The organism is Methylibium sp. (genome assembly GCF_013817345.1).
In the GTDB taxonomy this organism is placed as follows: domain Bacteria; phylum Pseudomonadota; class Gammaproteobacteria; order Burkholderiales; family Burkholderiaceae_C; genus Methylibium.
In genome coordinates, this window is record NZ_JACDCW010000009.1 from 515 (window position 1) to 56796 (window position 56282).

Here is a 56282-nt window from a genome sequence, read left to right on the forward strand (position 1 = left end):
GCCGAAGGCGGCGGCATCGACACCGTGCGCAGCACCGTCACCCGCACGCTCGGCGCCAACATCGAGAACCTCACGATGATCGGCAATGCCACCAACGGGACCGGCAACGAGCTGAACAACGTGATCATCGGCAACTCGAGCAACAACACCATCAACGGGGCCGGCGGCGACGACCGGCTCGAGGGCGCCGGCGGCAACGACACGCTCAATGTCAGCCTCGGCAACGACACGATCGTCGTGGCAGCCGGCTTCGGTGCCGACCGCGTCATAGGCTTCGACGCCGAAGGCGATACGGCCGCCCTGCAGGACTTGATCGATCTGCGCAGCTTCGCCGCCATCACCCCGGACACCTTCGAGGGCAACGTGAGCTTCGCGCTGGCCGCCAACGGCCTCGATACCGTCGTCACCGTCGCCGACGGCGGCACGATCACGCTGGCCGGCATCGCCCCGGCCAATGTGAGCATCGCCGACTTCATCGTCAATGGCGGCGCCGGGGTCCCGCCCCCGCCCCCGCCTCCGCCGCCGCCACCGCCGCCACCGCCCCCACCTCCGGACGGAAGCACGGTCTTCAGCGACACGAGCTACACCCTGGCCACTGGCGAAGGGCCCAATCTCACCCTGACCGGCACCGCCGACATCAACGGCACCGGCAACTCTGTCGACAACATCATCACCGGCAACAGCGGCAACAACGTGCTGGACGGACGCAACGGCATCGACACCATGATCGGCGGGCTCGGTGACGACACCTACTTCGTCAACACGGCCGGCGACGTGACCACCGAGACGACGGCCGAAGGCGGCGGCATCGACACCGTGCGCAGCACCGTCACCCGCACGCTCGGCGCCAACATCGAGAACCTCACGATGATCGGCAATGCCACCAACGGGACCGGCAACGAGCTGAACAACGTGATCACCGGCAACTCGAGCAACAACGCAATCAGCGGGGCCGGCGGCGACGACCGGCTCGAGGGCGCCGGCGGCAACGACACGCTCAATGTCAGCCTCGGCAACGACGTCCTCGTGTTCAGGGCACCGGGTTTCGGCGACGACCGGGTGATCGGCTTCGACGCCGAAGGGGGAGACGCGGCCACGCAAGACCTGATCGACTTTTCGGCCTACACAGGCGCGTCGGATATCACCATCGAGAGCTTCGCGAGCCGGGTGTCCATCACCGACGCCGGTGCCGACACCTTGATCACGATGCTGGGAACGGAGGATTCGATCCTGCTGGTCGGGCTTGCCGACCACGAGACGGTCTCCCTCACCGGCGGCGATTTCATTCTGGGCTGAACCAAGCGAAAAGCGGCCAGCGGTGCGCGGCGTTGCAAGCGACGCGCACCGCATGTCCGATCAAGGAGGAATGAAATGAAATCCCTGTGGAGCGAACTGCGCCCCATGCTGGCCGGCATGGCGGCGTTCTCGTTCGTCATCAACCTGCTGTTTCTGGTGCCTGCGATCTTCATGCTGCAGGTGTTCGACCGAGTGATTCCGAGCAACAGCCAGGACACGCTCGTGGTGTTGCTGGTGGGCACCGTCGGGGCGCTCCTCATCCTGCTGGTGCTCGACTACGTCCGCAACCGGCTGCAGAACGTGCTGGGCGGCCTGGTCGACGAACGGCTTTCGCCGCCCGTCGTGCAGGCCATCGTCGTCCAGTCGGCTCGCAGGCCGCACGCCGCACAGGCAGAAGGCCTGCGCGACATTTCCGCGCTGCGCGCCGTGTTCATGACCAACGGCCTCATCGCGCTGTTCGACGCACCGTGGGTCGTCTTCTACGTGATGGTGATCTGGGCTTTCCACCCGCTGCTCGGCATCGGCGCGGCCGTCGCGGCGGTGTGCATGCTGATGCTGGCCTGGCTCAACGACCTGCTCAGCCGCGGTCCGCTCGAGGCGCTGCAAAAGGACAGCCGGCGCGCCTCGCAGTACCTCGACAGCTCCCTGCGCAATGCCGAGGTGCTGCAAGCACTCGGCATGACGCAGCGGCTCCTCGCTCGCTGGCAACACGCGCAGGACCGGCTGGCCGCCCTGCAGACCGCCGCTGGCCGCAGCACGGTGGCCTTTGCCGCCGGGACGCGCTTCATGCGCCAGGCGATCCAGATCCTCATGCTCGGCTTGGGCGCCTGGCTGGTCCTGACCGGACGCGCCTCGCCCGGCGTGATGATCGCCACGACCATCCTGCTTAGCCGCGCCGTGCAACCGATCGAGCAGCTCGTGTCGACCTGGCGCACGCTGACCGAAGGCAGGGCCGCCTACCGGCGCCTGGCGGAGCTCTCGAAGCAGTTCGAGCCCGAGGCGCCGCACGTCACGCTGCCCTGCCCCGAGGGCCGGCTGGTCGTCGACATGGCCTCCTATCGCGTCGCCGGCACGGACCAGGTGGTGCTGTTCAACGTCGCGGTGAGTTTGGAAGCCGGCGAAGCGGTCGCCGTGGTCGGCCCGAGCGCGGCCGGCAAATCGACGCTGGCCCGCTTGATCACCGGCGTGTGGCGCCCGACCAGCGGCAGTGTGCGGCTCGACGGTGCCGACGTAGCCACCTGGCCGCGAGAAGACCTGGGCCCGCTGATCGGCTATGTGCCGCAGGACGTCGAGCTGTTCGACGGCACGGTGGCCGACAACATTGCGCGGCTGGGCGAGATCGACTCCGAGGCCGTGATCGCGGCAGCGCGGCGCGCCAACGTGCACGACATGATCCTGACGCTGCCGCAGGCCTACGAAACGCAAGTGGGCGAGCAGGGCCTGCGCCTTTCGCCCGGCCAGCGCCAACGCATCGCGCTGGCCCGTGCGCTGTACGGCAACCCGCGGCTGGTTGTGCTGGATGAGCCGAACTCCAACCTCGACGGCGCCGGCGAAATCGCGCTGGCGCACGCCCTCGGCGCGCTGCGCCGCGAGGGTGTGACCTCGGTGGTCGTGACGCACCGGCCGTCGCTGATCGCGCATGTCGACAAGATCCTCGTGCTCGAGGCCGGCCGCGTGAAGCGGTTCGGACCGGCCGGCGAGGTGATGAAGACGATGCAGCGCGAAGCGCAGGTTGCCGTGGCCGAACAGGCCGCCTGATCTATCGACAACGGGAAGACTCTCCATGACCGCCGCCATCCACAGCTTGCCCGTCCCCTTTCGCCCTCGCAGCAACAGCGAGCACGCGCGCAGACTGCGCCGCGCCGGCCTGGCCATCGTCTGCGGCGCCGTGCTGCCGATCGGCGCCTGGCTTGCGCTGGCCCCGCTGTCGATGGCGGTGGTGGCGCCCGCGTTCGTGAAGGTCGACCTCAACCGGCGACCGGTGCAGCACCTGGAGGGCGGCATCGTCCGCTCGGTGCTGGTGCGCGACGGGCAGCGCGTCAAGGCCGGCGACCCGGTGCTGGTGCTGGGCGATGTGGGCGTCGACGCCGACCGCAACCGCCTGCGCCTGCGCCTGCACGTCGAGCAGGCCACCTTCGCCCGGCTGGTGGCGGAGCAAACCTTCGCGCGGACGCCGGATTTCGGCGACGAGCTGCTTGCTGCGGCGACAGAGGACGTCCGCGTCGCCCGGGTCGTCGAGAAGGAACAGACGCTGTTCGACGCACGGCGCCATTCGCTGCTGAGCGAAAGGGCTCTGCTGGTCACGCAGCGGCTGCGGGTGCAGTCGGAGATCGGTGCCTTGCACGCGCAGATCGGGAAGGCGCAGACTTCGCTCGCCCTCCAGCAGCGCGATCTCGAGCGCAGCCAAGGTCTGCTCGCGGAGGGCTTCATCTCGCAAACCCGGGTCGGGCAGGCGGAGGCCACCGTCGCCGATTACGCCTCGCAGCTCGAGGAGCGACGCTCGGAGCTAGCCCGGGCTCAGCAACGGCTGGTCGACAGCGACCTCAAGATGCAGTCGGCACGCAACCAGTACACGCAGGCAGCGAGCGACCAGTTGCAGACGGTGTCGGCGCGGCTCGGCGAACTCGAGCAGGAACTGCGCAAGACCGAGGACGCCGCCACCCGTCAGGTGGTCACGGCGCCAGCCAGCGGCGACGTGATCGACCTCAAGTTCTCCTCGCCCGGCGCGGTGGTCAGACCGGGCGAGTCGATCGCCGAGATCGTGCCGATCGACACTCAACTCGTGATCGAGGCGCGGATCTCGCCGCAGGAGTTGAACAACGTCGAGCACGGTCAGCCAGCGCGCATCAAGTTCACCGCCTTCAAGCACCGCAACATGCCCATGGTGACGGGCCGGGTGACCTACGTTTCGGCCGACCGGCTCACCGACAAGACCGATGGCGCGCCCTACTACAGCGTGACCATTGCCGCCGATGCCGAATCGGTCGGTGCGGTCGCCGACCTCAAGCTGCAGGCAGGCATGCCGGCCGAGGTGTACATCCAGGGCATACAGCAAACGCCCTTCCAGTACCTGGCCGAGCCGATCACCTCGACGCTGCGCAAGGCGGCACGCCAGATGTAGCGACCTCGTCGCCGGGCAGCCGAGGTAAAGGGCGGCCCGTGAAGCAAACGGCGCTCCCGCGCATCGGCGCCCGATGACGAAATCAACCGGCGTTCAGCGCCTGTATGAATCTGTACCGACCCCCTTATTCGAAGGGTGCAGAGACACGGGACGCGGCTTGAAGCGGCGTTAATTTGTTCCATGATGAAAGCTTGGTGAGCTAGTATTTCGTAGCCGCGCAGTGAGTGAACGTCGATGGCCCGTTGCTGCGGTGTAGTGGCCCCTCGAGCGCCGCACCGCGACAGCATCGACAGTCCAACATTGGGCAGTGCCATGCGCGCGACCACGGCATTCAAGATCGCAACCTATCTGACGCTGGGCGTCATCGGCGCCCTGTTCGTCACGATGAGCATGCTGACCTTGCGCATGGTCAAGGGCGTCGAACAGCACTCCACCGACATCGACCGGGCGTATGCCGCCATCGTCGAGACGTCGCAACTCGCCACCGAGCTGGCAGAGATTCAGCGCGACGAATGCCACGCGCCCTGGCCGAGAGCGCCAATCGGCCATGCCTTCGCACCTGTCGGCTCGAGCCCCGCCCTGGCTGCGAACGCTCAGGGCAGCGCGCAGGGCCGCGCGTCAGGACCGCAGTGGCGTGCAGAGCTTCAGTGCCTGGATCAACTGGTCAGAACGCTGAGGCCCGACGAGCCGAAGCCGGTTGCCCTGGCGGCCCAGCAGCTGACTGTCTTGCCCGCGGCAATTGCGGGCCTCGCCGATCGGGCGCCAACCATCGGCGAGCTCACCAACCTGATCGACGGCATGGTGCAACGGCAGACTCTCGACGTCGAGCGCGGGAAGGCGGCTGAAACCGCCGGCTTTCGGCACCTGCACGACGATGCGGTACTGATCGGTGTCATCGCCACGGTGTCCGGGCTGCTGCTGCTGGGGCTGATCCGCCGAAGCTTCGCCGCCCAGGACGAGGTGGCCGGCAAGCTGGCTTTCACCAATGAGCATCTCGAACGTTCGGTGCGCGAGCGCACCGAAGAGCTGCAGGCGGCCAACGAAGCGCTGAGCCAGCATTCGGCACGCATCGAGGCGGCCCGGGAGGAGGAAAGGCTGCGCATCGCCCGCGACGTTCACGACGAACTCGGCTCGACGCTTACGGCGCTCAAGCTCGAGTTGTCCGGAACGCTCGGCAGCGGGCCGATCGACGGCGTTCACAAGCCGTGGTCGCGCCGGGCCGCCACCGACATGGTGGATTCGGCGCTGAAGTCCGTGCAGGCCGTGATCGCGGCGTTGCGGCCCTTCCCGCTCGAACAGCTCGGCTTGTTGGAAGCGCTGCGCTGGAAGGCCCGGCAGTTCGAGCAGCTCACGCTCACGCCCTGCCGTCTGGTGCTAGCCGACGGGCTGCCCGGCATTTCGGCCGCAGCGTCGACCGCGGCGTTTCGGATCGTCGAAGAGGCGCTGACGAACGTGGCGCGCCATGCCGGTGCCCGCAAGGTCAAACTCTTCGTGCGCGTGGAAGACGGCCGGCTCGTCATCGAGGTGTCCGACGACGGCCGCGGCATCGCCAACGCCGAGTTGCTCGATCCGTGCTCGTTCGGCCTGCTGAGCATGCGTGAACGCGCCCGCTCGGTGGGCGGCGAGGTTTCAATCGCTGCGCCCGCCGGTCGCGGCACGACGGTGCGCTTGTCCTTGCCGCCAGCCTAGCCCGAGGGAGCATGAGCCGGCTCAGGCTGCTGATCGCCGACGACCACGCGATCCTTCGTTTCGGCTTGCGGCGCCTGCTCGGCGAGATGGCCGAGGTCGAAGCGATCGGCGAGGCGGAGAACGGCGCGCGCGTGGCGCAGTTGCTCCGCGAGGAGCACTGGGACGTGCTGGTGCTCGACCTGGACATGCCGGGCCAGAACGTGCTCGACGTGCTCAAGCGCGCCAAGCTCGACCACCCCGACCTCTCCGTGCTCATCCTCAGCATGTTCCCGGAGGAGCAGTTCGCCATGCGCGCACTGAAGGCCGGGGCCGCGGGCTATCTCAACAAGCAAAGCGCACCGGAGCAGCTGATCACGGCCGTTCGCCTGGTCGCCAATGGCGGCACCTACATCAGTGCCGCGCTGGCGGGGGCGCTGGCTCGCAATCTGAGCGCCAAGCCGCTGGACACGATCAACGAAGTTTTGTCGGACCGGGAGTTCACGGTGCTGCGCGGCATTGCCAACGGGCACACGGTCTCGCAGATCGCCCAGACGCTGAACCTGAGCGCCAAGACCGTCAGCACCTACCGCACGCGCCTGTTGACGAAGCTGGGGGTGCGCAGCAATGTGGAACTGGCGCGCTACGCCGCCGAGCACAGTCTTGTGAAGTGAACCGGCGCGAGGCCGAAGGCCGCGCTGCACAGAGCCGCTTTAGTTCCCGAAAGCGCCGGACAGTTTTGCGCCCCACGGTGCAGTGATTTCCCGGCCGCCCGGCTACGATGGGTGCGTCGCCTACGAGGGCGAACTCCAGATCGTGGTTGCCAGGCGTGCCCGCACTGTGGCGCCGGCTTGTCAAGCCATGCATCTCCGGCCACACGCCGACGATGCGACCACGATGGAGCCCTGCCGCGCGACCCGAGCTTGTGCTCAATGGACGCGCCGAGGCTTCGACGGCTCTTGCCCCATCGACACGGATTTCGACGCGGCGCGCCCCACCCTGCGCACCACCGTCTCCGGATACGAACGCCAGATTTACCGCTGGCCGACACGCTCTTCCCTAAAAGCCGGTTGCGCATCGAGGTTTCGATGGACGAGCGTTCCCGTGCGCGTCAACATCGTCGGCTGAAGATTTCCCGAAAACACATCTGCAGGAGACGAAAAGGCATGGCTTCCGACATCGACATCGCCCAGGCGGCAACCCTCGAACGCATCACGAAGGTCGCGAGCGAAAAGCTCGGCATCGCCGATGAGCACCTGGAACCCTACGGCCACTACAAGGCCAAGCTCTCGCTCGACTATGTCGACTCGTTGAAGGACAAGCCCAACGGCAAGCTGATCCTCGTCACCGCCATCAGCCCCACGCCGGCCGGCGAAGGCAAGACCACCACCACGGTGGGCCTGGGCGACGCGCTCAACCGCATCGGCAAGAAGGCGCTGTGCTGCCTGCGCGAGCCTTCGCTCGGGCCCGTGTTCGGCATGAAGGGCGGCGCGGCGGGCGGGGGCTACGCGCAGGTGGTGCCGATGGAAGACATCAACCTGCACTTCACCGGCGACTTCAACGCCATTCAGCTCGCCAACAACCTGCTGGCCGCCCTGCTGGACAACCACATCCACCACGGCAACGAACTCGACATCGACGTGCGCCGCATCGCCTGGAAGCGCGTGCTCGACATGAACGACCGCGCGCTGCGCGACATAACGTGCTCGCTCGGCGGCCCCGGCAACGGCTATCCGCGCGAAGACGGCTTCGACATCGTGGTTGCCTCGGAGGTGATGGCGATCTTCTGCCTGGCCACTTCGCTCAAAGATCTGAAGCAGCGCCTGGGCAACATCGTCGTCGGATACACCAAGGCGCAAAAGCCGGTGACCGCGCGCGACCTCAAGGCGCACGGCGCGATGGCGGTGCTGCTCAAGGACGCCCTCAAGCCCAACCTCGTGCAGACGCTGGAGAACAACCCCGCCATCCTGCACGGCGGCCCCTTCGCCAACATCGCGCACGGCTGCAATTCCGTGATCGCCACGCAGACGGGCCTGAAGCTCGCCGACTACGTGGTCACAGAAGCCGGCTTCGGCGCCGACCTGGGGGCCGAGAAGTTCATCGACATCAAGTGCCGCAAGTCGGGCCTGCGGCCGGACGTGGTGGTGATCGTCGCCACCATCCGCGCCCTCAAGTACCACGGCGGCGTGGACGTGAAGGAACTGAACACCGAGAACCTCGGGGCGCTCGAGAAAGGTGTGGCCAACCTGGAGAAGCACGTCTTCAACATCCGCGAGCACTACGGCCTGCCCTGCGTGGTGGCGATCAACAACTTCACCTTCGACACGCCCGCTGAGCTGAAACTGCTGCAGGACCGCATGGCCAAGCACGATGCGCCGGTGATCGTCGCGCGGCACTGGGCCGAGGGCGGCAAGGGCGCCGAGGACGTGGCCCGCAAGGTGGTGGAGATTCTCGACAAGCAGCAAGGCGGCTCGACCTGCAAGTTCGTCTACGAAGAGTCGGCCACCTTGATGGAGAAGGTGACCGCCATTGCCACCAAGATCTACGGTGCCGCCGGCGTGAGCGCGGAAGCCAAGGTCGCGACCCAGATCAAGAAGCTGCAGGAAGACGGCTACGGCCATTACCCGGTGTGCGTGGCGAAGACGCAGTACTCCTTCTCCACCAACGCCACCGCACGCGGTGCGCCGACCGGCCACACCCTGAACATCCGCGAAGTGCGGCTGGCGGCCGGCGCCGAGTTCATCGTCATGGTGTGCGGCGACATCATGACCATGCCGGGCCTGCCCAAGGTGCCCTCGGCCGAGAAGATTGATCTCGATGACAACGGCAAGGTCGTCGGACTGTTCTGAAAGACAAATGGAGACGGTCACTTTGCTCCCTCTCCCTCTCTCCCCAGAGGGGAGAGGAGCCAAGCCAGATTCCACCGTTTTCAGCGAGTCACTTGTGCTTCCAGAAACCTATATCCGCCGATCTTTCAGGAATAGACTGAGGCAAAGCCGCTGAAGTAACGGCAACGTCAAACATATAAGAGGAGACAAGATGTTCGATCCCCGCCAACTGGTTTCAGACCGCGACCCGGCCCTGTGGAAGGCCATGCAGCAAGAGCTGCAGCGCCAGGAAGACCACGTCGAGCTGATCGCGTCGGAGAACTACGTCAGCCCCGGCGTGCTCGCCATCCAGGGCTCCGTACTCACGAACAAGTACGCCGAGGGCTACCCCGGCAAGCGCTACTACGGCGGCTGCGAGTTCGTCGATGTGGCCGAGCAACTGGCCATCGACCGCGTCAAGGCGCTGTTCGGCGCGGAGTACGCCAACGTGCAGCCGCACTCCGGCTCGCAGGCCAATGCGGGCGTGTACATGGCCATGCTCAAGCCGGGCGACACGATTCTGGGCATGTCGCTCGCGCACGGCGGCCACCTCACGCACGGCGCCTCGGTCAACTTCAGCGGCAAGCTCTACAAGTCGGTGTCCTACGGCCTCGAGCCGGAGAACGAGACCATCGACTACGCGCAGGTCGAAGCGCTCGCCCAGGAGCACAAGCCGAAGATGATCATCGCGGGGGCGTCGGCCTACTCGCGCGTGATCGACTGGCAGCGCTTTCGCGACATTGCCGACGGTGTGGGTGCCTACCTGCTGGTCGACATGGCGCACTACGCCGGCCTGATCGCGGCCGGCGAATACCCGAGCCCGGTTGGCATCGCCCACTTCGTCACCTCGACCACGCACAAGACGCTGCGCGGCCCGCGCGGCGGCGTCATCCTTTCGAGCGCCGAGTTCGAGAAGCCGCTCAACTCGATGATCTTCCCCGGCATCCAGGGCGGCCCGCTCATGCACGTGATCGCCGCCAAGGCCTATGCCTTCTTCGAGGCCGCGCAACCCGATTTCAAGACCTATCAGCAACAGGTCAAGGCCAATGCCAAGGCGATGGCCGCCACGCTCACCGAGCGCGGCCTGCGCATCGTCTCGGGCGGCACCGACAGCCATTTGTTCCTGCTCGACCTTCGCGCCAAGAAGATCACCGGCAAGGCGGCGGAAGCCGTGCTCGGCCGCGCGCACATGACGGTCAACAAGAATGCGATCCCCAACGATCCGGAAAAGCCGTTCGTCACCAGCGGCATCCGCATCGGCACGCCTGCGCTCACGACGCGCGGGTTCGGGGTGGCAGAAGCGTCGCAGATCGCCACGCTGATGGCCGACGTGCTGGAGGCCCCCGAAGACGATGCGGTCATCACCCGCGTCGCCGGCGAGGTTCAGGAGCTTTGCGCGCGGCTGCCGGTCTACGGGCCGACGCAGCACAGCTGAAAGCTCGAACCAGCGTCACGCTTATTCCGATCCAGGTCGCGCCGCGCTTCACGCGCCGCGACCCATCAACCGAATCACTTTTCAGAGGAGCTCATCATGGCCGGTCGTAATTTCCTTTTCGTCCCCGGACCCACCAACGTCCCCGAGCGCGTTCAGCGCGCGATGGTCGTCTCGATGGAAGACCACCGCTCGTCCAAGTTTCCGGACCTCACCCGCGCGGTGCTCGCCGACCTGAAGAAGATCTTCAAGACCGAGGCCGGCACGCCGGTGATCTTTCCCTCGACGGGCACAGGCGGCTGGGAAGCCGCGCTGACCAACACGCTCTCGCCCGGCGATCTGGTGCTCGCCTCGCGCTTCGGTCAGTTCAGCCATCTGTGGATCGACATGGTCACGCGCCTGGGCTTCCAGGTCGAAGTGGTCGATTGCGAATGGGGCGAAGGCGTGCCGATCGAGAAGTACGCCGAGATCCTGGCCAAGGACAAGGAGCACAAGATCAAGGCGGTGCTTGCCACGCACAACGAAACCGCCACGGGCGTGACCAGCGACATCGCCGCGCTTCGCAAGGCCATGGACGGCGCCAAGCACCCTGCCCTGCTGATGGTCGACTCCGTCAGCGGCCTGGGCTGCATCGACTTCCGCATGGACGAATGGGGTGTCGACGCCTGCGTCGCCGGTTCGCAAAAGGGCCTCATGCTGCCGGCCGGCCTGGGCATCGTGTGCATGAGCCCCAAGGCGCTGAAGGCGCGCGAAACGTCGAAGCAGCCGCGCTGCTTCTTCGACATGGGCGACATGATCCGCTCCAACGAAACCGGCTACTTCCCCTACACGCCTTCCCTGCCCCTGCTCTACGGCTTGCGCGAAGCGCTGACCATGCTGATGGAAGAAGGCCTGGAGAACATCTTCGCCCGCCACGCCTACCTGGCCAACGGCGTGCGCGCTGCGGTGACCGAAGGCTGGGAGCTGAAGCTCTGCGCCAAGGACCCGAAGTGGTACTCCGACACCGTCTCGGCCATCATGGTCCCCGAGGGCATCAACGGTGCGCACGTGATCGACGTGGCCTTCCGCCGCTACAACCTCTCGCTGGGCGCGGGCCTGTCCAAGGTGGCCGGCAAGCTGTTCCGCATCGGCCACATGGGCGATCTGAACGAGCTGATGGTGCTCGGCGCCATTGCCGGCTCGGAGATGGCCATGATGGACGTGGGCATCAAGATCGAGCCGGGCAGCGGCGTGGCCGCGGCGCAGCGCTACTGGCGCAGCAACGACATGATCCCCAAGCGCAAGGTCGCGCGCAGCGAAGTGGTGTACGCCTCGCAATCGACGGGATCGAACGAAGGCGCTCGGTGAGCCGCAAGACATCAGTGATCGCCGCGAACGCGACGGCCACGCCGAGGCCCGTCGCGGGCCTCGGCGGTAGTTCGCGCAACGAAGCAAACGAGGAGCAGTCATGAGTCATTCGGTCGTTTTCCTGGACCGCGATTCGCTCAAGGCGAAGGTGCGCAAGCTCAACTTCGACAGTGCCTACACCGAGCACGCGAAGACCTCGGCCGATGAAGTGGTCGCCAAGCTGAAGGGTGCCTCCGTCGCGATCACCAACAAGGTGCCGCTGCGCGAGGAAGCGCTCGCGCAACTGCCCGACCTGAAGATGATTGCCGTGGCTGCCACCGGCTACGACGTGGTGGACGTAGCAGCTTGCAAGAAGCGTGGCATCGCGGTGGCCAACATCCGCAACTACGCCGTGCACACGGTGCCGGAGCATGCCTTCGCGCTCATCCTCGCCCTGCGCCGCAACATCATTGCCTACCGGCAGGATGTGGAAAACGGCGTGTGGCAAAAGAGCGATCAGTTCTGCTTCTTCACCCACGACATCGGCGATCTGTTCGGCGCGACGCTGGGCATCATCGGCGAGGGCGCGCTCGGCCAGGGCACCGCCAAGATCGCGCGCGGCTTCGGCATGAAGGTGCTGTTCGCCGATCACGCGCCGCCCAAGATGGAGGGCGTGGAGTTCACGCCGATGGATCAGGTGCTGGCCGAGTCGGACGTGATCTCCCTGCACTGCCCGCTCACCCCGGACACGAAGAACATCATCGGCATCGAGCAGTTTCGCAAGATGAAGCGCAATGCGCTGCTCATCAACACGGCGCGTGGCGGGCTGGTCGATGAAGCTGCACTGATCCAGGCGCTCGAAGAAGGCCTGATCGCCGGCGCCGGCTTCGATGTGCTGACCACCGAGCCGCCGAAGAACGGCCACCCGCTGCTCGACGTGCGGCGGTCCAACTTCATCCTCACGCCGCACGTGGCCTGGGCGTCGGACGGGGCGATGCAGTTTCTGGCCGATCAGTTGATCGACAACATCGAACTTTGGGTCGCCGGCAAGCCGCAGCACCTCGTGACCTGAATCAAGCCCTTCCCGGTATTACTCCCTCTCCCAGAGGGAGAGAGGGCAAGAAGAAGAATCCTTTTGCAGACAGAGATGAGGAAGGAGACAAGACGATGAAGAAGCTTCTCTACCAACTCGACACCGACCTGCACCCCTCGGTGTTCGACAACGTCGTCTCCTACGACGGCGGCGCCGATCACGTCTCGGCCTACGGCGGCGTGACGCCCGACAACGTCGGCCCGCTGGTCGAAGGCACCATCTTCACGCGCTCTCCCAAGGACAAGAAGTTCACCGCCATCACGGTCGGCGGCAGCAGCATGGCCGAGGGCGAGCTGCTCTTCCAAGCGGTGAAAAAGAAGTTCTTCTCCAACTTCCGCGTCTCCGTCATGCTCGACAGCAACGGCTCCAACACCACCGCCGCCGCCGGTGTGGCGTGGCTGGCGCATGGCCGCTCGCTGAAAGGCAAGCGCGCGGTGGTGCTGGCCGGCACCGGGCCGGTCGGCCAGCGCGCCGCGGTGATGCTCGCCCGCGAAGGCTGCCAAGTGACGATCACCTCGCGCAGTGCCGAGCGCGCGCAGGCCGCGGCGCAGGCGATCCAGCAGCGCTTCAAGATAGAAGTAGCCACGGCGGTTGCGGCCGACAACGAGGCGCGCGCAAAGGCGATAGAAGGCGCGCAGATCGTCTTTGCCACGGGCGCGGCCGGCGTGCAGTTGCTCGAGGAGCGGCACTGGGAAAGCAACGCCACGCTCGAGCTGCTGTCCGATGCCAACGCGACGCCCACGCTCGGCATCGAAGGCATCGACATGATGGACAAGGGCAAGGAGCGCCACGGCAAAACCGTCTTCGGCGCCATCGGCTTCGGGGCGCTGAAGATCAGTTTGCAGCGGGCCTGCATTGCGAAGCTATTCGAGCAGAACGATCTGATGCTCGATGCCGAAGAGATCTATGCCATTGCAAAGCCGATGGTGGAGAAATGAACTCGGACCAGAAGCACTCTCGGTATTGCCCCCTCTCCCTCTGGGAGAGGGTTGGGGTGAGGGCCCGGCCGGAACGCCCCTCACCCCAGCCCTCTCCCCAAAGGGGCGAGGGAGCAATACAAGCCGGACTGTTGGCATGACCCGCACCATGACGTTCAAGTAACTTTCGCCAGGGCTCAACCATGATCACCGACCTCTCCACCGAAGCCTTCCTCGACGCCCTCGCCAGCGGCAACGCCACGCCCGGCGGCGGCAGCGCTGCGGCCGTCATGGGCGCGATGGCTGCCGCGCTCGTGAGCATGGTGTGCAACTTGACCATCGGCAAAAAGGGCTATGAAAGCGCCGAAGCCGAGATGAAGTCGGTGCTCGGCGAAGCCGAGGCCTTGCGCGCGCGCTTGCTCGAGATGGTTCCGCAAGACATCGCCGCCTTCGACTGGCTCATGGCCGGCTACAAGCTGCCCAAGGGAACCGATGCTGAAAAGGCCGCGCGCAGCGCCGCCATCCAGAAGGGCCTGCAGGGTGCAACGCAAGTGCCGCTCGACTGCGCCGTGGCCTGCGCCGAGGTGTTGCGTCTGACGGCCCGCTCCGTCGAAGTGGGCAATGTCAACGTCATCAGCGACGTGGGCGTGGGTGTGCTGGCCGGCTGGGCCGCCCTGCGCAGCGCTGCGCTCAACGTGCACATCAATGCACCGCAGATCAAGGACCGCGAGTTCGCCGAAAGCAGACTCGCGCAACTCGAACAGCTGCTCGCCGAATGCGGGCCGCTGACCGAACAGGTGCACGCAAAAGTGCACGGCAAGCTGGGCTGACGACAGCCCGATCCACCGCGCATTGCCGTCACAGCACGGCGATGCGCAGCAAGCCGAGTCGCGCTCCGTCCAGAAGACGCTCCCGCGACACGCCTGGCCCCCGGCGTTTTACCGCCGGCGATCTCGCAAGGAAATGCCGGGCCGCCCCCGGATCCGCGACCCCTCGGGGCGCGGCCGCCGCAATCGTGCACGCAAGGGGCGATCCGCACACACATCACAGGAGCATTGCATGGACATCCACGAATACCAGGCCAAGGAGCTGCTCGCAGGCTTCGGCGTTCCGGTGCCGCGCGGCGGCGTCGCCTACAGCCCCGACCAGGCGGTGTACGTCGCCACCGAACTCGGCGGCTGGCACTGGGCCGTCAAGGCGCAGATCCACTCGGGCGGGCGCGGCAAGGCGGGCGGCGTCAAGCTGTGCCGCACCTACCACGAGGTGGCCGACATCTCACGCGAGCTGCTCGGAAAAAAGCTGGTCACCAACCAGACCGGGCCGGAGGGCAAGGTGTGCAACCGCGTCTACATCGAGGCGGCCGAGCCCTTCGAGCGCGAGATCTACCTCGGCTTCGTGCTCGACCGCAAGACGGAGCGCATCCTCGTCATCGCCTCCGGCGAGGGCGGCATGGACATTGAGGAAATCAGCCACGACAAGATCATGCAGATCGAGGTGGAGCCCGCCGTCGGCCTGCAGCCTTTCCAGGCACGCGAGATCGCCTTCGGCCTGGGCCTGGGCATCAAGCAGGTGAGCCAGGCGGTAACCACCCTCATGGCTTGCTACCGCGCCTTTCGCGATCTCGACGCGACGATGGTCGAGATCAATCCACTGGTCGTCACCAAGGAAGGCAAGGTGCTCGCGCTCGACGCGAAGATGAGCTTCGACGACAACGCCATCTTCCGCCGCCGCCAGATCGCCGAAATGCGCGACGTGGCCCAGGAAGACCCGCGCGAGGCGCAGGCCGGCCAGCACGGCCTGAACTACGTCGGGCTGCAGGGCGACATCGGCTGCATCATCAATGGCGCCGGTCTCGCGATGGCGACGATGGACATGATCAAGTACGCGGGCGGCGAGCCGGCGAACTTCCTCGACGTGGGCGGCGGCGCCTCGCCGGAGCGCGTGGGCCAGGCATTCAACCTGGTCCTGTCCGATCCCGGCGTGAAGGCGATCCTGGTCAACATCTTCGCCGGCATCAACCGCTGCGACTGGGTCGCGCAGGGCGTGGTGGAGGCGGCCAAGGATCTGAAGGTGCCGCTCATTGTTCGCCTTGCGGGCACCAACGTCGATGAAGGCATGAAGATCGTGCGCGAGTGCGGTCTGCCCATCATCCTGGCCGATTCGCTGGCCGACGCGGCCAACAAGGCGGTTGCCGCCGCACGCGACCACAAGGCCGCCTGAGCCGCCTTACACGGAGCACAAGACATGAGCATCCTCATCGACGAAAAAACGCGCGTCATCGTGCAGGGCTACACCGGCGACAAGGCCACCTTCCACGCCAAGGAAATGATCGCCTACGGCACCAACGTGGTCGGCGGCGTCACACCCGGTAAGGGCGGCCAGAAGCACCTCGACCGGCCGGTGTTCAACACCGTGAAGGAAGCGGTCAAGGCGACCGGCGCCGAGGCCAGCCTGGCCTTCGTGCCGCCGCCCTTCGCGGCCGACGCGCTGATGGAAGCGGCCGACGCGGGCCTGAAGCTCGTGTGCATCATCACCGACGGCATTCCGGCGCAGGACATGATGCGCGTGAAGCGCTACCTGCGCCGCTACTCGAAGGACCTGCGCACCACCGTGGTCGGCCCCAACTGCGCCGGCATCATCAGCGCCGGCAAGGCCATGCTCGGCATCATGCCGGGCAACATCTACATCCGCGGCAACGTCGGCATCGTCTCGCGCTCGGGCACGCTGGGCTATGAAGCGGCTGCGCAGATGAAGGCGCTCGGCATCGGCGTGACCACCAGCGTGGGCATCGGCGGCGACCCGATCAACGGCAGCTCCTTCCTCGACCACCTCGCGCGCTTCCAGGAAGACCCGGAGACGGAGGCCGTGATCATGATCGGCGAGATCGGCGGGCCGCAGGAAGCGGAAGCTTCGGCGTGGGTGAAGGCGAACATGACGAAGCCGGTGGTCGGCTACGTTGCCGGTTTGACTGCGCCCAAGGGGCGACGCATGGGCCATGCCGGCGCGATCATCTCGGCCGTGGGCGATACGGCGGCGGAGAAGTCAGAGATCATGAAGTCGTATGGCCTGTTCGTGGCGCCGAGCGCTTCGGAATTGGGATCGACCGTGGCGCAGGCGCTGAAGAAGGCGGCTTGAAGTGGCTCAGCTCGCGGGGCGCTCTGCCGGGATCGGACCGACGGGGCGCTCTGCTCCGCTCATGCCCGGGGACAGAGCCCCGGGCGTTCGCCAGGCACAAACAGTCCTCAGGACTGTTCGTGTCCGGGCTCACTCCCCCGTCGCCGCCCTGCGGGCGGCGCCTCCTCCTCTACTTCGCTGCGCAGAGCGCCCCGCCGGCCCAATCAACCACCGTCGTGGCGCATCGACGGTCGAAAGAACCCGGCGTGTCTTGCCCAGGGCGTCGGGTGGCCGGCGGAGCGAAGTTAAGGAGGAGCGACGGCCGCAGGCCGGCGCGGCGGACATGAGCGTAGTCGGCCATCCGATGGCCTGGGCGCACGAACCCGCCCTCACATCGTCTTTTTGGACTCGACCATGACAACCACCCCCAACCCTGCCCCGCCCGCGATGACCGACTACGCCGAACCGGTGCAAACCGCAGACGGCGTCGAAGGCTTCTCGCGCTCCGACCTCCTGCGCGCCGCGCTCCTAGGCGTGGTCGAACGCTACGACCCCGAGGTCGCCGCAGCCCTGCGCGGCGACGGCGCGGCCACGGCCATGACCCCGCGCGTTCTGGCCCGCACCATCCAGACCGAAGCCCTGTGGTTCCAGCTCCTCGCCATCGCCGAGCAGAACCGCGACATGCGCCGGCGCCGCCAGGTGGAACGCGAGCGCGGCTACGAACAGGTGCAGGGCACCTTCGCGAACGTCATCGCCAGCGCCAAGGCCGCGGGCATCGGGGCCAATGAAGTACGCGAGGCACTGTGCAGCGTCCGCATCCGCCCCGTCATCACGGCGCATCCGACCGAGGCCAAGCGCGTCACCGTACTCGAGCGCCACCGCCGCATATACCTGCGCCTGATGGACCTCGAAGCCCCGCGCTGGACCGAGCGCGAACGCGAGGAACTGTTTCGCGCCATCGGCGACGAGATCGAGCTGCTGTGGCTCACCGGCGAGCTCAAGCTCGAGAAGCCCACGGTCGATCAGGAAGTGCAGTGGGGCCTGTACTTCTTCAACGAGAACCTGTTCGACGTGCTGCCGCAGCTTTACGGCCGCATCGAAGCCGCCTTCGCCAGGCAGTTCCCCGGCGAGAAGCTGGAGCTGCCCACGCTGATGAGCTTCGGCTCCTGGATCGGCGGCGACCGCGACGGCAACCCCTTCGTGACCAGCGAGGTCACGCGCCGCACGCTTTGGGAAACGCGGCTCGTCAGCCTGCGCCGCTACCGCACGCGGCTGGTCGATCTGATCCGCAACCTCAGCGTTTCCGAGAACACGCTGCCGCTGCCGCCGAGTTTTCGCACGGCCGTCGGCGAAGCGCTGGCCGCCACGCCCGCGGGCGAGGAGATCGCCCACCGCAACCCGGGCGAGCTGTTCCGCCAGTACATCGCCTGCATGCTGCACCGGCTCGATGCGTCCATTGCCAGCACGCAGCAGCACGAGCCGGCGCCGCGCGGCACCGGCTATGCGAACGCCGACGAACTGCTAGCCGACATCGAGCTCATGCATGACGCGCTGTGCAAGGGCGGCGCCGAGCGGCTGGCGGCTTCGCTGCTCGCGCCGCTCAGGCGCGAAGTCAGCGTGTTCCGCTTCAGCACCGTGCGGCTCGACGTTCGCGAGAACACCGGCCGCATCAACGGCACGCTGGCCGAGATCTTCCGTGCCACGCAGCCGGGCAAGGAGGCGCCCTCCCCCGAGAGCGCCGAGTGGAAGCAATGGCTGCTCGACGAGCTGGCCACTCCGCGCGAGGGCTTGCGCCAACTGGAAGGCTTGTCGAACGACGCCACCGAGACGCTCGCCACCTTTCGCACGATCGCGCAGATGCGCGAGCAGATCGACCGCGAGGCCTTCGGCGCGCTGATCCTCAGCATGACGCACAACGCGGCCGACGTGCTGGGCGTGTACCTGCTGGCCAAGGAGGCGGGCCTGTTCACCGACGCACAGGGCATCGAGCGCTGCACCCTGCCGATCGTGCCGTTGCTCGAGACCATTCCCGATCTGCGGCGCGCTCCCGCCATCCTCAAGGAGCTGCTCGCCGTGCCGCTGGTGCAGCGCTCTCTGCGCCTGCACGCAAGCGTGCAGGAAGTGATGATCGGCTACTCCGACTCCAACAAGGACGGCGGCTACTTCGCGGCCAACTGGGAGCTGAACAAGGCGCAGGCCGGGCTCACGCGCCTGGGCCACGAACACGGCGTCAAGATCGCCTTCTTCCACGGCCGCGGCGGCTCGGTGAGCCGCGGTGGCGCGCCCACCGGCCGGGCCATCGCGGCGGCGCCGGCCGGCTCCATCCGCGGGCAGTTCCGCACCACCGAGCAGGGCGAGGTTGTCTCGCTGAAGTACGCCAACCGCGGCACGGCGAACTACCAGGTGGAGTTGCTGGCCTCGTCGGTGATCGAGCACATCCTCAAGTCCGAGCGCGAGACGGCGCTGATCCCCACGCACGAATTCGACGAGGCGATGGAGGCGTTGTCGGGCACCTCCTGGACGGCTTACCGCAAGCTGATGGAGAACCCGAACATGCTGGCCTACCTGCAGGGTTCGAGCCCGCTGGAGGAGTTGTCGCTGCTCAACATCGGCTCGCGGCCGGCGCGGCGCACGTCGGCACAGACGCTGGGCGACCTGCGCGCGATCCCGTGGGTGTTCTCGTGGTCGCAGAACCGGCACATGCTGCCGGGCTGGTACGGCATCGGGAGCGGGCTGAAGGCTTTTCTCGACGTGCGCAAGGAGGCGGGGCTCGATCTGCTGCGGCGCATGTTCCGCGATGCGCGGCTCTTTCGCCTGGTGATCGACGAGGCCGAGAAGTCGTTGCTCACGGTCGATCTCGAGATCGCACGGGAATTCGCTGGACTGGTCGCCGACGACGCGGTGCGCCAGCCGATCTTCGCCGCGGTGGAGAACGAATACCGGCTCGCCTGCGAGTTGATCCTGAAGGTGTCGGGCGACTCGCAGATCGCCGAGCGCTTCCCGCAGTACCGGCGCCGCCTCGCACGGCGCCTCAAAACGATGAACCAGGTCAGCCGCCAGCAGGTGCAACTGCTGCGCGACTGGCGCACGCACGGCGAGGAGGAGGTTCGCACCGCCTTGCTGCTGTCGATCAACTGCGCCGCCGCCGGTCTGGGCGCGACGGGCTGAAAGGAGGCTGACCGAGCCGATTCACCGACCCTCACCGCAGCCCTCTCCCGCACGCGGGAGAGGGAGCAATACGAGACGGCAGTGGCTCTCTCTCCATCGGGCGGAGAAGGAGCAATACGAGCCCGTCCTTCCGAAGCGGAACGCATTGCTCCCTTGCCCGTCTGGGGAGAGGGCTGGGGTGAGGGGCCACCGCAAGACACCGACGCCACGACGAACCGCCCGCCCCCATCCACCACGAAGGAGACCCGACCATGAGCTTCACCATCATCGAGCAAGCCACTCCCCGCCTGCACCGCTCCGAACTCGCCGTGCCCGGCTCCAACCCGGCCATGTTCGAGAAGGCCGCGGCATCGGCCGCCGACATCATCTTTCTCGACTTGGAGGACGCCGTCGCCCCCGACGACAAGCCGCAGGCGCGCAAGAACATCGTGCAGGCGCTGAACGACGTGGACTGGGGCACCAAAACGATGATGATCCGCATCAACGGCCTGGACACCCACTACATGTACCGCGACGTGGTCGACATCGTCGAGGCCTGCCCGCGGCTCGACATGATCCTGATCCCCAAGGCCGGGGTTGCCGCCGACGTGTACGCGGTGGACATGCTGGTCACGCAGATCGAGAACGCCAAGGGCCGCAGCAAACGCATCGGCTTCGAGGTGCTGATCGAGACCGCACTCGGCATGGCGAACGTCGAAGCGATTGCACAGTCGAGCAAGCGACTGGAGGCGATGAGCTTCGGCGTCGCCGACTACGCCGCGTCGACGCGCGCACGCACCCAGGTGATCGGCGGCGTCAACAAGGATTCGGTGGTGCTCACCGACAAGGACGAGCAAGGCAATCGCCAGAGCTTCTGGACCGACCCCTGGCACGCCGCCCAGACCCGCATGATGGTGGCCTGCCGCGCCTACGGCCTGCGCCCGGTGGACGGCCCCTTCGGCGACTTCGGCGACCCTGACGGTTTCAAGGCCGCGGCCAACCGCGCGGCGGTACTGGGCTACGAGGGCAAGTGGGCGATCCACCCCTCGCAGATCGCGCTGGCCAACGAGGTGTTCACGCCCTCGGAAGCCGAAGTGACGAAGGCGCGCCGCATCCTGGAAGCGATGGCTCAGGCGTCCAAGGAAGGCAAGGGCGCGGTGTCGCTCGACGGCCGGCTGATCGACATTGCCAGCATCCGCATGGCCGAGGCGCTGATTGCGAAGGCGGACAGCATCGGCAAGGCACAGAAGTGAAAAAGCCTGCACCGCGCCGATAAGGCGCGGTGCAGGCCTCGGCATGCAAGTTAGGCGCGAGTACTCTTTAAGCCGTCGATTTTGATCAATTGGTGCTGACGAATAGCTTCGGTTCGATGCTTCCGCTCGACGAGGCACCGAAGTTTACGACGTAGTAGGTCGTTGTGGTGGTTGTGGTTCCCTGCGTGTAGCGGTACGCCTTCGAGCCAAGCCGAGTTCCGTTTTCCCCGAGACCCCCCGCGCTGAACAACTGGTCGGCGAGGGTCGGGGTCAGTGTGCCCTGCTGACTGTTGAAGCGCTGGATCAACCGCTTGTCGCTGAGAACCGTGACGGAGTCGCGGTCGTTGAGCGTATTGGAGCAATTCAAGGCATTCAGTACGAGTCCGGCGTTCTGCGGTTTGCCGGCTGCCGCGATCGCCAGGGCGTCGAGATCGACTTCGGTGAAGGTGCCCGTCGGTTCGTTGCTAATGCCCACTGCGGCAAGCAGGCTGGCATCGCCCGAAGTGCACAGCGCAATCAGGTTGCCTTGGGCACGTTCGACACAGTGCTGGATGGCATCGCCCGAGTAGTAGCACCCGGCTCCATTGGCCACCGGGTAATCGAACTCGGTTGCAATAGTGCCCACGGTGCCCTTGCCATCGACAAAAGTGGCGGTCAGTGTGTCGTCGAAATTCGTTTCAGGAGTTTGGGGAGCTTGGGGAACCGAGTTCGGGGCATAAACGCTGAAGCTGCCATCGAACTGACCAAAACCCGACGGCGGCGGACCAGAGGAGTTACCGCCATCGTCATCATCGTCCCCACCCCCGCCACCTCCCCCACCACCGCAAGCGGCCAAGACGAGCGCCAAGCCCAGGGTCAGTGCAAATTTCGCTTTGTTCGCTGTCATTTCTTCGGCTCCGTGATTTGGCTCTCGCAGATGCGGACGCCAGGGCTGCATCGATTCAACCGCGCCGCTCCGACGGCGCGCGCTGATGCTGTTGAGGACGCTCAGCGTGCAGGGACTGTACGCAGGCGATCGGTGCGCTACTGTGCTCGCCGCCACGCCCGCGTGCGGCGCCGGCCCCCTGAATGAGGGAGCTTTTCGCTCACGCCGCAGGTTGAAACGGGACGATCCGTTGAATCAGCGCCGCACCGTCGCTCAGAAGAAAGCCCTTGAAGGCCTGCGCCACCGGGGGCAGCCGTTTCTTCTTAAGGTGAACGACGTACCAGTTCAGCATCACCGGAAAACCCTGGACGTCGAGCACCCGCAGGCTGCCCGTCTTGAGCTCCTGGCTGATGGTGTGGGCCGACAGGAAGCTCACACCCATGCCGGCGATGACCGCCTGCTTGATGGTCTCGGTGCTCTTGATCTCCATGGCGATCCGGATGCTGCCGAGGTCGCCGCCCAGGCCCTCTTCCATCGAGTTCCAGGTGTCGGACCCCTTCTCGCGAACCACGAAGGGCTCGCGCATCAGGGTCGCCTTGGAGATGCGCTTGCTGCCGACCAGCGGGTGCTCCGGGGCGGCGACGATCACGTAAGGGTGCGGCGCGAAGGGCTGGTTGACGGTCTCCAGACCCTCGGGCGGGCGCACCATGATCGCCAAGTCGGTCAGGTTGTCCGCGATGTGGCTCAACAGCCCTTCGCGGTTGTGGACGGTGAAGTTGAGCGTCACGCCCTCATGGCGACTTGCAAACTCCACCAGGAGGTGAGGAAAGAAGTAGTCGCCGGCGCTGATCACCCCGACATTGAGCTTGCCGCCCGAGACGCCCTTGAACTGCGCCATGGCGTTTTCCGCCGCCTCGAACTGCTGGATGATGGCGCGGCTGATTTGCAGCAGTTCGCCGCCGGCGGGTGTGAGGTAGATCTTCTTGCCGAACTGCTCGAACAGCGCATTGCCGGCATGCTCTTCCAGCTTCTTGACCTGGGTCGATACGGCGGGCTGCGTCAGGTGCAGTTCTTCGGCCGCGCGCGAAAAGCTGAGCAGCCGCGCCACCGTTTCGAACACCTTGAGCTGACGCAGGGTCGCGTTCTTCATCCGGCATCACGGCTACGAGCGCGGCGAGGGCGCGGCATGGGTGCCGCGCCGGGACCCGGGCCACTCAGGCCATCTCTTGCAGTCGCACCTGGCCGCGTTGCTCTTCCATCATCTTGGCAAGGAGCTTGACCAGCGCATACATCGTGTCGATGTGCGGCGTGGGCGTGTCGGTCAGGCGGCCCAGTTCGACCACGGCACCCACGAGCGCATCGATTTCGGGCGCGCGCCCGGCTTCGATGTCCTGCAGCATCGAGGTCTTGTGTTTGCCCACCTTTTCGGCGCCGGCGATGCGCTTGTCGATCGTCACGCGGAACTCGATGCCGAGCTTGTGCGCCACCGCCTGGGCCTCGCGCATCATCGAAGCGGCAAGCTCCTTCGTGAGCGGAAACTGGCAGATGTCCGCGAGCGTGGAATGCGACAGGGCGCTGATCGGGTTGAAGGTCAGGTTGCCCCAGAGCTTGAGCCAGATCTCCGAGCGAATGTTGTCGAGCACCGGCGCCTTGAAGCCGGCGTTGATGAAGCTCGCCGAGATCCGCTGAACGCGTTCGCTCGAGCTGCCGTCGAGTTCTCCCACCGGGAAGCGCTCGCCTTCGACATGCTTCACGACGCCCGGCGCCAACAACTCGGAGGCGGGGTACACCACGCAGCCGATCACCCGGTGCGCCGGGATCTTCTCGCCGATGCGACCGCTGGCATCCACGCTGCTTACGCGCGTGCCCTTCAGCGCGCCGCCGTGCTCGTGGAAATACCAGTACGGAATGCCGTTCTGCATGGTCACGACCGCGGTGTCGGGGCCGAACAGCTTGGGCACCTCGTCGGCCACCGCTTCCACCTGGTGCGCCTTCATCGCGAGGATCACCACGTCCTGCGGGCCGGCTTCGGCATAGTCGTTGGTCGCCTTCACGTTCGACGCCACGTGCTCCACGCCGTCGTTCATGATGAGCTTGATGCCGTTCTTGCGAATGGCCTCCAGGTTCGCGCCGCGCACGATGAAGGTCACGTCTTCGCCCGCCAAGGCGAGTTTGGCCCCCACATACCCGCCGATCGCACCGGCACCGATGATCGCTACTTTCATTTCCGACTCCAAAAAAAAATTCTGCAGTGAGGCTCTACACGAAGCGATTGCTGAGCTTGCCGATTCCCGCGATTTCGACCTCGACCAGGCTGCCGGGCTTCATTGAGCCGACGCCGATGGACGTGCCGCACAGGATCACGTCACCGGCGTAGAGCGTCATGTCCGCCGAGATGGCACTGACCAGTTGCTCGACCGAAAACCGCATGTCGGAGATCGGATAGTCCTGCCGGACATCGCCGTTGAGCAGCGTCTTCACGGTAAGCGTCGCAGGGTCGAGCCCGGTGGCGACGACCGGGCCGAAGGGGCAGAAGGTGTCGAAGCTCTTGGCACGCACCCACTGGGCGAACGCCGGATCGCGGTTGATGATGTCGTTCAGCGTCACGTCGTTCGCGCAGGTGTAGCCGAACACGTGATCGAGCGCCTGTGCCTCAGGCACCGCGCTGCACGTCTTGCCGATGACGATGCCGAGCTCGCCTTCGAAAACAACCTTGCCTTCGCAGGCGGGCTTGCGAATCTCTTCGTCAGGATCGAGGTAGGAGTTGGGCGACTTGAGGAAGTACAGCGGCTCCTCGGGCGGCGCCAGACTCATCTTGTCGCCGAGCGCGTGGAAGTTGTTCCACAGCGCGATCACCTTGGTCGGAGCGCTCGGTGTCAGCAACCTGACATCGCTGAGTGACAGCACCGTGCCCGTGGGCTCGGAGCTGCCGAACATGTCGCCGTGCCGCTCGTGGATCCGGTCACCTTCCAGGGTACCGAAACCGAGCTTGCCGGCGTGATTGAAACGAAGCCATCTTTGCATGCGCTGGTTTATACACGTCCGTTCGAAAGCAATTCAGCGCTTGAGAACCGAATCAAGCAGCTTGCCCATCTCGGCCGGATTGCGGGTGACACGAATGCCGCATTCCTCCATCACCGAAAGCTTTTCCTGGGCGGTGCCTTTTCCACCGGAAATGATGGCGCCCGCATGGCCCATGCGCTTGCCGGCAGGTGCGGTGACGCCGGCGATGAAGCCGACCACGGGCTTTTTCATGTTCTCCTTGACCCAGCGCGCGCAGGTTTCCTCGGCGTCGCCACCGATTTCGCCGACCATGATGACGGCGTCCGTCTCGGGGTCGTCGTTGAACATGCGCAGCACGTCGATGTGCTTGAGGCCGCTCACCGGGTCGCCCCCGATGCCGACCACCGTCGACTGCCCGAGACCGAATTCGGCGAGTTGACCCGCCGCTTCATAGGTGAGTGTTCCCGAACGGGACACCACGCCGATGCGGCCCTTGCTGTGGATGTGCCCCGGCATGATGCCGATCTTGATCTCGCCCGGCGTGATCACGCCCGGGCAGTTGGGGCCGAGCAGGATCGTCTTGCTGCCCTGCATGCGGTGGCGGGTGCGGATCATGTCGCGCACCGGAATGCCTTCGGTGATGCACACGACCAGGTCGAGGCCCGCATCGACCGCTTCGTCGATCGCGGCCGCGGCGAAGGCAGGCGGCACGTAGATCACGGAGACGGTCGCCCCGGTTTGCTCTTTGGCGTCCTTCACCGTGCCGAAGATCGGAATGCCTTCGAAGTTTTCGCCGGCCTTCTTCGGATTGACGCCGGCGACGAAGCAGTTCTTGCCATTGCCGTACTCGCGGCACATGGCGGTGTGGAACTGCCCGGTCTTGCCGGTGATGCCCTGCGTGATGACCTTGGTGTGCTGGTTGACGAGTATCGACATCTCATTGCCCCCTGGCCGCGGCCACGACTTTTTCGGCGGCCTCAGCCATGTTGTTCGCGGCAATGATCGGCAAGCCCGACTCCGCCAGAATTTTCTTGCCCAAGTCTTCGTTGGTGCCCTTCATGCGCACCACGAGCGGCACCTTCAGATCGACCTGCCGGGCTGCGGCGACGACGCCGTTGGCGATCACGTCGCACTTCATGATGCCGCCAAAGATGTTGACGAGGATGGCCTGCAGGTTCGGGTTGCGCAGCATGAGCTTGAACGCTTCGGTCACCTTCTCGGTCGTGGCACCGCCGCCGACATCGAGAAAGTTCGCCGGCGAGCCGCCATAGAGCTTGATCACGTCCATCGTGGCCATGGCCAGGCCCGCACCGTTGACCAGGCAGCCGATGTTGCCGTCCAGCGAGATGTAGGCCAGGTCGAATTTCGCGGCTTCGATCTCCGCCGGGTCTTCTTCGTCCAGATCGCGCAGCGAAACGATGTCCGTCTGGCGAAAGAGTGCGTTGGAATCGAAGTTGAACTTGGCGTCGAGCGCAATCACGCGGTCATCGCCGGTCAGGATCAAGGGGTTGATCTCGGCGAGCGAGGCGTCGGATTCATCGAACGCGCGGTAGAGGTTCTGCATGAAGGCGCGGGCCTGAGGCAACGACCCTTCGGGCACGCCGATCTTTCGGGCAACGTCGTCCGCCTCGGCGTCTTTCAGCCCCGCGACCGGGTCGATGAACACCTTGTGGATCTTTTCGGGCGTGTGCGCCGCGACTTCCTCGATGTCCATGCCGCCTTCGCTGGAGGCCATCAGGGCGACACGCTGGCTCGCCCGGTCGACCACCATGCCGACATAGAGCTCCTTCTTGATGTCGGCGCCCTCCTCGACCAGGAGCCGCTTCACCAGGCGCCCTTCGGGGCCCGTCTGGTGAGTCACCAGGGTCATGCCCAGAATCTGAGAAGCGTGCTGGCGGACCTCTTCGATGGATTTCGCCACCTTGACGCCACCGCCCTTGCCGCGGCCGCCGGCGTGAATCTGGGCTTTCACCACCCAGAGTTTTCCGCCCAGCTTTTCCGCCGCCTGCACGGCCTCGTCTGCAGAAAAGCACGGGAGACCCTGAGGGGTCACGACGCCGTACTTGCGCAGTATTTCTTTGCCTTGGTATTCGTGGATATTCATGCCGGTCCTTGTGCGCGGATCAAGCGCCCACCTCGCCGGCCCGGGCCTCGGCCCAGTTGAAATATCGGGAAGCGACCGGGCCCGAACACTCCTCGGTCTGGCGGCAATCCGCCTTCTTGGCCTCGATGGCATTGATCAGGAAGTCGGCGTCGTACGCCGCCAGCAAGTGGGTCTGACGGGTGCGCAGGTAGATCCTGACACGCTCTCTGGCATCGGAGATGGACTGCAGCTCGTTGTAGGTATCGGTATCCCAGTACCACCGCAGACCCAAGGCGTGGAACGCCGCGTTGTACGCGTTGCGTTCGATCTCTTCCGCATCGGATCCGAAACCCTGCGAGGACGTTACTTTCGACATGCCAACTCTCCTTTGTCTGTTGAGGTAACGGTGGGTACCGGACTCCGGTGTCACCGCCCTGCTTGAGAACAATATAGGTCGGCGGTTCGATAATTCATAGTTAAACAATTTTATAAAGATCATGTCCTACAGGTTATGGATAGGTCGTTCACCGCGCGCAACGAAAAGGGGTGAGCGACGGTAATCGCTCACCCCGTACCAAACGGCTCGGCTCGCTTAGAGCAGGCCGGCCCCTCGCGCCCATTGGTACTTGGCACCCAGGACAGCTACCGGTATTTCCGTCGAATACGCATATGCCGGAATACCGTGCTCATACAAATACTGCGCCGCCTCTTCGACCTGGACGTCGCCGGCCAGTGAAGCCACGATGGGCTTTTCGATGCCCTTGGCGCGCATCTCGTCGCGTGCTTCGACGATGATCTTCGCGAAGGTCATCGGCGGCGTGATGATCGTGTGCCAGTAGCCCAGAATCAGCGAGTGGATGCGGTCGTCCTCCAGACCCAGCAAGACGGTGTTCTTATAGGTCTGGGGCGGCTCGCCGCCGGTGATGTCGACCGGATTGCCGGCCGCGCCGAAGGGCGGGATGAACTTGCGGAAGGCCTTGTCGAGATCGTCCGGCATCGGCATCAGCGACAGCTTGTTGTCGACGCAGGCATCCGACAGCAGCACGCCCGAGCCACCGGCGCCGGTGATGATGACCACGTTCTCGCCCTTGGGCGTCGGCAGCACCGGCACGCCACGCGCGAACTCGAGCAAATCCCGCAGGCTGCGGGCGCGGATCACGCCGACCTGCTTGAACACGTCCTCGTAGATCTTGTCGTTGCCGGCCAGCGCACCCGTGTGCGAACTGGCGGCCTTCGCACCCGCCGAGGTGCGGCCCGCCTTGAGCACGATTACCGGCTTCTTCTTCGAAACCCGGCGCGCGACTTCCGCGAAAGCGCGGCCGTCCTTCAGGTCTTCGCAATGCTGGGCGATCACCTTGGTGTTCGGGTCCTGCTCGAAGAAGATCAGCAGGTCGTCCTCGTCGATGTCCGACTTGTTGCCCAAGCCGACGATCGCCGAGACACCCATCTTGGCCGAGCGGCTGAAGCCGATGATCGCCATGCCGATGCCGCCCGATTGCGAGGACAGCGCCGCGCTGCCCTTCACGTCATAGGACGTGCAGAAGGTGGCGCACAGGTTGGCCGGCGTGTAGTAGAAGCCGTAGATGTTCGGCCCCATCAGGCGGATGTTGTACTTGCGGCCGATCTTGACGAGCTCTTCCTGCATCTCGTGCTCGCCGGTCTCGGCGAAGCCGGAGGGGATGAGTACCGCGCCGGCGATCTTCTTCTCGCCGCATTCCGTGAGCGCACCGGCGACGAACTTCGCGGGGATCGCGAACACCGCGGTGTCGATCTCGCCCGGAACGTCCTTGACGCTCTTGAAAGCCTTGTAGCCCAGGATCTCGGTGGCCTTCGGGTGGATCGGATAGATGTTGCCCTTGTAGCCACCGTTGATGAGGTTCTTCATCACCGAGTTTCCGATCTTGCCGTCCTCGGCCGAGGCGCCGATCACGGCCACCGACTTGGGCTGCATGATCCGGCTCATCGAGCTCAGCACATCGGCTTCGGCCGGGCGATGGCGCGGCTGCTTCGGCGCGAAGTCGACCACGATACGCACGTCGGCGGCGATCGCGCTGTCCTTCGAGGCGAACACCGGGTTCAGGTCCAGCTCGGAGATTTCCGGGAAGTCGGTGACCAGCTCGCTCACGCCGACGATCAGCTTGGCGAGCGCCTCGCGATCGACCGGGTCGCTGCCGCGCACGCCCTTGAGCATTTCGGCGGCCTGGATGCCGTCGAGCATCGAGAACGCGTCTTCCTTGGTGGCGGGGGCCAGGCGGAAGGTGATGTCCTTGAGCACCTCGACCAGCACGCCGCCCAGACCGAAGGCCACCAGCTTGCCGAAGCTGTCGTCGGTGACCGCGCCGATGATGACTTCCTGGCCGCCCTTGAGCATCTGCTGAACCTGAACGCCCAGGATCTGCGCGTCGGCCTTGTACTTCTTGGCGTTGGCAATGATCGTGTCATAGCCCTTGGCCGCCTCGTCGGCGCTCTTCACGCCGACGATCACGCCGCCGGCTTCCGTCTTGTGCAGGATGTCGGGCGAGACGATCTTCATCACCACCGGAAAGCCCATAGCGGCCGCCAGCTTCTGCGCCTCGGCGGCGTTCGCCGCAACGCCTTCCTGGGGCACCGCGATGCCGTAGGCGTCGCACACCAGCTTGCCCTCGGGCGCGGTGAGCGAATCTCGGCCCGCCGCCTTGACGGCGTCGAGAATTTTTCTGACTTTGGCCTTGTCTTTGCTCATGGTGCTTTCCTCGGTAAGGAGTGGTTGTTGCCGCGGATGGCAGGGAACTGCTCCGCCACTGCGCGCGATAACGCGCAGGGCAAGGCGCCTTGCGGCAGGGGGGTTAGATCACGCGCTCGGAGCGCAATGCGGCGATGTCGTCGGCGCTGTAGCCGAGCTGGGTCAGCACCTCTTCGGTGTGCTCGCCGAGCAGCGGCGAACGGGTGACATCGGTGGCGCTGTCGGACATCTTGATCGGGTTGCCGACCGTGAGGTACTTGCCGCGCTTGGGATGGTCGATCTCGACGATCGTGCCGGTCTCGCGCAGCGACGGGTCCTCAGCGATCTCCTTCATTGACAGGATCGGGCCGCAAGGAATGTCGAACTCGTTGAGGATGTCCATCGCCTCGAACTTGGTCTTGGTCATCGTCCACTGCTCGATGCGCGCGAAGATCGGCTTCAAGTGCAGCAGGCGCGCCTGCGGCGTCGCGTAGGCGGGCTCGGTGATCCAGTCTTCCTGGCCGATCACCTTGCAGATGGCCTTCCACACGGCCGCCTGCGTGATGAAGTAGATGTAGGCATTGGGGTCGGTCTCCCAGCCCTTGCACTTGAGAATCCAGCCCGGCTGGCCGCCGCCCGAGGCATTGCCGGCGCGCGGCACCGCTTCGCCGAACTCGCCGTCCGGGTACTGCGGGTACTCGTGCATGGTGCCGGTGCGCTCCAGGCGCTGCTGGTCGCGCAGCTTCACGCGGCACAGGTTGAGCACGGCGTCCTGCATCGGCGCCAGCACCTTCTGACCACGACCCGTGGTGTTGCGCTGGTACAGCGCGGCGACGATACCCAGGGCCAGGTGCAGCCCGGTGCCGCTGTCGCCGATCTGCGCGCCGGTGACCATCGGCGGGCCGTCGTCGAAGCCTGTCGTGGAGGCCGAGCCGCCAGCGCATTGCGCCACGTTCTCGTAGACCTTGCAGTCCTCGTACTTGCCAGGGCCGAAGCCCTTGACCGAGGCCACGATCATGCGCGGGTTGAGCTTCTGGATGTGCTCCCAGGTCACGCCCATGCGGTCGAGCGCGCCCGGCGCGAAATTCTCGACCAGCACGTCGCACTGCTTGATCAGCGTGTCGAGAACCTGTTTGCCCTTGGGGTTCTTGGTGTCGAGCGTGATCGAGCGCTTGTTGTGGTTGAGCATCGTGAAATACAGGCTGTCCACGTCGGGGATGTCGCGCAGTTGCCCCCGCGTGGCGTCGCCCTCGCCGGCTCGCTCCACCTTGATGACGTCGGCGCCGAACCAGGCCAGCAACTGTGTGCAGGTAGGGCCCGACTGAACGTGCGTGAAGTCGAGAATGCGAACGCCGTCTAGTGCTTTGCTCATGGGAATCTTTCGTTGACTGTGGTGGGTGCTTCCAGGGCCCGCACCTTACTTCTTGTTCGCCTTGCTTTGCGGGTTCAGGCTGGTGATGCGGCCGCTCTCCGTGCCGGCTGTTTCGTCGATCACGGCGTTGATGAGCGTCGGCTTGCCGGAGGCGACGGCCTCGAGCATCGCCTTGCGCAGCTCGTCGGCCGTCGTGGCGTGCGCGCCGACGCCGCCGAAGGCCTGCATCATCATGTCGTAGCGCGCGTTCTTCACGAACACCGTGGGCGCCACGTCGCCGCCGCGCGGGTTGACGTCGGTGCCCTTGTAGATTCCGTTGTTGTTGAAGACGACGACGCACACCGGCAGGTTGTAGCGGCAGATCGTCTCGACCTCCATGCCGGAGAAGCCGAACGCGCTATCACCCTCGATGGCGATGACCGGCTTGCCGGTGATCACTGCAGCACCGACGGCGAAGCCCATGCCGATGCCCATGATTCCCCACGTGCCGGAATCCAGGCGCTTGCGCGGCTGGTACATGTCGACGATGCTGCGCGCGAAGTCGAGCGTGTTGGCGCCCTCGTTGACGACGATCGCCTCCGGGTTGGCCTTGACGATGTCGCGTACCACGGCGAGCGCGCTGTGGAAGTTCATCGGCGAAGGCGTCTTGGCGAGCGTTTCCGCCATCTTCGTCAGGTTCTTGTCCTTGCGCTCGGCGATCGCGCCGGTCCACTGCGTATCCGGCTTGGCCCAACTGCTGCCCACGCCGGCCAGCAGCGCCGACACGCACGAGCCGATGTCGCCGATGAGCGGTGCCGCGATGGGCACGTTGCTGTCGATCTCGGTCGGCGCGATGTCGATCTGGATGAACTTCTTGGCACCCTTGTCCTGGCCCCAGGTCTTGCCCTTGCCGTGCGAGAGCAGCCAGTTCAGGCGTGCACCGACCAGCACCACGACGTCGGCTTCGGCCAGCACGTACGAGCGCGCGGCCGACGCCGACTGCGCATGCGTGTCGGGCAGCAGGCCCTTGGCCATCGACATGGGCAGATACGGGATGCCGGTCTTCTCGATCAACGCGCGGATCTCGGTGTCGGCCTGCGCGTACGACGCACCCTTGCCGAGCAGGATCAGCGGCCGCTTGGCGCCCTTGAGCACGTCGAGCGCTCGCTTGACCGCCTCGGGCGCCGGAATCTGGCGCGGCGCGGCATCGATCACCTTGACCAGCGAGTTGCGGCCGGCTGCGGCTTCCATCGTCTGCGAGAACAGCTTGGCGGGCAGGTCGAGGTAGACACCACCCGGACGGCCCGACAGTGCCGAGCGGATCGCACGCGCCACGCCGATGCCGATGTCTTGCGCATGCAGCACGCGAAAGGCCGCCTTGCAAAACGGCTTGGCGGCGTTGAGCTGGTCCATCTCTTCGTAGTCGCCTTGCGCCAGATCGACGATCTCGCGCTCGCTCGATCCGCTGATGAGAATCATCGGGAAGCAGTTGACGGTGGCGTTGGCCAGCGCGGTCAGCCCGTTCAGGAAGCCCGGCGCCGACACGGTGAGGCAGATGCCCGGCTTTTGCGTCAAATAACCGGCGGCCGCGGCCGCATTGCCGGCATGTTGCTCGTGGCGAAAAGAGATGACCCGCATGCCTTCGACTTGCGCCATGCGCGTCAGGTCGGTGATGGGGATGCCGGGCAGACCGAAGATGGTGTCGATGTCGTTGAGCTTGAGGGCATCGATCAACAGATGGAACCCGTCGGTCGTCACGGACTCGTCCGTTGTGGTCACGGCTTTTTCTGCTACAGCTGACATGGGTTCTCTCCTGAAAGAAATCGGGCCTGAGTCGCGGCCCGGATAGGGCTGCAACGGGGGTGCGTCAGTGCTCGTTTGCACTGCAGAGGTATCATAAGAATCGCCCGTGGCTTCACCCTTGACCACGGTCAATTTTCGACCTATCCGGTCTGTCTCACGAGTCGGTTCCCGCGGCGCCCAACCGCCGGACGCGTCCATGTCCGCCGTAAAAAACCATCCCGAAAAAAACATCATCCGCGTTCAGCTCACGCAGAACGTCGTGCTCCATGGGATGAGCGAATCGCAAAGCAGCGAACTGGAGCCACATCTCGTGGTGGTCGATTGCCAGAAGGGCGACTTCCTGCTGCACCAGGGCGTGCGAGAGATGGCGCAGTACTTCATCCTCGACGGGATACTCAAGCGCGTGGTGGCCAATGCGCAGGGAAAGGAAATGATCCTTCGCTTCGCCGACGAGCGCGACATGGAAACGAGCTATGCCGCATGGCGGCTGGGCAAGCCCACTCCCTATGGCATCCAGTGCGTGACGAAGGCGCGGGTCGCCACCCTGCCGCTGAAGGAGTGGAGCGAATTCCTGGAGCGCCACCCGGCGATCAAGGAGAAATTCGAATATTGCGTCATGAAGGGCATGAGCGAAATCATGGCGCACACCATCACGCTGCACCTGCTCGACGCTCCCGGCCGCGTACACCGCTTCATGCGCAAGCACCCGGAACTGGTCGACCGCATTCCGCAGAAGGAACTGGCCTCCTACCTCAACCTCACCGCTGAAACGCTGAGCCGGATGAGGCAGCGCGGCAAGATCTGAGGCACGCCGGCCGGCGAGTCTCGCCGGTCGCTGTTACCTGCCCGACGTGAAAAGCTTCGAGCGGGCCATCACCTTCAGCTGGTTGTCGACACCTGCCACGCCCGACACGGCGGCAACGACACTGTTAGCCTGCGTTCGCTCCTCGGCATTCACGACGATCCCGTGCAGAACGACCCGGCCATTGCCGGCTTCCACCGTGATGTCGATGTCGCGCGTGGGCGCGTGCTCTTTCAGCGCGGCCCGCACCCGCGCCTGCAGGGTCATGTTGTCGAGCAGGGCGTGCGATTCCGCGGTTTCGGCGAACTCCGGCCGGCTCGCCAAGCGGCTGATCTGCTCCACGCAGCTCTCCACCGAAACGCGATCGGTGTTGAGCACGAGGTCGTAGAGAACCGGATCGCCCCAGCGCACGCCGAAACGCTCGTGCATGCGTGAGGCGTGGGCTTCGTCGCTGCGGCGAACTTCCGATTCGGCGAACTCCGCGTCGTCGGTCTGCAGCTCGCCCATCAGCCATTCGACCCGCTTGCGCAGCGAGCGCGTCACCCGCACGCACACCACGTGCGGCACCGGGCGAAGCAGGCAGGTGGCACCCCAGCCGCGCAGGACCACGTTGCCACGGTCGGCCAAGGCGAACATTTCTTCCGCCGTGTACACCGCGACGCTGCGCTCGTCCGAGGTAAAGCGCTCCACCAGCCCGGCCTTGCCTTCGCGCAGCCGGCTGATCAGGCTCTTGGGCACGTTCATCTTGCCGGCCACATGCTCGATGACCTCGTGCCGCATGACTGCAAGATTCAGGGAGGCGGCGAGTTCGAGCGCCACGTCCTTGGCTAGGGAACCCATTTCCTGGGTCATGGCAATGACAGGCATGGTGTCTCCTCGATCAATCGACGGGCTGCTCGACCGGAAGGTCGTCATGCTTGCCGGGCTTCTTCCTGACCAGCGCAATGACCTTCGCGATGATCGGCCAGAACAAAAGCGCCAGTGCCAGCGTGGTGATGCCACCGACCAGCGGGTTGGACCACATGATGAACACGTCACCCTGCGAGACCAGCATCGCCTGGCGGAACGAGTCTTCCGCCTTGTCGCCCAGCACCAGCGCCAGAACGAGCGGCGCCAACGGGTAGTCGAGCTTCTTGAAGATATAGCCGATCACGCCGAAGCCGAGCATGTACCAGATGTCGAGCATCGCGTTGTTCACCGTGTAGGCGCCGATGGCGCACACGACGATGATCACGGGAGCGATGATGGAAAACGGAATGCGCAGGATCGATGCGAACAACGGCACCGTGGTCAGCACGACGATGAGGCCGACGATGTTGCCCAGGTACATGCTGGCGATCAGGCCCCACACGAAGTCCTTCTGCTCCGTGAACATCAGCGGACCCGGCTGCAGGCCCCAGATCAGCAGGCCGCCCAGCAACACCGCGGCCGTCGGCGATCCGGGGATGCCGAGTGCCAGCATGGGCAGGAGCGCGGCGGTGCCGGCGGCGTGGGCGGCCGTTTCCGGCGCGATGATTCCCTCGATCTCGCCGGTGCCGAACTTGTCGCCCCGCTTCGACATCTTCTTGGCCAGGCCGTAGCTCATGAACGAAGCCGGTGTGGCGCCTCCGGGGGTGACGCCCATCCACATGCCGACCACGCTGCTGCGCAGGGAAAGCATCCAGTACTGCGGCAGTTTCTTCCAGGTTGCCAGCACCACCTTCGGGTCGATCTTGGCGTTCTTGCCCGAGAACTTCAGTCCTTCTTCCATCGACAGCAGGATCTCGCCGATGCCGAAGAGTCCGATCACCGCAATGAGGAAATCGAAGCCGCGCATCAGCTCGGGCTGCCCGAAGGTCAGGCGCAACTGACCGGTCATCGTGTCCATGCCGACGCTGGCCAGCGCGAAGCCCAAACCCATCGACACCAGCACCTTGGCTGGCGAGCCCTTGCCCATGCCGACGAAACTGCAGAAGGTCAATAAATAGACTGCAAAGAATTCCGGCGAGCCGAACTGCAAGGCGAAGTCGGCCACCAGAGGCGCCAGGAAGGTGATCATGATCACCGCGATAAAGGCTCCCACGAAGGATGAGGTGAACGCGGTGGTGAGCGCCTCTCCCGCATTGCCCTTGTTCGCCATCGGATAGCCGTCGAAGGTGGTCGCCACCGACCACGGCTCACCCGGTATGTTGAACAGGATGGAGGTGATGGCGCCGCCGAACAAGGCGCCCCAGTAGATGCAGGACAACATGATGATGGCCGACGTGGGCGACATCGAGAACGTCAGCGGCAGCAGGATCGCCACGCCATTGGCGCCACCCAGGCCGGGCAGCACGCCGATAAGCACACCAAGGATGATTCCCACGAACATCAGACCGATGTTCATCGGGGTCAGGATGACCCCGAATCCCTGCATCAAAGAGCCGAATGCGTCCATATGCGTTTAATTTGATGAATTCGAATCTTCGAGCTCAATAGCCGAGGAAATCCAGGGGCCCGAGCGCGCCCTTGAACAGAGGAACCTTGAACCACACTTCGAACATCAGGAAGAACCAGGTGTTGATCGCCACTGCGGCGATAACGCTTTTCACCCAGGAGTACTTGCCCATCACGATCATGAAGAGCGCGATGTAAATGGCCGAGGCCACGTACAGCCCGAGGAACTGCACGACCAGCACATACACCATGGCCGGGACCAGCACCGACAGCACGAGCTTGAGCTGCTTGGTATCGACGAAGATCTCGGTGTTCCTGTTTTTTCCGAACACGGCCTGGTAGAGCACGAACGCGGCGGAAATGGCCACGATCAGGCCGACGTAGAACGGGAAATACCCGGACCCGGGTCCGTCGGTCGTCCAGCCGGCGCCCAGCGCGCGGCTCTGAATGACGACCACGAGGCCGACCACCAGCACGATCGCCGCAACCACTGCTTCGACCACGTTGGTCGCAACGCCGCGGCGAATCTCGCCGCTGGCTTCTTCATCGTGCGCCATCACCGAACTCCGTAGATGTGTGTCACTTGCAAGGCTGCCGCTGACCGAACCGTCGTGAGACGAGCCCGGCAGCCTCGACATAAAAAGGGGGGGGACGAGCAGCGCTTACTGAGCGCGGTATCGCCGAGCATCGTCGGCGATACCGCGAGGGCCCGCGGTGCGGGCCTTCGCTTCTTACTTCTTACTTCTTGGCCAGGAAGCCGGCCTCGGTCATCAGCTCGCGGTGGTTGGTTTCCGCGGCTTCGAGCCACTTCTTGAACTCGGCGCCCACCATGAAGGTGGGGTTGAAAGCGCCGCGCTCCATGTAGTCCTTCCACTCCTGCGTGGCGCGAACCTTGGTCAGCAGATCAACGTAGTACTTGGTCTGCTCGGCCGTGACGCCTCCGGCCATGAAGATGCCGCGCAGCATGACGTAGTCGATCGGCAGACCGGCTTCCTTGCAGGTCGGAATGTCGTTCCACGACTGGGTCTCGGTGACCTTGGTCTTGAAAGGAATGCGCTCCGTGTCGAACACGCACTGCGCGCGCAGCTTGCCCGCGCGCCACTGCGACACCGCTTCGGCCGGGTTGTTGACCGTCGACTGCACGTGCCCACCCACCAGCTGCACGGCGACGTCGCCGCCGCCCTTGAACGGCACGTAGATGAACTTGGTGCCGGTGGCTTTCTCGAGGGCGACCGTGATGATCTGGTCTTCCTGCTTGGAGCCCGTGCCGGCCATCTTGAACTTGCTGGGTCCTGCAGCCTTGACGGCGGCGATGTATTCCTTGGGGTCCTTGTAGGGCTCATCCACGTTCGTCCACAGGACGAACTGGTCGAGCGCGAGCATGGCGACCGGCGTGAGGTCTTTCCAGTTGAACGGCACACCGGTCGCCATGGGCGTGGTGAACAGGTTCGACAGCGTGATGATGATCTTGTGCGGGTCGCCCTCCGCGCCCTTGACGTCCAGGAAGCCTTCGGCACCGGCGCCGCCCGACTTGTTGATCACGATGAGCGGCTCTTCCATCAGCTTGTGCTTCTGGACGATGCCTTGAATCAGTCTGGCCATCTGGTCCGCGCCGCCGCCCGTGCCGGCGGGAATCACGAACTCCACCGGCTTGGTCGGCTCCCATGCGAACGCCAGCGGTGCCGCTGTGATCGTCATCAATGCAGCTACGCTCGCCCGTGCCAGGCGGCTCGTGGATGCCGAAAAGAGGTCTCTGATCATGCTGTCTCCTGTGTGCTTCATGCCCTGAGGCTTCAACTGAGCTCCCGGTAGACGAATGCTGAGTCCAGTGGCCGCAGAAGCAACTTGACTGCGGTCAACTTTTCACAAGTGTCGTCTCGGGGTTGTCCCGGATCACCGGCTTTCGGTGGTATCGAATGCCAGCGCTCCGCGCGCATATCCTGCCACCACCCGAAGGCCTTGGGGTGTCGCAATCGTTAAGGAAAACGATGCCGTTGACGACAAGCGTAGGTCGGGTGTTGCGGGCGATCGAAAAAGGCCGCGGCGACGGAGTCGCGGCGGCCTTGGTCTGGCAGCGCGCCTGGGCGCTCGAACGTCGCAACGCGCGAGGCTGCCCTGGCGGCTTCACCGGCGCGTGCGCCGATGCTCGAGCAATGCGCTCAGCTGACGTGCATGCGGTGACGGCGGCGGCGGCTGCCCATCATGGCGCCGGCGGCGAAGCCCAGCACGGCTGCGGCAAGAATGATCTGCCAGGGATTCTCGTGCACGTATTCATCGGTGCTCACGGCGGCCCGACGGGCGCGTCTGGCAGCGCTTTCCTCGAGCTGGCGCATCTGTGTCCAGGCGGCGCCGACGCGGCGCTCGAGCGCTTCGGTCTGTGCGCTGACGCTGTCGCCGGCCTGATGGGCGGCATGGCCGAGGTCGTTGAGCATCGCGTCCGTGCGGCTCTTCAGCGAAGGTGATGTGGTCATCATGGTTGGCTCCTGCAATCGGTAGAAAAAGGCGACGCACCGCTTGCTCTCAGCGGGCGCCCCGAACCCTCAGGGTGCGCCACTCGCCTTGCCGCGTCTGTGCGCTGACAAGCGCAGCTGCCGTGCCCGCAGTTCCTGCGTCCTTCCTCACCGGCGCAGCGCTCGCGCCTGCGTTCCGCGGCCCTCGATGCGCACGAGCTCACCCACTTGCAACTCCGGCTCTGCCTCCTGGGTGACCGCAATTCCCACGCCGTTGTCCAGCCGTACGACGATGCGCTGGCCTTCTCGCGCTTGCCTGTAGCGCTCCCTTTCATCCGGAGCGGGGCCACCCCCGAGGGCGGCCAGCACCATCACCAGGTCGCGGCGCGTACCGCTGCCGGACTGGATGCCGACCACGCTGCCCGCTGACGTACCCACCTCGGCGCCGAGACCGAGCTGGTACTCGCCTTCGACCTCGATCGACCTCACGTCTGCCACCGTGCCGTTGCGCACAGATTGCGGGGTGCGATCGGCGGACGACGGCGCCGCACACGCCGCCAGACCGAGCGAGAGAGCGACAAGGCAGCCGGAAGCTGCGGTTGCGAACAGGTGATTCATCGAAGATTCCCTCGCCGGACAGGCGCATGTCGATCAGGTCGCCGAAAGCGGCGGCGTGCAGGAGCGGACAGGTCCATCCTGCGCGGTCAAGCGTTTCGAGTCTGTGCGAAAGCGCGCGTCGCGAAATAACCCACCGTTGCAGCAGAAGCGGTGAGCAAGGTACCCCAGGTCATGTCGATCACGCTCAGGCCGACTGGCCAGCCGCGTAAGGTGGCCAGGTTGGTGAGGTCGTACGCGGCGTAGGCCAGCAGGCCGAGCAAGGCGCCGAGCCGCGCGGTCCGCAACCAGCCGCCCGACTCCAGGCCAGGCAGCACGGCGAACACGACGATGCCGACAACGTAGGCCGCATAGAAGAGCCCCGCCGGCAGCCAGTTCGGCTGCTCCAGCAGCAGGCTGCCGAGCTCGGCGTGGTAGGTCGGCGCCATCAACACGCCGAGCCAGAGAAGATCGGCGACGAGAAAAAACGCAGCGGTGGAGAAATAGGCGATCAACGTTCGGCGGCTCATTGCAGCGAGCGTAACCGGCCGGAACACTGCGGCTCGAAATGGCCCGGGCTCCTCGGCCTTGCACGGCCGCGAAGCGGACCGTGCCCGTCATTTCGGCCGAGGGCGCGACAGCAGCAGATCGGGCGCGGTCTGCCGCCCGGCGCGAATCTCGCCCATCACGTGACCCAGTGCGCGCGCGACGTTGCGCACCTCTTCCTGCACCGGCTCGTCGCGGTCGAGCTCGTCGTGGCTGGTCGCATACGGCTGGTAGTAGCCGATGAAGCGGTCCAGCCGCGCCTGCGCACCGGCGTCGATCAGGCCCATCCAGTCCAGCCAGTCCGACAGGCTGCGTCGAACGCCCTCGATGCCGGCCACGTCGCCATGCACGACCAGCCCGTAGGCGCGGCCGGCCAGGTGCTTGGGATAGGGCCAGCCGGCGAGTTCGATCTCCTTGGCCTTGTCGGCTTTCTTGCCGCCGGTGGAACTCGGGTCGGGGTTGCCGCCGTCGGCGCAGACCAGCCGGTCGATCATCAGCTTGAGCACGCTCGGTGTCTGGTACCAATGCACGGGCGTGACGATGACCACGCCGTGGGCGGCGGTCCATCGCTCGTAGATTTCGGCCATCCAGTCGTCCACCTGGTCGAGCTCGTAATTCGGATAGCACGAGCACGGCCAGTGGCACAGCGGCATGGCCGTCGAGACGCAGCCCTTGCATGGATGAATGCGCCGGCCGTAATCCGAAGTGAGCAGGCTCAGGTCGAGCAGGTCGCATTCGACGCCGCTGCCCTGCAGCACCTCCGACGTCAGCTTGCTGAGCCGGAAGGTCTTGGACATTTCGCCCGGGCAACTGCCGTCGTTGCGCGGGGAGCCGCAGATGACCAGGGCGCGCGTCGGCGTGGCGGGGTTCTTCTGGCGCGCTTCGGCCTGCTCCAGGCGTTCGCGTGCGGCGCGCCATTCGTCGGAGAGCTGATAGCCGGGGTCGGCATAGCCGGGGCCCGCGGGTTTGGTGCGGGGCGATTTGCGAGCCTCGCTATACCCCTCCCAGGCGATCTTCTCGACCCGCTCGATGGCGTCCGCGGCCACGTCGAATGCCGGGTCGTAGAAAGATTGCCGAAAGCGCGCTCCGAATTCCTCGCGCGAAAGCCCTTCAGGCGCCTGCCCGGTTCTGACATTGCTCATGAGGGTCCCTCGGAAGAAGCCTTACGGCACGCTCGTCTCGTGCTGCGGAAAACGAAGCGCTCAGGCCGGCTTGCCGGTCTTGGCCATGGCGGGCGCGTCCTCGTCCATTTCCATTTCCGCCTGCAACGCCTGCTTGCGTTCCTCGATCGCCACGCCCAGCGCAGCGAGGTCGAGCCCGTCTTCCTTCTCGGCCTTGCGTGCCTTCTTGAACATGTCGCCCTCTTCCTCGCCGACGTGGTGCTTGATGTACTCGCTCAGCACCGTGACTTTGGCGGCATACAGCGGATCGCCCGGCTCCATCTCCTCGAGCTGCGCGATCAGGTCCTTGGCGCCGGCGTGCTCGACCTCCGCCTCGTCCATCAGGTCGTCGTCGTCGATCGCGGCCTGCACCGCGGGATAGAAGACTTCCTCCTCGACGGTGGCGTGAACCGTCAGTTCGCTGCAAATCTGCTGCACGAGCGCTGCGCAGGTCTCGTCGTCTTCACTTTCCTTGGCTTCTTCGAACTGCTTGAACAAGGCCGTCACGGCCTTGTGATCGGCCGTGAGCAGCGTGATGGCGTCTTGTTTCTTCGCGGTTTGCGAGGCGGTCTTGGAAGGCGTCTTGGAGGGCATGTCAGCTCCTTTGTTTACGAGGGAGTGCGGAATGCACGGGGAAGGCGCACCTGCTATTGCAAACAAGCATGCGCGCCCGGGAACGGGTCTTCGGTGCGTTGGCTTACCGGACAGTGGCCCCTACGCCTGCAAGCAGCGCTCGAGCGAGCCGGCGCCAGCGAGTCAACGGCCGGGCTTGCCGTGCGAATGCATTTCCTTCATGTTGACCTGCCCGTCCGGGCCTTTCTTCATGCGGTCGTACATCTCTTCGTGATGACGCACGAATTCATCTCGGCTGAGCTTGCCGTCCTTGTTGGCGTCCATGCCTTCGTGGCCTTTGTGTGCAGGCCCCGGCGCCTTGTCTTGCGCGGGACGCGCCGTCGCAGAGTCCGGCGGCGGCTTGAGATTCACGACGGGCGGTTTGCCGGGCCCGGTCTCGTGCTGCGTATAGGCGGTGAACGGCAGGGCTGCAGCGAGGGCCGCAACGAAAAAAAGGCGCGCTGTCTTCATGAGAACTCCTAGGGATCGGGCAGAGCGGGTAGACCGTTCGGGTGGCAAACGGCGGGCCCGAGCTGCAACGTCTGGTGGGGCGAGACAGACTGCGGCTTCTGCACGCATTGAAATCCCTTCCAGGCCCCTCATTTGCTGCAGTGCAGCATGCTCCATGCATCCGGTAGGTGTCGGCCTGTGGCTGCACTGCCGTCGCTCACACCCTCTTTACCGAATCGAAGGTCGCCTTGAACAAATCCCTGAGTCAGATGCTGCGCGACGCAACGCGGCTCACCCGCGCCGGACACCTGGGCGAAGCCACCGCGGCAATACAACGCGCGCTGCGCTGGGGCGGCCCGAGCGCCACCGCCGCGCCGCCGCCCGCGGATGCGGCCGTGGATGTGGTCGACATCGAAGCGCGCGTCGTCGATGCGCCCCGCCCGCCTGAAGCGCCCTCCCATCCGACACAGCCGCCCGCCGCGGCACCGCAAACCGAACCCCATGCCCGAAACGCGGAACCGATTTGCCGCGGCGCATCTCCGGCGCGCGAAGCCACAACGCCGGGGGCCGCGACCGGCCCGACAGGGCAGGCGCCGTCCACAACGGAAGGCCCGGCCCCCGGCACGGCCCGCCCGCGCGAGGAGGCCCCTGCTCCGCCCGGCCACTTCCTCAGTGGCTCGTTCACCGCCGCCGCCGGCACCCGACCCTACAAGCTGTTCGTGCCCGGCGCCGCCAGGGCGCAGCCTCGCCCGTTGCTGGTGCTGTTGCACGGCTGCAAACAGAACCCCGACGATTTCGCCGCCGGCACGCAGATGAACGAACTGGCGCAGGCGCAGGGCTGGGTCGTGCTCTATCCGGCGCAACTGCAATCGGCCAATGGCTCCGGCTGCTGGAATTGGTTCCAGGCAGCCGACCAGCAGCGCGAGCGCGGCGAACCGGCGATCCTGGCCGAAATGACGCGCCACATCATCTCCGCGGAGAACATCGACCCGGCGCGCGTGTACGTGGCGGGGCTATCGGCTGGGGGCGCGATGGCGGCCATCCTGGCCAGCACCCATCCGGAACTGTTCGCCGCGGTCGGTATTCATTCCGGCCTGCCGCTGGGCGCCGCGCACGACCTGATGTCCGCGCTGACGGCGATGCGCAAGGGCCCGTCCGGCAGAGCCAGCGTGGCGGCATTGCCGGCCATCGTCTTTCACGGCGATCGCGACCACACCGTGCACCCGAGCAACGGCGAGGCCTTGATTACCGAGCCCGGCTCCACCGCGTCGCCCTCGAGCGGCAGTACGCCGCCTCGTGTCGAGACCGGCAAGGCGGGCGGCGGACGCCGCTACACGCGCAGCATCCACCTCGATGCGGCCGGCCGCACGCAAGCCGAACACTGGCTGGTGCATGGCGCCGGCCACGCCTGGTCGGGCGGCAGCGCCGCCGGGTCTTACACCGACCCGAAAGGCCCCGACGCCTCGGCCGAGATGCTGCGCTTCTTCGGCGCGTACCGCGTCGTGGCCGGCTCGGCCGCGGACGCCGCGTAGCCCGGCGTGTGGCCCGGCTCGTCCGGGCCGAGTGCTGCCAGCATGTCCGCCCGGTCGGCCTGGTAGCAGCCGCAGGAGATGGCCTCCAGGCCCCCGCGGTCCAGGATGGTTACCGCGCCCCGGTGATAGCGGATGAGTTGCCGTTCCTGCAAGGCCGTAGCCGCCTTGGTAATTCCCGCGCGGCGCACGCCGAGCATGTAGGCCAAGAACTCATGCGTCACATGCAACTGCGCCGAGTGCGCGCAATCCTGGCTGGTCAAGAGCCAGCGCGCCAGCCGCTCCTCCACCAGATGAAAGCGCGTGCAAGCGGCCATGCGCGCGGTGCGCGTGAGCAAGGCGGCGATGCTGCGCTCCAGCAGACCACGCAGCGTGGCGCTTCGCTGCATCTCCAGCCGCAAGGCCGGCGCGGCGATGCGCAGTGCACTGCCGGCACCTTGCACCAGCAGGCGCAGCGGCGAGCGGGCCTGGCCCAGCACGAGCGACAGGCCGGCCGCACTTTCGTTGCCGACCATGGCCACCTCCAGGCCGTGATGGCCGGGCACCGGCGTGATCAGCGACAGGAAACCGGTGGTTGGGAAGTACAGATGGTCGAGGGGTTGGCCCGCATCGCACAGCACCTGCGCGAAGCGCAAGTCCACGCTTTCACAGGCGGCCAGCAGGCGCGTACGCTCGCTGCGCGGCAAGGCGTCGATCAGGCGGTTGACGGCCGGGGCGGGCAGCGGCTCGGCTTTCAAAGGGGGGCACTTTCGTCGTGGAGCCCGCCGCGTGCGACGCCGCGAAACGCGGGCTTTTATCGAGCGTCGATGCTGTGGCCGTGGTCCCCTTCGGTCTGTGCGCACGGGCACATGCCGCCGTCAAAGCGCTCCCCCTATCCGACGGTCACGCCGCGGCTTGCGCCGGCTCGCCCCATGCTGCGTGCCACTCCCGCAGCAGAGCCAGATCGACCCGTGCCGGCCGCGCGCCGGCCAGACTCGGCGCCGGCACGGCCGGGTCTTCGAGCCCGTCGCACACCGCCATCGCGCCCGGGTAGGCGTGGCTGGCGAAGAACACGCTGCGCGTGACCAGCGTGGCGATGCCGGCCGCGTTTGCCGCCGCGAGACCGTTGGGCGAATCTTCGATGGCAACGACCTCATCGGAATCGAGGTCGAGCGCTTCGAGACAGCGCAAGTAGCACTGCGGGTCGGGCTTGCGCTGCGGCGCGTCTTCGCCGCAGATGACGGCGGCGAAGTGCTGCTGCCAGTCGCGCCCGAGTTGCGCGCCGAGCAGGGCGTCGGCATTCACGCGCGAGGTGGTGCTGGCGATGGCCAACCGCACCCCGGCGGCCTGCGCCTCGCGCAGCAGACGCGTCACGCCGGGACGCAGCAATATGCCGCCGCGCTCGACGATGCGCCCGTAGCGGCGGTTCTTCTCGGCGTGCAGCGCGCGCGCCATCGACTCGCGCCCGGAACTGTCGGTGGGGGTCTCCTTGCGCCGGGCCATGTCGTAGAGCAGCCGCTCGCGCCCGCCCGTGATTTGCAGCAGCTCGCTGTAGTGTTCGACGCTCCAGTGCCACGGCAGGCCGTGCGCGTCGAAGGCGTCGTTGAAGGCGACCAGGTGACCGTCGCGTTCGGTCTCGGCCATGGTCCCGTCGATGTCGAAGATAAGTGCGGCCAGCATGTTCTCTCTCCTGCCCTCGTTGTCGTTGATTCGGGTTGCGGTGCGCCGCGCATCATCGCATCGAGCGATGCCTGCCTCGCTTCGGACCGCGGCACGTTCGACTTCAGGCGCTTCTCCGCTTGCCGGTTTCAGTGCAACTGCGCACGCCGGATCTCCATCAGCCGCAGGATCATCGGCGTGAGGATGAGCTGCATGGCCAGGTCCATGCGCCCGCCCGGCACCACGATGGTGTTGGCGCGCGACATGAACGAATCCGGGATCATCGACAGCAGGTAGGGAAAGTCGATGCCGCGCGGATCCTTGAAGCGGATCACCGTCATGCTTTCGCCGGCGGTCGGGATATCGCGCGCGATGAAGGGGTTGGAGGTGTCGACCACCGGCACGCGCTGGAAGTTGATGTCGGTCTCGCCGAACTGCGGGCAAATGAAGTGCACGTAGTCGGGCATGCGGCGCAGGATGGTGTCAGCCACCGCCTCCTTGGAATAGCCGCGCTCGCGGGTGTCTCGGTGGATCTTCTGCGTCCACTCGAGGTTGATGATGGGCACCACGCCGATCTTCAGGTCGACATGGCGGGCAATGTCGATGTCGGCCGTCTTCACGCAGCCGTGCAGGCCCTCGTAGAACAGCAGGTCGGTGTCGGCCGGCGTGTCGGTCCAGGGCGTGAAGCTGCCTGCAGGCAGGGCTTCGCGCTCGGCCTCGGCCGTGCTGTGCAGGTAGCGTCGCGTCTTGCAGCGGCCCGCTTCGCCGTAGCTGCGGAACTGGCGCTCGAGCAGCTCCCACTCGTTGCATTCCGGGCCGAAGTGGCTGAGCGAGCGGCCCTCGCTGTCGGCCGTGGCGATGCGTGCGTCCATCTCGTCGCGCGCATAGCGGTGGAAGGCGTCGCCTTCGATGAGCGCGGCACGCACGCCTTCGCGCCGAAAGATGTTGTCGAAGATGCTCTTGACGGTGCTCGTGCCGGCGCCGCTGGAGCCGGTGACGGCGATGACCGGATGCTTTCTGCTCATGGCCGCTCTACAGGCGCGACGGCACGAAGAGCGAACGCGTCTTGAACAGCTGCCAGGACACGTTCTCGCTCGGGTCGGCGTGGTAGGCGGCGATGCGCTCGACTTCGTCGCGCGAGCCCAGGATCACCGGCACCTTCTGGTGGAGCGCATCGGGCACCAGGTCGAGCAGCGCGCTCGTGCCGTTGGTGGCGCCGGCCCCCGCCTGCTCCATCAGCCAGGCCATCGGTGCAGCCTCGATCATCAGGCGCAAGGGGCCGGGCCGATATGGCGGCTTGCAGTCGCGCGGCGCGAGGAAGACGCCGCCGCGGCTGAAGATGCGGTGCACCTCAGCGGCCAGGCTGGTCGACCAGCCCATGGCGAAGTCGCGTCCACGGGGCCCGGTGCTGCCGGCCAGGCACTCACCCACGTAGCGCTGCACGGGCTTTTCCCAGAAGCGCTGCATCGCGAAGTCGATTGCGAAGTCGGTGCTCGCCGCCGGCACCTGGACCGCCGTGCGGGTCAGCCGCCATTGGCCGGCCTCGCTGCGATCCTCGGCATCGAGGGTGAACACGTGCACTCCCTTCCCGATGGACAGCACCAGCACGGTCTGTGGCCCGTAGAGCGCATAGCCGGCGGCCAGCAGGCGCCGGCCGGGTTGCATGAAGGCGGCGTCGCTTGCCGGCGTGCCGCGAAACAGGTGCGGCAACACCGAGAAGACGCTGCCGAGCGGGCCGTTGCCGGCAAGCTCGGCGGCGCCGTCGAGCGGCTCGAACATCACCAGGTAGGCGCCGCCGCTGCCGTGCTCGGGCGAGACAGTCGCGCGGCACTGCGGGCCGCTGGCCCAGCCGGCGACATGCGGGCAGCCGGACAGCGCGGCGCACATCGACGCATCGGCCTCGCTCGCCAGGCCCTCGGGGGCGCCGCGCGCCGCGGTCCGTGCGATCCGGGCGCAGGCGCCTGCCAGCTGCCGCAACAGCTCGGCGAGCGGCCGCGGTGCAGCTTCTCCCAGCCATTGCTCCAGGTCTATGGTGTCCATGCGCTCTCCTCGTCGTGTCGGTCCCGCATCGCGATCCTAGGCCGACCGGCGGTCGGCTTCTCGCACAAGTCTTCCGAGTCCGGGCCGGCTGGCCACGGCCCCGCAAGCCCGCTCGGCGGCCAGAACGCGTTCGCGCTCGAAGAAGACTAGTTCAGATTTCCGTTTCGAGTTCGATTCGGCCGTTGCCCACAAGGCATGGTCCCCGCGGCTCCGTACACGCCACGAAGCAACGCCACGCCGGCAGGCGCCATTGCCAAGGCGCCTGTGGCTTGGCACCATGCGTCAATCCAACGCCGGAGACCCCCGTGATTCGAACAACAAGGATATCGATGGCGCTGGCTGCGCTGCTCGCCTGGGCCGCCGGCCCGGCACTGGCCCAGGACGCCGAAGCCATCAGGATGGCCAGTCTGGCCGCGACCTGCGCCGCCTGCCACGGCACGCAGGGCAAGGCCGCCCCGGGCGGCGCCATGCCACGCCTCGCCGGCCTGGACGCCGCCTACTCCGCCGAGCAGATGCGCGCCTTTCGCGACGGCAAGCGCCCCGCGACGGTGATGCACCAGATCGCCAAGGGCTACAGCGACGCGCAGATCACCGCGCTCGCCGCCTACTTCGCCGCGCAGAAATAAGGGCCCGCCATGCAAAGACGTCAATTGATCCAGGCCCTGGCCGCGACCGGCGCGCTCGGCACGCTGGCCGGCTGCGCCACACGCACGAGCGCGCCGACGAGCGCGAAGGTCGTGGTGGTGGGCGGCGGCTACGGCGGCGCCACGGCTGCCAAGTACATCCGGCTGCTCTCGGGCAACAGCATCGACGTGACGCTGATCGAGCCGAACGAGGCGTTCGTGTCCTGCCCGATCTCCAACCTCGTGGTGGGCGGCGTCAAGCAGCTCGCCGACATCACGACTTCCTATGCCGGCCTGACCGGCAGGCACGGCGTGAAACGAGTGCAGGATCGTGTTACTGCCATCGACCCGGCCAAGAAGACCGTCACGCTGGCCGGCGGCTCGACGCTGCGCTACGACAAGCTGGTGCTCTCGCCCGGCATCGAGCTGATGTTCGATCGGGTGCAGGGCTTGCAGGAGGCACAGGCCAGCGGCCGCGTCCTGCAGGCATGGAAGGCGGGGCCGGAGACGGTGGCGCTGTGGAAGCAGCTCCAGGCCATGCCCGACGGCGGCACCTACGCCATCACCGTGCCGGAACAGCCCTACCGCTGCCCGCCCGGGCCCTACGAGCGGGCCAGCGTGGTGGCCGCTTATTTCAAGCGCGCCAAGCCGAAGTCCAAAGTGCTCATCCTCGACGCCAACCCCGACGTCACCTCCAAGGGCGCCCTCTTCAAGAAGGCCTGGAGCGAGCTCTACCCCGGCATGGTCGAGTTCCGCGGCCAGCACAAGACCGTGGCGGTCGATGCGAAGACCAACACGGTGAAGTTCGAGATACACGACGACGTGAAAGCCGACGTGCTCAACGTGCTGCCGCCCATGCGTGCCGGCGCCATCGCGGTGCAGACCGGGTTGGCCAACTCCAACGCGCGCTGGTGCAACGTCGACTACCTCAGTTTCGAGTCGACCGCCGCGAAAGACATCCACGTGCTGGGCGACTCGATCCAGATCGCACCGGCCATGCCCAAATCGGGCCATATGGCCAACGCGCACGGCAAGGTGGCGGCCGCGGCGGTCGTCGCGCAACTCCTCGGGCTCGAAGTGAACCCGCAGCCCATGCTCACCAACACCTGCTACAGCTTCGTGGGCGACGACAGCGTGATCCACGTCGCCAGCGTCCACGAGTACGTCGGAGCCGACAAGACCTTCAAGGCCGTCCCCAACTCCGGCGGCGTGTCGGCCGCACGCTCGGAGCTGGAGGCGCGCTACGCGCTGTCCTGGGCGAACAACATCTGGGCGGATACGCTGGCTTGAGCTGCGCATGGCAGTCGGCTCACCGGCGGTGACCGCGGCCGGCACAGCGGCTACCACGCGGCGCGGCCGGCCGCCCTTCCGCCATGTTTGAACAGCTGCCGCTTTGGATCAACGCCGCGGTATTCGCCGGCGCCGCCGTCGTGGTCTGGATCGCCGGCACGCGCATCGCCGGCTACGCCGACGCCATCGCACGCAAGACCGGGATCGGCCATGCGACCGTCGGCCTGCTGTTGCTGGCCGGCATCACGTCTTTGCCGGAGGTTGCCGTGACGGTGACGGCGTCGGCCACCGGCAACGCGCAACTTGCCGTCAACAACCTGCTCGGCAGCGTCGCGATGCAGGTGGCGATCCTGGCCGTCGCCGACGCCGTGATCGGCCGCGACGCGCTGACCTCGGTGATACCCGATCCGGTCGTCCTGCTGCAGATCGCGTTGAACACGCTGGTGCTTGCCGTCGTCGCCGCCGCCGTGATCTCGGGCGACCACGGAGTGTTCGGAGTGGGCGTCTGGTCGATCGTGTTGTTCGCGGTCTATGTGGCGTCGATCTGGTTGATCACGAAGTCCTCGAAATTGCAAGGCCGTCACTCATGGGTCGCCGAGCCGGAAATCGCACCGGTGCGCCAGGGCAAAGACGCAGCGCGCGAGGACGGCAAGCGGTCGCTGCGTGCCCTGGCCCTTCGCACCGCGGCCGGCGCCGCCGTCATTCTGGTCGCCGGCTTCTTGCTGTCGAAGACCGGCGAGGCGATCGCAGCGCAGACCGGTCTCGGTCAGAATTTGGGCGGTTTTTTGTTGCTGGCGATCTCGACCTCGCTGCCCGAGGTGAGCACGGTCATTGCGTCGGTGCGGCGGGGCCGCTACGTGATGGCGGTGTCCGACATCTTCGGCACCAACCTGTTCAACGGCGGCCTGGTGCTCGTCGTGGATGCCTTCTACCGGGGCGGCCCGGTGCTGAACGAAGTCGGCAACTTTGCCGCGTTGGCGGCGCTGCTCGGCATCGTCGTCTCGGTGCTGTTCCTGGTCGGCCTGATCGAGCGCCGCGACCGGACCTTTCTGCGCATGGGCTACGACTCGGTCGCCGTGCTCGTGGCCTACGTCGGTGGGGTCGCCCTGCTGTTCACGCTGGATTGATTGAACCGCCCTGTCCCATCGACGGACCCGGCCACACGAGAACCGAGCAGGTGAAGCGATTTCGTCTCTCGAGCTCGTCAGGAGCGCCAAGGTGGTCCGCGACGGCTTCATCCTAGCCAAGCAAGGCGAAGCCGCGATGCCGACAATGCAGCCATGCTCACCTGGCTCGCCAGCCCCCTTCAGCCGCTGCCGGACACCGGCGGCGCCTTGCCGGCCTCGAGCGACGCGCCTGGCCTGCTGGCCGCAGGCGGCGATCTCGGCCCGGCGCGGCTGGCCGAAGCCTACGCGCGCGGCATCTTCCCCTGGTACAGCGAGGGCCAGCCGGTGCTGTGGTGGAGCCCCGACCCGCGCATGGTGCTGCCGGTGGCAGCGTTCAAGCTCTCGCACTCGCTGCGAAAGACGCTGCGGCGCTTCATCGACTCACCCGGCTGCGAGCTGCGCATCGACGGCGCCTTCGAGCGCGTCATCGAGGCCTGCGCCTGCACCCCGCGCCCCGGCCAGCACGGCACCTGGATCCAGCCCGAGCTGCAGGCCGCCTACAGCGCCTGGCACCGGCTCGGCGCCGTGCATTCCTTCGAAACCTGGCGCGATGGCGAGCTGCTCGGCGGCCTGTACGGGGTGAATCTGGGCCGCATGTTCTTCGGCGAGTCGATGTTCTCCCACGCCACCGACGCCTCGAAGATCGCGCTGGCCGCCCTGGTCGCCTTTTGCCGGGCGCACGGCATCGATCTGATCGACTGCCAGCAGCGCACCGAGCACCTCGCCTCGTTCGGTGCCCGCGAGATTGCGCGCGACGCATTCGAGCGGCACCTCGCGCAAGCCACTGTCCAGAAACCGCCGCAGGATTGGTCCTATGATCGATCGCACTGGACGCATCTCGGCTTGCCAGCAGGCCCGCATGCCGGCATGAACACCGGCCCCGATCCTGCAAAGCCGAGTCCGGCCCCGAGTTGAACCGCAAGTCACTGCTGCGCCTTCACCGACCGTGACCTACCCGAAAGAACTCCCGCTCGCGTCGCTGCAGTTCTACGCCACGGCGCCCTACCCCTGCAGCTACCTCACGGGCCGGCTGGCGCGCTCGCAGGTCGCCACGCCCAGTCACCTGATCCACGCCGACGCCTATTCCGGCCTGGTGGCAGGAGGCTTTCGGCGCAGCGGCATGTTCACCTACCGGCCCTACTGCGATGGCTGCCGCGCCTGCGTGCCGCTGCGCGTGCCGGTGGCCGGCTTCACGCCCACGCGCAGCCAGCGCCGTGCATGGAAAGCGCATCAGGGCCTGCAGTCGCGCGTACTCAGGCTCGGTTTCGTGCCCGAGCACTACCAGCTTTACCTGCGCTACCAGGCCGGCCGCCATGCGGGCGGCGGGATGGATCACGACTCGATCGACCAGTACACGCAGTTCCTGCTGCAAAGCCGAGTCAATTCACGGCTGGTCGAGTTCCGTGCGCCGGGCCTGAATGGCGGCCTGGGCGCGCTCAAGATGGTGTCGATCCTCGACATCCTGAGCGACGGCCTGTCGGCGGTCTACACTTTCTACGAGCCCGAGCCCGACACCAGTTACGGCACCTACAACGTGCTGTGGCAGATCGAGCAGACGCGTGCACTGAAGCTGCCGCACGTCTACCTCGGCTACTGGATCAGGGAGAGCCCGAAGATGGCCTACAAGTCGCAGTTCCGGCCGCACGAGTTGCTGGTCGATGGCGCCTGGGTCGCCGGCGAAGCACCGGGCTGAAGTACGCGCCAGGCGCAAAAAAGGACGGCTCGCGGGGCCGCCCTTTTTTTGCCGACGCGCCGGACAGCGCGCGCCATCCGTCGTCAATGCAGCGGCACGCCCGTCTTCGACTGCACCTCGTCGCGCGTCACGCCGGCGGCCAGCTCGACCAGCTTGAGCCCTTCCGCCGTCACGTCCATCACCGCGAGGTCCGTGATGATGCGGTTGACAACGCCAACGCCCGTGAGCGGCAAGGTGCACTGCGGCAGGATCTTGAGGTCGGTCGTGCCGTCCTTCTTGCGCGCCACGTGCTCCATGACGACGATCACGCGCGGCACGCCCGCCACCAGATCCATCGCGCCGCCCATGCCCTTGATCATCTTGCCGGGGATCATCCAGTTGGCGAGGTCGCCCTTCTCGCTGACCTGCATGGCGCCCAGGATCGACAGATTGATCTTGCCGCCGCGGATCATCGCGAAGCTGTCATGCGAGCCGAAGATGCTCGAGCCGGGGATGGTGGTCACGGTTTGCTTGCCCGCGTTGATGAGGTCGGCATCGACCTCGCCCTCGGTCGGGAAGGCACCGATGCCCAACATGCCGTTCTCGCTCTGCAGCCACACCTCGATGTCCTTCGGCACGAAGTTGGCCACCAGCGTGGGAATGCCGATGCCGAGGTTGACGTAGTAGCCGTCCTTGAGTTCGGCCGCGGCCTTGGCGGCCATCTGGTCTTGTGTCCACGCCATGGTCAGGCTCCCTTCTTCTCTGTCGTAGCCGGGGTGATCGTGCGCTTCTCGATGCGCTTCTCGGGGTTCGCGTTCACGACGATGCGGTGCACATAGATGCCCGGCAGATGCACGTCGTCCGGATCGATCTCGCCCACCTCGACCAGTTGTTCCACTTCCACCACCGTGAGCTTGCCGGCCATCGCGGCGGCCGGGTTGAAGTTGCGCGCGGTGCGGCGGAACACCAGGTTGCCGCTCTTGTCGGCCTTGAAGGCCTTGACCAGCGACACCTCCGGGTTGAGCGAGCGCTCCATCACGTAGGTGTGGCCGTCGAACTCTTTCGTTTCCTTGCCTTCAGCCACGACGGTGCCCACGCCCGTACGGGTGAAGAAGGCCGGAATGCCGGCGCCGCCGGCGCGCAGCTTCTCCGCCAGGGTGCCCTGCGGCGTGAACTCCAGTTCGAGCTCGCCGGCCAGGTACTGGCGCTCGAACTCCTTGTTCTCGCCCACGTAGCTGGAGATCATCTTGCTGATCTGGCGCGTTTCGAGCAGCTTGCCCAAGCCGAAGCCGTCGACACCGGCGTTGTTCGAGATCACGGTGAGATCCCTGGCACCGCTGTCGCGCAGGGCTTCGATCAAAGCTTCCGGAATGCCGCACAGGCCGAAGCCGCCGACCGCGAGCAATTGCCCGTCGCGCACGATGCCGTCGAGCGCGGCAGCCGCGCCCGGGTAAACCTTGTTCATGAAACGCTCCTTGTTTTCAGCCGCGAAGCGTACTACGAGGCCGGCAGCCGAAGCGTTGCGCCGGCCCGGCGAGGCCGGGCATCAGGCGGGCCGATCAGGCCCCGGTTCGGGCAAGGGTTCGTCGTCGTCGCTGCGGCGTCGCCGAGTGCCGGCGTCCGACGGTTGTGCGGCGGCCGGATTGGCTGCCTCACCGCCTTGCGCGGGCGCGTCATGCATCAAATCGCTGAATTGCTCCAACGCGCTGCCCGGATCTTCTTCGCCCGCGACCGACTCGGCGGCATCGGGGCGCCTCGCCTTCCGGTCGTTCCCTGCGGCGTCAGGCGAGGCCGCGGGCGGCTTGCCAGGCACGCGCTTCACGACGTTTGCCTCGAATGCACGCCGCCCACAGCCGACGGATCGTCTCCCAGCCCCGCAGCCCCCTCGGGGCTTGCCGGCACCGTGACCACGCTGCCGATGGCGCGGCCGAAGGATTCCACGGCGCTTTCGGGCTTCTTCTGCTTTGCGGCAGGACCGCCTGGCGGGTTGCGCGCGGGGTTCGAGCCGGTGCGGTGGCTCTGCCAGCTCCGGTAGTCATCGTCGAGCTGGCGTTCGTAGTCCCGACGCAGTTGCTCGTAGTGTTTGTCGTCGTTCATCGGCTGCTCCTTGTGCGCGACTTGGAACTCTGCTTTATGACAAGCAGCAAGCCGCATTCCCTGCCCGGGGCAAGAACTGCAGACGCCGGAGCCGAGCACTCGCCCGTCCCTGCTCGACCGGGCATGCAGGCTGCTCACCGCAGCAGCATGCAAGGCACTCCTTTCTTCGACGACGTGATGCGCCAGGCCTGGGCCGGTGGCCTGCGCGTGCCGCTGTTTTTCCCGGCGCTTTCCTCGATCACCGCGGTCTTCACCGCAGCGAGCGCCGAAGCACGCCGGCTGCTGCCCGACACGCGCATGCGGCCGGTGGAAGTGGCGCCGGGCCGCTGCCTGCTAACGGTGGCCGCGATCGAGTACCGCGAGAGCGACCTCGGCGCGTACAACGAAGTCGCGATCGCTCTGCCGATCGCCTTCGGCGGCATGGCTCCGCCGGCGTTCGACGCGTTGTTTCGCGGCGCCGGCAAGGCGCTCAGCGCCTACGTGTGGCAACTGCCGGTCACGACCCGCGCCGCCTACGACGCCGGTGTCGATCTGGCCGGCTTTCCGAAGAGCCTGGCCGAGATCGCCTTTCACCGCGAAGGCCGCCAACTGCGCTGCACCCTTGGCCCGCCCGATGCGCCGGTACTCAGTCTCGTTTGCGACTCGCGCGAACCCGACGACCGTGCGCGCGTTCGCGATCGCCAGCTCAAGCTGCGCAACTACACGCTCAAGGAAGGCCACGTGCTGGTTTCAAACTTCGTGCTCCGGCAAAAGCACTTCGACGACCATTTCCGGCGCGACGCCGCGCGGCTGGAACTCGGCCAGGGCGCCATCGCCCAAAGCCTGCGCGCCCTGCAGTTGAGCGAGCGCCCGATCGCCAGCCAGAGTTGTCAGGACGCCGAGGCGATGCTGTTCGCGCCGCGCAACGTGATCGACGATTGAATGCGTCGATTCGCCTGCGTAAAGCGCACGCCTCCCGTCAAGAGAGCTTTCGCCCGGCCTGGTGAATCTTGAGCGCCGCGGCCACGATCGGCTTCGCCCACTCGGGCGTGAGCGAGAGATCGGGCGGACCGATGATGCGTGCGCGTTCCATGTGCAGCAGTTCCAGCGGTGATGGCGTCATTCCGGCGGCGGGGTCTGCGGCTGCGCTGTTGTCGTACATGCGCAGCGCCGTGAGTGCCGGCAACAGCTGAATCAGGTTCAGCCGGCTGTGTTCGAAGCGGCGCCGAATGTCGGCCTCGGCAATGTCGTGTCCGCCCCCGCGCACCCGACTGCGGACGCGCTCGATGTGCAATTCCGGGCTGGCCAGGCCGGCGTACCAGACGCGGACCTCGATGCCTTCCGAAGCCGCCTGCGCGAGCAGGCGCGGGATGGTGTTGGCGCCCAGGGTGGTCTCGAGCGCGAAGTCCAGGCGGCCCGCGATCGCCCGCTCCAGCAGCCGCTTGCCCTGCTGCCACGCGACACCGTTGGCTTGCTCCTGACTCAGCCGGTGACTGGCCGAAAGGAGCGCGCGCGCGGCTTCGTCGGGGTTGTAGTACTCGCCGCCGAAGGAGCGGAAGGCAGCCCCGGCGATGCTGCTCTTGCCAGCGCCGTTGACGCCCGACAGAACGTACAAGCGCGCGGTCGGCGCCTTCCTGGCCAAGATGCGTGCGCCGTGGACCGCTCAGCGCCGTTGCTTGGCCGCCTTCACCGCTGCACGACCCAGCTGCACCGGCGAAGCATCGAAGGCAGCTGCCATGCCCGCCTTCGACTTCGGCGTCTGCATCTGCTCGAGCAGCCCGTCGAACTGCAGCGTCAGGTCATCGAGCGCGGGGGAGCGCGACTGAACCAGCGATTCGAATTCGGCATACGACATCAGCACGGCCTTCGGTGCGTCGTGCTTGGTGATCGCCACTGCGCCGCCGAGCGCAGCTTGCTCGAAGATGGCGCCGAACTCGTTCTTGAAGCGGCTGGCGGCCACGGTCGGCAGATCGACCAGTTCGCCTTGACGATTGCGGAAAGTGACAGTGGACATGAATGGCCTTTCAAGAACGTACAGGCCATTGTAGTCATTTCGGCCCTTTTGGCCCTTTTGGCCTTATCGGCTCATTCCTGGCGTCGAGGGGCCCCGACCGGAGCGCCTTGCAGCCTCCGCCCTCACGGCAGCTCGACGCCCAACTCCGCTGCCAGCCGGTGCAGCTGA

53 protein-coding genes and 2 pseudogenes (1 of these 55 cut by a window edge) are annotated in these 56282 nt (G+C 66.1%); 24 read left to right on the top strand and 31 right to left on the bottom strand.

Annotated elements, in window-relative coordinates; genetic code table 11:
* From H0W40_RS02890 to H0W40_RS02960, 16 genes and pseudogenes are all read left to right on the top strand, one after another.
* Positions 1–1296 (top strand): annotated as a pseudogene (locus tag H0W40_RS02890) (hypothetical protein); the annotation flags it as partial.
* 75 nt (positions 1297–1371) lie between these two features.
* Positions 1372–3054, top strand: coding sequence for a type I secretion system permease/ATPase (locus H0W40_RS02895; RefSeq protein ID WP_292443011.1), 1683 nt, complete (start codon positions 1372–1374; stop codon positions 3052–3054).
* Positions 3055–3079: 25 nt separating this feature from the next.
* Positions 3080–4417: an HlyD family type I secretion periplasmic adaptor subunit gene (locus H0W40_RS02900; protein ID WP_292443013.1), complete on the top strand. Its 1338-nt coding sequence runs from the start codon at positions 3080–3082 to the stop codon at positions 4415–4417.
* Between the two features lie 312 nt (positions 4418–4729).
* Positions 4730–6106, top strand: coding sequence for a sensor histidine kinase (locus tag H0W40_RS02905; RefSeq protein WP_292443014.1), 1377 nt, complete (start codon positions 4730–4732; stop codon positions 6104–6106).
* An 11-nt stretch (positions 6107–6117) separates the two neighbouring features.
* Positions 6118–6756: a response regulator transcription factor gene (locus H0W40_RS02910; RefSeq protein ID WP_292443016.1), complete on the top strand. Its 639-nt coding sequence runs from the start codon at positions 6118–6120 to the stop codon at positions 6754–6756.
* 55 nt (positions 6757–6811) lie between these two features.
* Positions 6812–7210 (top strand): annotated as a pseudogene (locus H0W40_RS19990) (fumarylacetoacetate hydrolase family protein); the annotation flags it as partial.
* Positions 7211–7248: 38 nt separating this feature from the next.
* Positions 7249–8931 (top strand): formate--tetrahydrofolate ligase, encoded by a 1683-nt coding sequence (locus H0W40_RS02915; protein WP_292443018.1) that lies wholly within the window; start codon positions 7249–7251, stop codon positions 8929–8931.
* Between the two features lie 190 nt (positions 8932–9121).
* The gene (gene glyA / locus H0W40_RS02920; RefSeq protein WP_292443019.1) at positions 9122–10384 is read left to right on the top strand and encodes a serine hydroxymethyltransferase; all 1263 of its coding nucleotides are present in this window, start codon (positions 9122–9124) and stop codon (positions 10382–10384) included.
* Between the two features lie 96 nt (positions 10385–10480).
* Positions 10481–11728, top strand: a complete 1248-nt coding sequence (locus H0W40_RS02925; protein ID WP_292443021.1) for an aminotransferase class V-fold PLP-dependent enzyme — start codon at positions 10481–10483, stop codon at positions 11726–11728.
* 100 nt (positions 11729–11828) lie between these two features.
* Complete coding sequence (locus H0W40_RS02930) at positions 11829–12779, top strand: D-2-hydroxyacid dehydrogenase (RefSeq protein ID WP_292443022.1); 951 nt, start codon at positions 11829–11831, stop codon at positions 12777–12779.
* Positions 12780–12874: 95 nt separating this feature from the next.
* Positions 12875–13738 carry an NADP-dependent methylenetetrahydromethanopterin/methylenetetrahydrofolate dehydrogenase gene (locus H0W40_RS02935; protein ID WP_292443024.1) on the top strand — a complete coding sequence of 288 codons (864 nt, stop codon included), beginning with the start codon at positions 12875–12877 and terminating at the stop codon, positions 13736–13738.
* 182 nt (positions 13739–13920) lie between these two features.
* Positions 13921–14547, top strand: coding sequence for a methenyltetrahydrofolate cyclohydrolase (gene fchA, locus H0W40_RS02940; protein WP_292443025.1), 627 nt, complete (start codon positions 13921–13923; stop codon positions 14545–14547).
* A 229-nt stretch (positions 14548–14776) separates the two neighbouring features.
* Positions 14777–15937, top strand: a complete 1161-nt coding sequence (locus H0W40_RS02945) for a malate--CoA ligase subunit beta (RefSeq protein ID WP_292443026.1) — start codon at positions 14777–14779, stop codon at positions 15935–15937.
* Positions 15938–15961: 24 nt separating this feature from the next.
* Positions 15962–16852, top strand: coding sequence for a succinate--CoA ligase subunit alpha (gene sucD / locus H0W40_RS02950; RefSeq protein WP_292443028.1), 891 nt, complete (start codon positions 15962–15964; stop codon positions 16850–16852).
* Positions 16853–17245: 393 nt separating this feature from the next.
* Entirely contained in the window at positions 17246–19999 is a 2754-nt protein-coding gene (locus tag H0W40_RS02955; RefSeq protein ID WP_292443030.1) for a phosphoenolpyruvate carboxylase, read from the top strand.
* A gap of 251 nt (positions 20000–20250) precedes the next feature.
* Entirely contained in the window at positions 20251–21231 is a 981-nt protein-coding gene (locus tag H0W40_RS02960; RefSeq protein WP_292443032.1) for a CoA ester lyase, read from the top strand.
* A gap of 85 nt (positions 21232–21316) precedes the next feature.
* Here the strand turns inward: H0W40_RS02960 and H0W40_RS02965 are convergent, their stop codons facing one another.
* The 10 genes from H0W40_RS02965 to oxc all read right to left on the bottom strand — a co-directional run bounded on the left by H0W40_RS02965 (position 21317) and on the right by oxc (position 33037).
* Positions 21317–22117, bottom strand: a complete 801-nt coding sequence (locus H0W40_RS02965; protein WP_292443034.1) for a hypothetical protein — start codon at positions 22115–22117, stop codon at positions 21317–21319.
* 199 nt (positions 22118–22316) lie between these two features.
* The gene (locus tag H0W40_RS02970; RefSeq protein WP_292443036.1) at positions 22317–23246 is read right to left on the bottom strand and encodes a LysR family transcriptional regulator; all 930 of its coding nucleotides are present in this window, start codon (positions 23244–23246) and stop codon (positions 22317–22319) included.
* A 64-nt stretch (positions 23247–23310) separates the two neighbouring features.
* Positions 23311–24321: a 2-dehydropantoate 2-reductase gene (locus H0W40_RS02975; protein WP_292443038.1), complete on the bottom strand. Its 1011-nt coding sequence runs from the start codon at positions 24319–24321 to the stop codon at positions 23311–23313.
* A gap of 34 nt (positions 24322–24355) precedes the next feature.
* Positions 24356–25120: a fumarylacetoacetate hydrolase family protein gene (locus H0W40_RS02980; RefSeq protein ID WP_292443040.1), complete on the bottom strand. Its 765-nt coding sequence runs from the start codon at positions 25118–25120 to the stop codon at positions 24356–24358.
* Between the two features lie 33 nt (positions 25121–25153).
* Positions 25154–26035: a succinate--CoA ligase subunit alpha gene (gene sucD / locus H0W40_RS02985; RefSeq protein ID WP_292443041.1), complete on the bottom strand. Its 882-nt coding sequence runs from the start codon at positions 26033–26035 to the stop codon at positions 25154–25156.
* Position 26036: 1 nt separating this feature from the next.
* Positions 26037–27203: an ADP-forming succinate--CoA ligase subunit beta gene (sucC, locus tag H0W40_RS02990; RefSeq protein WP_292443043.1), complete on the bottom strand. Its 1167-nt coding sequence runs from the start codon at positions 27201–27203 to the stop codon at positions 26037–26039.
* Positions 27204–27222: 19 nt separating this feature from the next.
* Positions 27223–27558, bottom strand: a complete 336-nt coding sequence (locus H0W40_RS02995; protein WP_292443045.1) for a hypothetical protein — start codon at positions 27556–27558, stop codon at positions 27223–27225.
* A gap of 216 nt (positions 27559–27774) precedes the next feature.
* Positions 27775–29904: an acetate--CoA ligase family protein gene (locus H0W40_RS03000; RefSeq protein ID WP_292443047.1), complete on the bottom strand. Its 2130-nt coding sequence runs from the start codon at positions 29902–29904 to the stop codon at positions 27775–27777.
* Between the two features lie 103 nt (positions 29905–30007).
* The gene (gene frc, locus H0W40_RS03005) at positions 30008–31255 is read right to left on the bottom strand and encodes a formyl-CoA transferase (RefSeq protein ID WP_292443049.1); all 1248 of its coding nucleotides are present in this window, start codon (positions 31253–31255) and stop codon (positions 30008–30010) included.
* A 45-nt stretch (positions 31256–31300) separates the two neighbouring features.
* Positions 31301–33037 carry an oxalyl-CoA decarboxylase gene (gene oxc, locus H0W40_RS03010; protein WP_292443051.1) on the bottom strand — a complete coding sequence of 579 codons (1737 nt, stop codon included), beginning with the start codon at positions 33035–33037 and terminating at the stop codon, positions 31301–31303.
* A gap of 196 nt (positions 33038–33233) precedes the next feature.
* Here oxc and H0W40_RS03015 point away from each other — a divergent pair, with 196 nt between their 5' ends.
* Positions 33234–33842 carry a Crp/Fnr family transcriptional regulator gene (locus tag H0W40_RS03015; protein WP_292443053.1) on the top strand — a complete coding sequence of 203 codons (609 nt, stop codon included), beginning with the start codon at positions 33234–33236 and terminating at the stop codon, positions 33840–33842.
* A 33-nt stretch (positions 33843–33875) separates the two neighbouring features.
* On the opposite strand, the gene H0W40_RS03020 is transcribed toward H0W40_RS03015, so the two are convergent.
* The 10 genes from H0W40_RS03020 to H0W40_RS03065 all read right to left on the bottom strand — a co-directional run bounded on the left by H0W40_RS03020 (position 33876) and on the right by H0W40_RS03065 (position 42087).
* Entirely contained in the window at positions 33876–34706 is an 831-nt protein-coding gene (locus tag H0W40_RS03020; RefSeq protein ID WP_292443055.1) for a cytidylate kinase family protein, read from the bottom strand.
* Positions 34707–34719: 13 nt separating this feature from the next.
* Positions 34720–36255, bottom strand: a complete 1536-nt coding sequence (locus H0W40_RS03025) for a tripartite tricarboxylate transporter permease (RefSeq protein ID WP_292443056.1) — start codon at positions 36253–36255, stop codon at positions 34720–34722.
* 34 nt (positions 36256–36289) lie between these two features.
* Positions 36290–36811 carry a tripartite tricarboxylate transporter TctB family protein gene (locus tag H0W40_RS03030; RefSeq protein ID WP_292443058.1) on the bottom strand — a complete coding sequence of 174 codons (522 nt, stop codon included), beginning with the start codon at positions 36809–36811 and terminating at the stop codon, positions 36290–36292.
* Positions 36812–36992: 181 nt separating this feature from the next.
* On the bottom strand, positions 36993–38015 hold the full coding sequence (locus H0W40_RS03035) for a tripartite tricarboxylate transporter substrate binding protein (protein WP_292443059.1): 1023 nt from the start codon (positions 38013–38015) through the stop codon (positions 36993–36995).
* Between the two features lie 398 nt (positions 38016–38413).
* A complete protein-coding gene (locus tag H0W40_RS03040) occupies positions 38414–38728 on the bottom strand; it encodes a hypothetical protein (RefSeq protein WP_292443061.1) in 315 nt (104 codons plus the stop codon).
* A gap of 144 nt (positions 38729–38872) precedes the next feature.
* Positions 38873–39322, bottom strand: a complete 450-nt coding sequence (locus H0W40_RS03045; RefSeq protein WP_292443063.1) for a hypothetical protein — start codon at positions 39320–39322, stop codon at positions 38873–38875.
* 86 nt (positions 39323–39408) lie between these two features.
* A complete protein-coding gene (locus tag H0W40_RS03050; RefSeq protein WP_292443064.1) occupies positions 39409–39828 on the bottom strand; it encodes a DUF2177 family protein in 420 nt (139 codons plus the stop codon).
* Positions 39829–39915: 87 nt separating this feature from the next.
* Positions 39916–40986 carry a flavodoxin family protein gene (locus H0W40_RS03055; protein WP_292443065.1) on the bottom strand — a complete coding sequence of 357 codons (1071 nt, stop codon included), beginning with the start codon at positions 40984–40986 and terminating at the stop codon, positions 39916–39918.
* A gap of 60 nt (positions 40987–41046) precedes the next feature.
* Positions 41047–41598: a hemerythrin domain-containing protein gene (locus tag H0W40_RS03060; RefSeq protein ID WP_292443066.1), complete on the bottom strand. Its 552-nt coding sequence runs from the start codon at positions 41596–41598 to the stop codon at positions 41047–41049.
* A gap of 162 nt (positions 41599–41760) precedes the next feature.
* Entirely contained in the window at positions 41761–42087 is a 327-nt protein-coding gene (locus tag H0W40_RS03065) for a hypothetical protein (protein ID WP_292443068.1), read from the bottom strand.
* Positions 42088–42314: 227 nt separating this feature from the next.
* Here H0W40_RS03065 and H0W40_RS03070 point away from each other — a divergent pair, with 227 nt between their 5' ends.
* Positions 42315–43598, top strand: coding sequence for a PHB depolymerase family esterase (locus H0W40_RS03070; protein WP_292443070.1), 1284 nt, complete (start codon positions 42315–42317; stop codon positions 43596–43598).
* Here H0W40_RS03070 and H0W40_RS03075 read toward each other — a convergent pair.
* The 4 genes from H0W40_RS03075 to H0W40_RS03090 all read right to left on the bottom strand — a co-directional run bounded on the left by H0W40_RS03075 (position 43502) and on the right by H0W40_RS03090 (position 47273).
* Positions 43502–44332 (bottom strand): Crp/Fnr family transcriptional regulator, encoded by an 831-nt coding sequence (locus tag H0W40_RS03075; RefSeq protein WP_292443071.1) that lies wholly within the window; start codon positions 44330–44332, stop codon positions 43502–43504. The two genes, H0W40_RS03070 and H0W40_RS03075, sit on opposite strands and share 97 nt — an antisense overlap.
* A 145-nt stretch (positions 44333–44477) precedes the next feature.
* Entirely contained in the window at positions 44478–45254 is a 777-nt protein-coding gene (locus tag H0W40_RS03080) for an HAD-IA family hydrolase (protein WP_292443072.1), read from the bottom strand.
* Positions 45255–45382: 128 nt separating this feature from the next.
* Positions 45383–46258 (bottom strand): phosphoribulokinase, encoded by an 876-nt coding sequence (locus H0W40_RS03085; protein ID WP_292443074.1) that lies wholly within the window; start codon positions 46256–46258, stop codon positions 45383–45385.
* Positions 46259–46265: 7 nt separating this feature from the next.
* Complete coding sequence (locus tag H0W40_RS03090; protein WP_292443077.1) at positions 46266–47273, bottom strand: class 1 fructose-1,6-bisphosphatase; 1008 nt, start codon at positions 47271–47273, stop codon at positions 46266–46268.
* Between the two features lie 305 nt (positions 47274–47578).
* Between H0W40_RS03090 and H0W40_RS03095 the strand changes: the two genes are divergently transcribed.
* From H0W40_RS03095 to H0W40_RS03115, 5 genes are all read left to right on the top strand, one after another.
* The gene (locus tag H0W40_RS03095; protein WP_292443078.1) at positions 47579–47899 is read left to right on the top strand and encodes a c-type cytochrome; all 321 of its coding nucleotides are present in this window, start codon (positions 47579–47581) and stop codon (positions 47897–47899) included.
* Positions 47900–47908: 9 nt separating this feature from the next.
* On the top strand, positions 47909–49186 hold the full coding sequence (locus H0W40_RS03100) for an NAD(P)/FAD-dependent oxidoreductase (protein ID WP_292443080.1): 1278 nt from the start codon (positions 47909–47911) through the stop codon (positions 49184–49186).
* Between the two features lie 83 nt (positions 49187–49269).
* Positions 49270–50313: a sodium:calcium antiporter gene (locus H0W40_RS03105; protein ID WP_292443082.1), complete on the top strand. Its 1044-nt coding sequence runs from the start codon at positions 49270–49272 to the stop codon at positions 50311–50313.
* 153 nt (positions 50314–50466) lie between these two features.
* A complete protein-coding gene (gene aat / locus H0W40_RS03110) occupies positions 50467–51267 on the top strand; it encodes a leucyl/phenylalanyl-tRNA--protein transferase (protein WP_292443084.1) in 801 nt (266 codons plus the stop codon).
* Positions 51268–51298: 31 nt separating this feature from the next.
* Positions 51299–52045 (top strand): arginyltransferase, encoded by a 747-nt coding sequence (locus H0W40_RS03115; RefSeq protein ID WP_292443085.1) that lies wholly within the window; start codon positions 51299–51301, stop codon positions 52043–52045.
* 83 nt (positions 52046–52128) lie between these two features.
* On the opposite strand, the gene H0W40_RS03120 is transcribed toward H0W40_RS03115, so the two are convergent.
* The 4 genes from H0W40_RS03120 to H0W40_RS03135 all read right to left on the bottom strand — a co-directional run bounded on the left by H0W40_RS03120 (position 52129) and on the right by H0W40_RS03135 (position 54121).
* Complete coding sequence (locus tag H0W40_RS03120; RefSeq protein ID WP_292443086.1) at positions 52129–52767, bottom strand: 3-oxoacid CoA-transferase subunit B; 639 nt, start codon at positions 52765–52767, stop codon at positions 52129–52131.
* A gap of 2 nt (positions 52768–52769) precedes the next feature.
* On the bottom strand, positions 52770–53489 hold the full coding sequence (locus tag H0W40_RS03125) for a CoA transferase subunit A (RefSeq protein ID WP_292443087.1): 720 nt from the start codon (positions 53487–53489) through the stop codon (positions 52770–52772).
* An 81-nt stretch (positions 53490–53570) separates the two neighbouring features.
* Positions 53571–53846 (bottom strand): hypothetical protein, encoded by a 276-nt coding sequence (locus H0W40_RS03130; protein ID WP_292443089.1) that lies wholly within the window; start codon positions 53844–53846, stop codon positions 53571–53573.
* On the bottom strand, positions 53843–54121 hold the full coding sequence (locus H0W40_RS03135) for a hypothetical protein (RefSeq protein ID WP_292443091.1): 279 nt from the start codon (positions 54119–54121) through the stop codon (positions 53843–53845). Before H0W40_RS03135 ends, H0W40_RS03130 begins: the two co-directional genes overlap by 4 nt.
* 147 nt (positions 54122–54268) lie before the next feature.
* Between H0W40_RS03135 and H0W40_RS03140 the strand changes: the two genes are divergently transcribed.
* The gene (locus tag H0W40_RS03140; RefSeq protein ID WP_292443093.1) at positions 54269–55042 is read left to right on the top strand and encodes an acetoacetate decarboxylase family protein; all 774 of its coding nucleotides are present in this window, start codon (positions 54269–54271) and stop codon (positions 55040–55042) included.
* A gap of 37 nt (positions 55043–55079) precedes the next feature.
* On the opposite strand, the gene H0W40_RS03145 is transcribed toward H0W40_RS03140, so the two are convergent.
* The 3 genes from H0W40_RS03145 to H0W40_RS03155 all read right to left on the bottom strand — a co-directional run.
* Positions 55080–55742 carry a zeta toxin family protein gene (locus H0W40_RS03145; protein ID WP_292443094.1) on the bottom strand — a complete coding sequence of 221 codons (663 nt, stop codon included), beginning with the start codon at positions 55740–55742 and terminating at the stop codon, positions 55080–55082.
* Between the two features lie 21 nt (positions 55743–55763).
* Entirely contained in the window at positions 55764–56114 is a 351-nt protein-coding gene (locus H0W40_RS03150) for a type II toxin-antitoxin system Phd/YefM family antitoxin (RefSeq protein WP_292443096.1), read from the bottom strand.
* Between the two features lie 122 nt (positions 56115–56236).
* Positions 56237–56282, bottom strand: the final stretch of a protein-coding gene (locus H0W40_RS03155) for a YceH family protein (RefSeq protein WP_292443099.1). It continues 623 nt past the right edge of the window; 46 of the gene's 669 nt are visible here — the last part of the coding sequence; its start codon lies off the right edge, out of view — the gene reads right to left on this strand; the stop codon is at positions 56237–56239.

Bases quoted from the DNA above. Each gene is read 5' to 3' on its own strand.
- H0W40_RS02895 (WP_292443011.1), top strand. From the start codon at position 1,372: ATGAAATCCCTGTGGAGCGAACTGCGCCCCATGCTGGCCGGCATGGCG.
- H0W40_RS02900 (WP_292443013.1), top strand. From the start codon at position 3,080: ATGACCGCCGCCATCCACAGCTTGCCCGTCCCCTTTCGCCCTCGCAGC.
- H0W40_RS02905 (WP_292443014.1), top strand. From the start codon at position 4,730: ATGCGCGCGACCACGGCATTCAAGATCGCAACCTATCTGACGCTGGGC.
- H0W40_RS02910 (WP_292443016.1), top strand. From the start codon at position 6,118: ATGAGCCGGCTCAGGCTGCTGATCGCCGACGACCACGCGATCCTTCGT.
- H0W40_RS02915 (WP_292443018.1), top strand. From the start codon at position 7,249: ATGGCTTCCGACATCGACATCGCCCAGGCGGCAACCCTCGAACGCATC.
- glyA (WP_292443019.1), top strand. From the start codon at position 9,122: ATGTTCGATCCCCGCCAACTGGTTTCAGACCGCGACCCGGCCCTGTGG.
- H0W40_RS02925 (WP_292443021.1), top strand. From the start codon at position 10,481: ATGGCCGGTCGTAATTTCCTTTTCGTCCCCGGACCCACCAACGTCCCC.
- H0W40_RS02930 (WP_292443022.1), top strand. From the start codon at position 11,829: ATGAGTCATTCGGTCGTTTTCCTGGACCGCGATTCGCTCAAGGCGAAG.
- H0W40_RS02935 (WP_292443024.1), top strand. From the start codon at position 12,875: ATGAAGAAGCTTCTCTACCAACTCGACACCGACCTGCACCCCTCGGTG.
- fchA (WP_292443025.1), top strand. From the start codon at position 13,921: ATGATCACCGACCTCTCCACCGAAGCCTTCCTCGACGCCCTCGCCAGC.
- H0W40_RS02945 (WP_292443026.1), top strand. From the start codon at position 14,777: ATGGACATCCACGAATACCAGGCCAAGGAGCTGCTCGCAGGCTTCGGC.
- sucD (WP_292443028.1), top strand. From the start codon at position 15,962: ATGAGCATCCTCATCGACGAAAAAACGCGCGTCATCGTGCAGGGCTAC.
- H0W40_RS02955 (WP_292443030.1), top strand. From the start codon at position 17,246: ATGACAACCACCCCCAACCCTGCCCCGCCCGCGATGACCGACTACGCC.
- H0W40_RS02960 (WP_292443032.1), top strand. From the start codon at position 20,251: ATGAGCTTCACCATCATCGAGCAAGCCACTCCCCGCCTGCACCGCTCC.
- H0W40_RS02965 (WP_292443034.1), bottom strand. From the start codon at position 22,117: ATGACAGCGAACAAAGCGAAATTTGCACTGACCCTGGGCTTGGCGCTC.
- H0W40_RS02970 (WP_292443036.1), bottom strand. From the start codon at position 23,246: ATGAAGAACGCGACCCTGCGTCAGCTCAAGGTGTTCGAAACGGTGGCG.
- H0W40_RS02975 (WP_292443038.1), bottom strand. From the start codon at position 24,321: ATGAAAGTAGCGATCATCGGTGCCGGTGCGATCGGCGGGTATGTGGGG.
- H0W40_RS02980 (WP_292443040.1), bottom strand. From the start codon at position 25,120: ATGCAAAGATGGCTTCGTTTCAATCACGCCGGCAAGCTCGGTTTCGGT.
- sucD (WP_292443041.1), bottom strand. From the start codon at position 26,035: ATGTCGATACTCGTCAACCAGCACACCAAGGTCATCACGCAGGGCATC.
- sucC (WP_292443043.1), bottom strand. From the start codon at position 27,203: ATGAATATCCACGAATACCAAGGCAAAGAAATACTGCGCAAGTACGGC.
- H0W40_RS02995 (WP_292443045.1), bottom strand. From the start codon at position 27,558: ATGTCGAAAGTAACGTCCTCGCAGGGTTTCGGATCCGATGCGGAAGAG.
- H0W40_RS03000 (WP_292443047.1), bottom strand. From the start codon at position 29,904: ATGAGCAAAGACAAGGCCAAAGTCAGAAAAATTCTCGACGCCGTCAAG.
- frc (WP_292443049.1), bottom strand. From the start codon at position 31,255: ATGAGCAAAGCACTAGACGGCGTTCGCATTCTCGACTTCACGCACGTT.
- oxc (WP_292443051.1), bottom strand. From the start codon at position 33,037: ATGTCAGCTGTAGCAGAAAAAGCCGTGACCACAACGGACGAGTCCGTG.
- H0W40_RS03015 (WP_292443053.1), top strand. From the start codon at position 33,234: ATGTCCGCCGTAAAAAACCATCCCGAAAAAAACATCATCCGCGTTCAG.
- H0W40_RS03020 (WP_292443055.1), bottom strand. From the start codon at position 34,706: ATGCCTGTCATTGCCATGACCCAGGAAATGGGTTCCCTAGCCAAGGAC.
- H0W40_RS03025 (WP_292443056.1), bottom strand. From the start codon at position 36,255: ATGGACGCATTCGGCTCTTTGATGCAGGGATTCGGGGTCATCCTGACC.
- H0W40_RS03030 (WP_292443058.1), bottom strand. From the start codon at position 36,811: ATGGCGCACGATGAAGAAGCCAGCGGCGAGATTCGCCGCGGCGTTGCG.
- H0W40_RS03035 (WP_292443059.1), bottom strand. From the start codon at position 38,015: ATGATCAGAGACCTCTTTTCGGCATCCACGAGCCGCCTGGCACGGGCG.
- H0W40_RS03040 (WP_292443061.1), bottom strand. From the start codon at position 38,728: ATGATGACCACATCACCTTCGCTGAAGAGCCGCACGGACGCGATGCTC.
- H0W40_RS03045 (WP_292443063.1), bottom strand. From the start codon at position 39,322: ATGAATCACCTGTTCGCAACCGCAGCTTCCGGCTGCCTTGTCGCTCTC.
- H0W40_RS03050 (WP_292443064.1), bottom strand. From the start codon at position 39,828: ATGAGCCGCCGAACGTTGATCGCCTATTTCTCCACCGCTGCGTTTTTT.
- H0W40_RS03055 (WP_292443065.1), bottom strand. From the start codon at position 40,986: ATGAGCAATGTCAGAACCGGGCAGGCGCCTGAAGGGCTTTCGCGCGAG.
- H0W40_RS03060 (WP_292443066.1), bottom strand. From the start codon at position 41,598: ATGCCCTCCAAGACGCCTTCCAAGACCGCCTCGCAAACCGCGAAGAAA.
- H0W40_RS03065 (WP_292443068.1), bottom strand. From the start codon at position 42,087: ATGAAGACAGCGCGCCTTTTTTTCGTTGCGGCCCTCGCTGCAGCCCTG.
- H0W40_RS03080 (WP_292443072.1), bottom strand. From the start codon at position 45,254: ATGCTGGCCGCACTTATCTTCGACATCGACGGGACCATGGCCGAGACC.
- H0W40_RS03085 (WP_292443074.1), bottom strand. From the start codon at position 46,258: ATGAGCAGAAAGCATCCGGTCATCGCCGTCACCGGCTCCAGCGGCGCC.
- H0W40_RS03090 (WP_292443077.1), bottom strand. From the start codon at position 47,273: ATGGACACCATAGACCTGGAGCAATGGCTGGGAGAAGCTGCACCGCGG.
- H0W40_RS03100 (WP_292443080.1), top strand. From the start codon at position 47,909: ATGCAAAGACGTCAATTGATCCAGGCCCTGGCCGCGACCGGCGCGCTC.
- H0W40_RS03105 (WP_292443082.1), top strand. From the start codon at position 49,270: ATGTTTGAACAGCTGCCGCTTTGGATCAACGCCGCGGTATTCGCCGGC.
- aat (WP_292443084.1), top strand. From the start codon at position 50,467: ATGCTCACCTGGCTCGCCAGCCCCCTTCAGCCGCTGCCGGACACCGGC.
- H0W40_RS03120 (WP_292443086.1), bottom strand. From the start codon at position 52,767: ATGGCGTGGACACAAGACCAGATGGCCGCCAAGGCCGCGGCCGAACTC.
- H0W40_RS03125 (WP_292443087.1), bottom strand. From the start codon at position 53,489: ATGAACAAGGTTTACCCGGGCGCGGCTGCCGCGCTCGACGGCATCGTG.
- H0W40_RS03135 (WP_292443091.1), bottom strand. From the start codon at position 54,121: ATGAACGACGACAAACACTACGAGCAACTGCGTCGGGACTACGAACGC.
- H0W40_RS03140 (WP_292443093.1), top strand. From the start codon at position 54,269: ATGCAAGGCACTCCTTTCTTCGACGACGTGATGCGCCAGGCCTGGGCC.
- H0W40_RS03150 (WP_292443096.1), bottom strand. From the start codon at position 56,114: ATGTCCACTGTCACTTTCCGCAATCGTCAAGGCGAACTGGTCGATCTG.